Annotated in this window: 35 protein-coding genes (2 of these 35 running past the window's edge); 20 read left to right on the top strand and 15 right to left on the bottom strand. The window is 47.1% G+C overall.

Annotated features, from left to right (window positions below):
- A protein-coding gene (locus QE357_RS21620) for a cellulase family glycosylhydrolase (protein ID WP_309712288.1) crosses the window boundary here: on the top strand, positions 1-164 show its 3' portion. It extends 1576 nt beyond the left edge of the window; 164 of the gene's 1740 nt are visible here — the last part of the coding sequence; its start codon lies off the left edge, out of view; it ends in the stop codon at positions 162-164.
- An 89-nt stretch (positions 165-253) separates the two neighbouring features.
- Here the strand turns inward: QE357_RS21620 and QE357_RS21615 are convergent, their stop codons facing one another.
- The 6 genes from QE357_RS21615 to QE357_RS21590 form a co-directional block, all read right to left on the bottom strand.
- Entirely contained in the window at positions 254-754 is a 501-nt protein-coding gene (locus tag QE357_RS21615) for a hypothetical protein (protein ID WP_307140611.1), read from the bottom strand.
- Between the two features lie 11 nt (positions 755-765).
- Positions 766-1920 carry a zinc-dependent alcohol dehydrogenase gene (locus tag QE357_RS21610; RefSeq protein WP_307140612.1) on the bottom strand — a complete coding sequence of 385 codons (1155 nt, stop codon included), beginning with the start codon at positions 1918-1920 and terminating at the stop codon, positions 766-768.
- A 296-nt stretch (positions 1921-2216) separates the two neighbouring features.
- Positions 2217-3476 carry a HAMP domain-containing sensor histidine kinase gene (locus QE357_RS21605; RefSeq protein ID WP_309712283.1) on the bottom strand — a complete coding sequence of 420 codons (1260 nt, stop codon included), beginning with the start codon at positions 3474-3476 and terminating at the stop codon, positions 2217-2219.
- 423 nt (positions 3477-3899) lie between these two features.
- Positions 3900-4436: a ferritin-like domain-containing protein gene (locus QE357_RS21600; RefSeq protein WP_309712280.1), complete on the bottom strand. Its 537-nt coding sequence runs from the start codon at positions 4434-4436 to the stop codon at positions 3900-3902.
- A 675-nt stretch (positions 4437-5111) separates the two neighbouring features.
- Entirely contained in the window at positions 5112-6002 is an 891-nt protein-coding gene (locus tag QE357_RS21595; RefSeq protein WP_309712277.1) for a ThuA domain-containing protein, read from the bottom strand.
- A gap of 61 nt (positions 6003-6063) precedes the next feature.
- On the bottom strand, positions 6064-6894 hold the full coding sequence (locus QE357_RS21590) for a phosphatase PAP2 family protein (protein WP_309712274.1): 831 nt from the start codon (positions 6892-6894) through the stop codon (positions 6064-6066).
- A gap of 287 nt (positions 6895-7181) precedes the next feature.
- Between QE357_RS21590 and QE357_RS21585 the strand changes: the two genes are divergently transcribed.
- Positions 7182-8207, top strand: a complete 1026-nt coding sequence (locus QE357_RS21585) for an LLM class flavin-dependent oxidoreductase (protein ID WP_307140618.1) — start codon at positions 7182-7184, stop codon at positions 8205-8207.
- A 135-nt stretch (positions 8208-8342) separates the two neighbouring features.
- Here the strand turns inward: QE357_RS21585 and QE357_RS21580 are convergent, their stop codons facing one another.
- From QE357_RS21580 to QE357_RS21560, 5 genes are all read right to left on the bottom strand, one after another.
- The gene (locus QE357_RS21580) at positions 8343-9386 is read right to left on the bottom strand and encodes an aldo/keto reductase (RefSeq protein ID WP_307140619.1); all 1044 of its coding nucleotides are present in this window, start codon (positions 9384-9386) and stop codon (positions 8343-8345) included.
- Between the two features lie 267 nt (positions 9387-9653).
- On the bottom strand, positions 9654-11288 hold the full coding sequence (locus tag QE357_RS21575; protein ID WP_309712271.1) for a RagB/SusD family nutrient uptake outer membrane protein: 1635 nt from the start codon (positions 11286-11288) through the stop codon (positions 9654-9656).
- A gap of 23 nt (positions 11289-11311) precedes the next feature.
- The gene (locus tag QE357_RS21570; RefSeq protein ID WP_309712269.1) at positions 11312-14449 is read right to left on the bottom strand and encodes a TonB-dependent receptor; all 3138 of its coding nucleotides are present in this window, start codon (positions 14447-14449) and stop codon (positions 11312-11314) included.
- A gap of 355 nt (positions 14450-14804) precedes the next feature.
- Entirely contained in the window at positions 14805-15149 is a 345-nt protein-coding gene (locus tag QE357_RS21565) for an L-rhamnose mutarotase (RefSeq protein WP_309712265.1), read from the bottom strand.
- A gap of 8 nt (positions 15150-15157) precedes the next feature.
- On the bottom strand, positions 15158-16795 hold the full coding sequence (locus tag QE357_RS21560; RefSeq protein WP_309712262.1) for an alpha-L-fucosidase: 1638 nt from the start codon (positions 16793-16795) through the stop codon (positions 15158-15160).
- Positions 16796-17070: 275 nt separating this feature from the next.
- Here QE357_RS21560 and QE357_RS21555 point away from each other — a divergent pair, with 275 nt between their 5' ends.
- From QE357_RS21555 to QE357_RS21540, 4 genes are all read left to right on the top strand, one after another.
- Positions 17071-17856, top strand: coding sequence for a helix-turn-helix domain-containing protein (locus tag QE357_RS21555; RefSeq protein ID WP_157830468.1), 786 nt, complete (start codon positions 17071-17073; stop codon positions 17854-17856).
- 654 nt (positions 17857-18510) lie between these two features.
- Entirely contained in the window at positions 18511-21672 is a 3162-nt protein-coding gene (locus tag QE357_RS21550) for a TonB-dependent receptor (RefSeq protein ID WP_307140625.1), read from the top strand.
- A 10-nt stretch (positions 21673-21682) separates the two neighbouring features.
- Entirely contained in the window at positions 21683-23638 is a 1956-nt protein-coding gene (locus tag QE357_RS21545) for a RagB/SusD family nutrient uptake outer membrane protein (RefSeq protein ID WP_309712260.1), read from the top strand.
- A 232-nt stretch (positions 23639-23870) separates the two neighbouring features.
- Positions 23871-24962, top strand: coding sequence for a Gfo/Idh/MocA family protein (locus QE357_RS21540; protein ID WP_106638382.1), 1092 nt, complete (start codon positions 23871-23873; stop codon positions 24960-24962).
- Positions 24963-25012: 50 nt separating this feature from the next.
- Here QE357_RS21540 and QE357_RS21535 read toward each other — a convergent pair whose 3' ends face one another.
- Positions 25013-25456, bottom strand: coding sequence for a helix-turn-helix transcriptional regulator (locus QE357_RS21535; RefSeq protein ID WP_309712258.1), 444 nt, complete (start codon positions 25454-25456; stop codon positions 25013-25015).
- Between the two features lie 31 nt (positions 25457-25487).
- A complete protein-coding gene (locus QE357_RS21530) occupies positions 25488-29102 on the bottom strand; it encodes a two-component regulator propeller domain-containing protein (RefSeq protein ID WP_309712256.1) in 3615 nt (1204 codons plus the stop codon).
- A gap of 716 nt (positions 29103-29818) precedes the next feature.
- On the opposite strand from QE357_RS21530, the gene QE357_RS21525 reads away from it, so the two are divergent.
- From QE357_RS21525 to QE357_RS21495, 7 genes are all read left to right on the top strand, one after another.
- Positions 29819-30532 carry a glycosyl hydrolase 115 family protein gene (locus QE357_RS21525; protein ID WP_309712254.1) on the top strand — a complete coding sequence of 238 codons (714 nt, stop codon included), beginning with the start codon at positions 29819-29821 and terminating at the stop codon, positions 30530-30532.
- 16 nt (positions 30533-30548) lie between these two features.
- Positions 30549-32375, top strand: a complete 1827-nt coding sequence (locus tag QE357_RS21520) for a glycosyl hydrolase 115 family protein (RefSeq protein WP_309712252.1) — start codon at positions 30549-30551, stop codon at positions 32373-32375.
- A gap of 2 nt (positions 32376-32377) precedes the next feature.
- Positions 32378-33499 (top strand): endo-1,4-beta-xylanase, encoded by a 1122-nt coding sequence (locus QE357_RS21515; protein ID WP_106638376.1) that lies wholly within the window; start codon positions 32378-32380, stop codon positions 33497-33499.
- A gap of 7 nt (positions 33500-33506) precedes the next feature.
- On the top strand, positions 33507-34994 hold the full coding sequence (locus QE357_RS21510) for an MFS transporter (RefSeq protein WP_309712249.1): 1488 nt from the start codon (positions 33507-33509) through the stop codon (positions 34992-34994).
- Positions 34995-35003: 9 nt separating this feature from the next.
- Positions 35004-36032 (top strand): glycoside hydrolase family 43 protein, encoded by a 1029-nt coding sequence (locus QE357_RS21505; RefSeq protein WP_309712246.1) that lies wholly within the window; start codon positions 35004-35006, stop codon positions 36030-36032.
- A 117-nt stretch (positions 36033-36149) separates the two neighbouring features.
- Positions 36150-38612, top strand: coding sequence for a glycoside hydrolase family 95 protein (locus tag QE357_RS21500; RefSeq protein ID WP_309712244.1), 2463 nt, complete (start codon positions 36150-36152; stop codon positions 38610-38612).
- A gap of 330 nt (positions 38613-38942) precedes the next feature.
- On the top strand, positions 38943-43091 hold the full coding sequence (locus QE357_RS21495; protein ID WP_309712242.1) for a two-component regulator propeller domain-containing protein: 4149 nt from the start codon (positions 38943-38945) through the stop codon (positions 43089-43091).
- Between the two features lie 402 nt (positions 43092-43493).
- Here QE357_RS21495 and QE357_RS21490 read toward each other — a convergent pair whose 3' ends face one another.
- Together QE357_RS21490 and QE357_RS21485 are read right to left on the bottom strand one after the other, a co-directional pair.
- The gene (locus tag QE357_RS21490) at positions 43494-45047 is read right to left on the bottom strand and encodes a RagB/SusD family nutrient uptake outer membrane protein (RefSeq protein WP_106638308.1); all 1554 of its coding nucleotides are present in this window, start codon (positions 45045-45047) and stop codon (positions 43494-43496) included.
- Between the two features lie 11 nt (positions 45048-45058).
- Positions 45059-48157: a TonB-dependent receptor gene (locus QE357_RS21485; protein ID WP_309712239.1), complete on the bottom strand. Its 3099-nt coding sequence runs from the start codon at positions 48155-48157 to the stop codon at positions 45059-45061.
- A gap of 502 nt (positions 48158-48659) precedes the next feature.
- On the opposite strand from QE357_RS21485, the gene QE357_RS21480 reads away from it, so the two are divergent.
- The 7 genes from QE357_RS21480 to QE357_RS21450 all read left to right on the top strand — a co-directional run.
- The gene (locus tag QE357_RS21480; RefSeq protein ID WP_309712235.1) at positions 48660-50333 is read left to right on the top strand and encodes a glycoside hydrolase family 43 protein; all 1674 of its coding nucleotides are present in this window, start codon (positions 48660-48662) and stop codon (positions 50331-50333) included.
- Positions 50334-50438: 105 nt separating this feature from the next.
- On the top strand, positions 50439-51995 hold the full coding sequence (locus QE357_RS21475; RefSeq protein WP_309712232.1) for a glycoside hydrolase 43 family protein: 1557 nt from the start codon (positions 50439-50441) through the stop codon (positions 51993-51995).
- A 222-nt stretch (positions 51996-52217) separates the two neighbouring features.
- On the top strand, positions 52218-53072 hold the full coding sequence (locus QE357_RS21470; RefSeq protein WP_309712229.1) for a sialate O-acetylesterase: 855 nt from the start codon (positions 52218-52220) through the stop codon (positions 53070-53072).
- Between the two features lie 414 nt (positions 53073-53486).
- A complete protein-coding gene (locus QE357_RS21465) occupies positions 53487-54659 on the top strand; it encodes an esterase (protein ID WP_106638310.1) in 1173 nt (390 codons plus the stop codon).
- 15 nt (positions 54660-54674) lie between these two features.
- A complete protein-coding gene (locus QE357_RS21460; RefSeq protein WP_309712224.1) occupies positions 54675-55751 on the top strand; it encodes an alpha/beta hydrolase-fold protein in 1077 nt (358 codons plus the stop codon).
- A gap of 81 nt (positions 55752-55832) precedes the next feature.
- Positions 55833-56945: an esterase family protein gene (locus QE357_RS21455; protein WP_307140641.1), complete on the top strand. Its 1113-nt coding sequence runs from the start codon at positions 55833-55835 to the stop codon at positions 56943-56945.
- A 65-nt stretch (positions 56946-57010) separates the two neighbouring features.
- Positions 57011-57671, top strand: partial view of an alpha/beta hydrolase-fold protein gene (locus QE357_RS21450; RefSeq protein ID WP_309712221.1) — the start only. It continues 1271 nt past the right edge of the window; 661 of the gene's 1932 nt are visible here — the first part of the coding sequence; its start codon is at positions 57011-57013; its stop codon lies beyond the right edge, outside the window.

Here is a 57671-nt window from a genome sequence, read left to right as displayed (position 1 = left end):
AGATGGCGGTTCCTGCTGTTCTGATTCCCGCGGCTAAGGATCAATGGGTAAATACGGCTTCTTCAAAAGTCAACCTTAAAAAAGGAAAAAATACGCTGAAAGTACAGGTTTTACAGGGCGGTTTTGAGTGGGAATCTTTTCAGCTTTCCCGGTTAAATAAGTAACAACCGAACTTAACCGGTAGGTAGGAGTAATCATTCCTAACCTACCGGGTGAGCTCGGTTATCTGCATAGATGAGAAAAAAAGATTACCCTATTCCTCCTCATGCTTTGAACCACGTCGACAGAGGAAAGCGACGGTAGCGGTGGTTATCAAAGCCCCTACGGCAATCTTGGTAATCAGCCCTTTGCGATTGTATTTCCAGGCAGCGTTCCAGCCTTTCTCCGCGAAAATATTAGGAACATATCCGCGTTTGAGATCGTCAATAATTCCTTCTACCACATTAACTCGGTCGGCGAAGAGCAAGGGTAACCAATGGCCGTATTCGGATTCACTAAATCGAAAAGCGTAGCGTCGGATGACTCCACTCAGTCCCGAAGGAGGACTGGAGGTGCCAAATACTGCCGTCACGCCGGGTCTTTCATTGGAATGAAGAATCTCAACCTTGACTGGCTGTTGGGGCGACCTCTGGTAATTGAGCCGTCGGTAATCGTCGCCTGTGTATTTTTTCATGGGATAGGTAGGCTCGTTCTTTGGGTCCGCGTCAATTCCCCATCCATTAATATGTGAATAATCACTTGCTAAATTTTCCATGACTACTAGCTTTATACCCTGGCTGAGGGTGGAATAAGGATCGTCTTGATACAGTTGTCGAGCTTAGCCGAGAAGATATGATAAGCATCTGAGACTTCTTCCAGCGGTACGCGGTGGCTAATGATTGCCTTAGGGTCCAGACGGCCCGCACGAACGTGATCAATGAGCTTAGGTAACAGCCGCTTGACCGAAGCCTGATTGGCCCGAATGGTAATGCCTTTATTGACTACATTACCAATGGGAACCAGGTTGTCCGTAGGTCCATAGACGCCGACAATTGAAACAATCCCTCCCTTTTTTACGGAATTGATCGCCCAGTGCAAGGCCGTGGCCGAACCCGCCTGTAACATCATCTTTCTCCCGGTAATGGTTTGCAGGGCACTTCCTGCGGCATCACCGCCTACCGCATCAATACATACGTCAGCCCCAAAGTAATCGGTCGTTTTCTTCAGAAAGAGAACCGGATCATCCATGGATCTGAAATTATAGGCTTCGCACTGGGCATAGGAGCGAACAAAATCGAGTCGGTATTCAACGTGATCAATGACGATTACCCGGCCCGCCCCAAACAACCAAGCACATTTCGCCGCCATAATTCCTACGGGTCCAGCTCCAAATACAACTACGGTATCGCCCGGTTTAATGCCCGCCATTTCGGCGGCCTGATAACCCGTAGGAACGACGTCCGTGAGTAACACGGCATCGTCGGGATGCAGGTCGGCTGGAATAACCATCGGTCCTACATCGGCATAAGGCACCCGAACGTATTCGGCCTGACCGCCATCATAACCACCAGCGGTATGTGAGTAACCATAAATCCCTCCCACCGCAGTAGCCTCTGGATTGGATTCATGGCAATTTCCGTACAGTTCCTGCTGACAAAAAGGACAGCTACCACAGGCAATATTGAAAGGCACCAGCACTTGATCGCCCACTTTCAGGTTTTGTACGGAAGAACCAATTTCTTCCACTACGCCAATGAATTCGTGGCCGAAGGTGGTTCCTACTCGGGTATCAGGAACCAACCCATGATAAAGGTGTAAATCTGAACCGCAGATACACGAACGGGTAACGCGGACGATGGCATCGTTGGGATGCTGTATTTCGGGGTAGGGCTTGTGATCCACACGGACCCTGAAAGGCCCCCGGTAGTTCATGGCGAGCATAGGTTCTAGACATTTTACGTGAGCGTAAGGATCTGGTTTACTACTATTAATCAGCCAATAGAAAAGTGATTTGGTTGTCGTTCACCAGAATCGAATAAGCTTTCTAGGAAAAATATTGAACCACTCAGACCTACCTAAACGCCTAAAACAGAGCACTCCGCTGATACTGGGGAGTGCTGATCTAAGGATAATTGTCTACTTATTATGGAATCGTATGAAAGATATTGCTGTACCTGAATCTTAATGATTTTAAACGGTAGGCTTTGTCGCGAAAATACCCCATTGCTGTGGCAACTTTATTCGACTGGTAAGCGAATGCGAATCAAAGTCCCTTTTTCACTGGTCTCAATGTCCATACTGGCTTTTAGTAACTCGCACATGCGTTTGACAATGAAAAGGCCAATACCTTCGCCACCTTTGCTCGACGAGCCCTTTTCGGTAGATGTGGGTGCAACGATGGTAGGGTGATTCAAAGGACCGTCCGGCTGATGAGCACTGGTGGGTTCTACCTGAGGCTGAAGCTGATGAGCTAAAGGAGCGAATGGACCGTTCAAAAGGCCCGGCCCGGTGTCCTGAATAGAGATTAGCCAGCGTTCCTTATTTTCCAGAGCCCAACTGACATTAACCCAGCCACTTTCGGTATACATGAGAGCGTTAAGAAGCAAGTTCTGAATAATACGACGAACTTTCATCGCATCCCCTACGACTACTAACTGTTCAGGGCCGTCTGCCTGTAGAACCAGTTGCTTTGCTTTTGCTAAGCCCTCTACCGACCTGACGAGCTGCTGCACAAGTTCGCTGGCATCGAAGGGCTGATTTTCTACTACTTCCTGACCTGCTTCCAGACGGGCATAATTCATGAGCTGCCTGAGCATAATTTCTACGGCCTGTAAATTTCGCGTGAGCAATTCCATGAACTTCTCCCGGTCGGCTTTTTTACTGGGTAGTTTAAGCAAGTTAGCCACGCCTGAAAGTACACCCAAACTTCCTTGTAAATCATGAGAAACCTGCCTCAAGTGCTCGCCGCGTTGGTGAGTGATCGACTGAAGATTATCGAGAGCTTCTTCCAGCGTTTGCACCTGCTTGATCGCCGCCGTTTGCCTAAGCTGATCGAAATACATAACACTGCCCCGATTAATATCTTTTGAAAGCCTTAGAAGCTGTCGATATGCATGGACCATTACCTGAGACTGGGTCTGCGGGTAAAGCTCCAAAAATGACATAAACTGCTCGTCAATAATGTCGTATAAATGATTCAGTTCATTGACTAACTCCGCCAGAGTATAACCCCGTTGCCAACGATGCAGACCATGAGTACCCGAATGCTCCAGGGCATTGGCTTGTTCGGGTTTACCTTGCAGCCGTTGACTGAGCACATTCAAAAGAACCGCCAGCTCATCATTAAATTCCTCCCGAGAGAAGCTTAAGCCCGTCAATAGATTATTGTCTTCAGAGCATCGGGTTCGCCAAAGATTGAGAATGGTCTCCTGACGAGCGAATAAATAGTCCGTTAATTGCTTAATCTGATTGGTATAGACGGAGTTTCGTTTAGTCATAGCGAAATAGAAAACAGAATATTCTATTCCTAATAAACGAACCAGAAGCTATAGAGTTTTTAATCGTATGTAAAGTAGTATACGTAAATACGAAGGCAAGTGGCTTTTGTGAAAGTATTAATACCTAAAGTGCTTTGGTAGTTTTTTGATAAATTAATTTTTATGTAAATACTGATTTGATACTTTTGAAGGGTAAATATTTGAATTTTAGTAAAGGTAGTTAAGGTAAATTAGGATTCATTAATTGAGACTTATTACTTGTTTATGAAACTAAAAAATTAATGACTATTAGAGGGTAAATAAGCTCATTTTATACAATTGAAAATGGATTATGAATGATAATAACTAAAAAGGAAGTGATAATGCCAGGAGACCTCACCACTTCCTTTTTAGTTATGTCAGAGGTTGATAACCAACGTGTGGTTAATCTTCCTGAGCGGCTTCTTCATTTACGTAACTTTCAGCCAGTTCCGTTAACTTTTTATCTGTCGTGCCTTCTTCATCCAGCGTCGTTTGTAAGATACCAGCGACTTCATCCAGGCCAAGTTTTTGAGCTAGGGTACGTAACCCACCATAGCTCGCAATTTCATAATGTTCGACCTTCTGAGCCGCTAAAATCAGGCCGCAGTCCCGCACCAGCGTGCCTTTTTCGGTATCTTCCTTAATGGAATCACTTTCTTTAAGTAAGCCTTCCATCGCTTCGCATTTCTTGGCAACGGCTTTTTGACCTACTAACTCGAAGATTTGCTCCAGGCGTTCCACGTGCGTTTCGGTTTCGGTTGTATGAAGCTCAAAAGCTGCTTTGAGATCGTCAGAAGTGGCCGCTTTGGCTAGTTTGGGTAAGGCTTTCGCTAGGTGTTTTTCAGCCCAGTAAATATCCTTTAAAGAATCAACAAATAATTCTTGAAGAGCAGATGAATCTTTTTCAGAAACCTGTTTTACGCTACTTTTAGTTTTCATGAGGATCAATATAGGTTTTAAGTATGGGGCTATTTATAAAAAATACATTCCATTACTACGCGTAATTCAATTGAATTAGTTCAGGGCCTAATGATGAATACGTTTATTGCGATAAAAATCTGATTGTAATATATTTTTTGATGAAAAAATGATTATTAAATACTAATATCATCCCCTTAATTTAGGGGATGATTGTTTTATTTTAGGAACGTATATGACTTATTTTAAAACGCTTTATACTGCTTAAACAACAATTGTAAAAAGAGCAAAATGAGGAAGTTAAATGTAATATTGACTATTCCTTAATTGGAGATACAAAACATCCATGATTCTTATATTTCGAGAATTAATGAAAAGTGAAAAGATGTGCTCAAAATTGAGTAAATAATTACCTGTTCTTGCCATTAGCCCCTAGCGACAGAAACCCAACCAATTTTTTCTGAAAGAATAGAAAGGCCCGTGGCCCGACCAGCTTTTCTGCTGGTAGCAACCACTTACTTCATGATTGGATTGCGTAGCCCAGGGTAATGCTGCCAGCGAAAAAGCTGGCAGCGGCCACGTTGGCAGTCATATTTTATACCCAACCAATTTTGCTGAAGCACTAGAAAGGCCATGCCGCTACCAACGTGGCCCGACCAGCTTTTTCTGCTGGTAGCAACCACTTACAAAGCAGGCTTATTTGAGGTAAGCATCCACTTCTGCATCCGTGTAAAAAACGGAATCTATTCCTTGCTTTGGTAAGATACCTTTGGCAGTCCATACCAGAGCATTGAGTAATAGCTTTCGATAATTGGGGTCTTGCCAGTGGGCATAAAAATGGCCTCCGGTAAAACCGAAGCCTCTTCCTCCGTCCGCCCGCTCTATTGCCCAGGCTACCGTTTGTGGGTTCTCAATCTTTGAAAGCTGTGCCGTGAGCACGGGTTTCAAACGAGTGTCGTTCTTTTGAAAATGAATTTTGTAGTAAAATTCTTCGTGAAGTTGGAAAGGGGCTACCCCCTGGGTAATAGGATGGGGGGCGGGCAAAAGCTGAGCTGTTTCAGTAGTAATGGCCGAATACCAGGCCTGATTTCCCGAAGCTCCGGGTTTCCCACTTTCATAATCAAAATACCCACCGACCCACTTCTGGAACGCCGGACCGTAGGCAGCGGGAGCAAAAGTGGAGTAATGCATGAGCACCAGTCCACAGCCGCGTTTCATCTGTTTTTCCAGTTGCGACCAGTGATCCTCGGCAAAAATTGGGTCCTGAGCCAGGTTGAAATCTGATCCGTCCGCGTAGATAAAAATAGCGTCGGCATTATCTAGCGTTGAGGGATCAGAAGGCCAGCCATTCGCGTGAATTTCAGTGGTAACTCCCGTCGATTGGGATGTCCGATCCAACATAACCTTAAGTAAGCGTACGGACTTGAGGTATTCATGCTCGCCGGGACCATGGGATTTTTTACCGGCAATCAACACCAGTTTTTTAGCAGGAGGCATAGCCTGAGCCATCAGATGACCCGAAAGTAAGCCAAGTATACTGAAGGCAGTAATAAAAATAGGGCGGAGAAATACGTTTAGAGGTAGCATAGGTTACAGAGATTAATCCGGGAAGATACACAGAAACAGTGCTTTTCAGTCCCAAAGTCCCTTAGAAAGTATAAGAGAGAGCCAGTCCCCTGGAACTGCCAGGGAACCATTCCGGGTGGAGAGATACCTGCGGATGGGAGCGTATTTTTTTGTGTAACTCAGGAATGGCTATGCCACAAACGGAGCCTATAACAAAACCCGTCAATACATCCGTTGGAAAATGCTTGCCAGCGTGCATCCGATTGATTCCTACGAATGCGGGCGGTACCGCAGCTACCGAAAAAACAGCGATTCTTTTCCAGCCCCTGAGTTCATAATAATCCGTGAAAACCTTGGCGGCAAAGAAAGTAGCAGTTGTGCTGAAAGACACGTGGCCGCTGTAAAATGAATTACTCTTGGCCAGACCCGTTTTAGCTTCGAGGGGTAAGGCTGCATTATAGGTTAAGGGGCGGGCTCTGCGAATGGAGTAAGCCGCCGCAAAGTATAAGAGATTGTTAACGGCATGAGCGGTTGTATACAGGGTTAATAAGTCCAGGGCATCCTGACGCATGGGCTTCCCCAGCATTAAAATCAGCGGGCTGGCGATGGAAATATTCAGGAACAAATCCGAGCGTTTCTGGGCCCCTGCAAACCTGCCGGGATCATAAAAGGCCACTCTTCTGTCAAAAGAATTGATCTGGGAAGGGTTGAGTTTTAATACTTCCTGAACAGAAAGCGAAGCCGTTCGGTCCAGTTGCTTAAATCCAAAATACGATGCTGCGAGAGCCACTGTGGTAACGGGGAGTTTAAACGTAGGGTTAACCTGATACCCAGAAAAAGTAGTGGTATCCGATTGAGCCGTAACCGAAGTCAGCCGGGTAAATAGAATCAATAGAAAGAAACAAGGTTTCATAAAGAGGACAGGATTTATAACAAGTATAGTCATAAATCCTGAAGGCTGAGTTGTACTTGGGCAGTAATAGCCCTGCACTGAACCTCTGGCATCAAGCCAGAGGATAGGATCTCATTTGCTGAGTAACAGATCAACATTAACCTCTCAAGTGATGATAAGAATCCTAAGATTGAACCATTAGTCCCTCTCAAACCTTCTCTTTAATAGGTATACTTAGGTTCTTCGCAAGGGCCTGAATCAAGTGCCACTACTTTAATTAATGTCTATTTCATCAACGCAGTAATAGTATGGATAACCAGCCTGTAGCCTATTCCATTTTAGAGCTAGCCCTTACGCCACAGGGCAGTACGATTAAAGAAACCCTGAACAATTCGCTAATCTTAGCCAAAGAAGCGGAATCTCTGCACTATACTCGCTTTTGGTTTGCCGAACATCATAATGCGGATCATATCGGTAGTACGGCTCCTTCGCTACTCATTGGGTATATCGCCGAAAATACCCGCACCCTTCGAGTGGGTTCCGGGGGGATTATGCTTCCCAACCATTCGCCCCTGGTGGTAGCCGAACAATTTGGAACACTGGCCCATTTATATCCCAATCGCATTGATTTAGGATTGGGACGAGCCCCGGGAACTGATCGGCAAACGGCATATGCCATCCGTTCTGATTTCATGGAGGCGGCTCAGTCTTTTCCCGAAGAAATCGTCAAAATTCAGCAGTATTTCTCAAAAGACAATCAGTATTCGAAAGTAAGAGCCCCCATTGCGGAAGGCACCGATGTACCTCTCTATATCTTAGGGTCCAGTATGGATAGTGCCCACCTGGCTGCTCAAAAGGGCTTACCCTATGCCTTTGCCAGCCATTTCGCTTCTACGCATTTGTTGAATGCCTTAACGATTTACCGCAGGGAATTTCAGGCTTCCGAGGTGTTAAGTCAGCCGTATACGATTGCTGGGGTTAATGTATTGATTGCTGATACGGATGAAGAAGCAGAACAGTTGTTCACCACACTCATACGCATGTTTCTTGGAGTCTTGACGGGATCAAAAGATGCCCTGCAACCGCCGACGGAAATGACCGATGAACTGAGACAATTGCTGAATCATCCTACCTTGTATCAAATGCTGAAATATTCCTTTGTGGGTAGTAAAGCAACGGTGAAAAAGCAGATTCAGGCTTTTTTGGAAGAAACGCAGGTGAACGAGCTCATCGCCGTGTGCCCTACCTATGCTCTGGAAGATCGGCTAAAATCGATTCGGTTTTTTGCCGAAGTAATGGAAGAAATCAATCAAGGGGAATTACAAGGAGCCTGATCTTTATAAACGCCTCGGGCCCTCAATTCTCCTCAATAGCCAATCCATAATAGCAGTCCCTCCTAACGACTATTTATCAAACTAATAGTCGTTAGGAGGGACTTACTTTTCTTTCGGTAAAAAAGACCAATGGTGTTAGAATCTTGCGTTAATCAACCCTTCTTTCATTAAGGCTTCCCAAAAATCCTCTGGAATCTTCTTGGTTGCCATTTCAACGTTCAACTTTACCTTATCGGGCTTGGTCGTGCTTAAAGCCACACTGCTAACGCCCGGAATAGTAAAGCCAAAATTGAAACAAGCTTCAGCGGGTTTTATCCCAAATTGCTCACACACCGACCAGAATTTTGTCCGCCATTCCACTAGTTTTTTTCCTTCTTCGGTCTGTTCATCTACCAGACGATAGTTATAATAGTCGCTGCCAATGAGAAAGCCGCCGTTAAATACCGCCGAGTTAATCACAACAACTCCTTTTTGATGCAGCTTTTGAATAAAGGCTACGAGTGCTGCCGGGTGATCATGAAGCGTAAGACTGTTCGCAATCATCACCCAGTCCAGCGGCACATCGTTGGAAAGGCGTTCGATGACCTGCCACTGTTTGGAACCCACGCCAATACCAAGAATTTGCCCCGAGGCTTTTAATTCCGCCAAAGCCCGGTACGCTTCTAATATATCCTGATACAAGGCCTCTTCTTCTTCCGGGCTGGTTGCTTTGGCCAGGTATTCGTCGGGATCATGGACCGAGGCTAATTGTGAGGTATACTTACCCAGTAAGGCATTACCCTGATGAAAACATTCCAGAATACCTTCGTAACTAATGCGTTGGACGGCATCATGTTTCAGATCTTTCCACACGCCGGGCTCGAAGGTAGGTTCGGGAGTGGTGAGTGGCACCTGATACCAGCCTAGCTTGTTGCTGATTAATACATCACTGGGGTCCACTCGTAAGGCTTCCAGACATTGACCCAGAGCTTCCAGGGCTAGTCCGGCTCCGTATTTCCCTGCGGTATCGAAAACGGCTTTTCCAGGTGAATGAGCTACGCAGGCCTGAACAATGCTAAGCTTGGTTTCAAAGGGAGTGGCTTCGTAAATATTACCCAGACCGCTGGTTCCGAAAATAACGGGAGGCAGAGAGAGGGCACTTAATTGAAACGATTCCGTTGGGTTTGATTGATTTTGCATATTCAATGTTGAGGTCCGATAAATGATGCCTGGCTGGGTGCTCAATCGAGTAAACGAAGGACCCTATTTGTTATAATAGATGGAGATAGGCTCATCCTACCTGTACAAATAGGGAAGAAATTGTTGGAGTCATATACATAAATGCCCCATGAGGCTACTGGAAAAGGGATGGATAGAGAATGTAGTCAGGCTTTTACCTTCTTCCCCAAAAGAGCAGATATTAAAAAAGGAGAGCCTTCCCGTATCGAAAAGACCCTCCCGCTCGCCCTAATATCCAGGGTTTTGAGTTAGATTCGGGTTAATATCTCTCTCCGATTGAGGGATGGGCCACAGTTCATTTCTTCCAGCCACAAAATTCCGTTTTTGATACAGGAAAAAGCCTTGATTATCAACCGGAAAATCTTTGTAAGTAGCCGGATTATTGGTGAGTTTCATCCCCGTAAACTGCCGATTTAATTCAGTAGCGGCAGTACCCCAGCGTTGAATATCATAGTAATGCAATCCTTCAAAGGCAAATTCTACCTTTCTTTCCCGACGAATAATGGTTCGTAGACTGGCCGCGTTTGTAGTCGTAACGGCAGGCATCCCTACCGAGCTACGACCTCTTACCAAATTAATGGTCGAGTTAAGTAAGGGCTGGTCGATGGTTTCTCCTGCTTCCAGTTTTGATTCCAGATAACTCAGCAATACCTCGGGATAACGAATGAGCGGGAAATTACCTCCATAGTTAGTCAGACTTCCCGAAAAAGAAGGGTCCATGAACTTGTTGATGCAATACCCACTCCAGTTGTAACGCGTAATGCGGTCGGGAGAATTGGAAGTAGGACTGGCCTCGTAGGTAATCCCTTTAAACTTCGTACGTCCTGAAATCATGATGGTATAATCCAGACGCGGATCCCGATTGGCATAGGGATCATTTGAGTTGTAAAGAGGAGATTCGTCTACCGTCTTTCCATCCGTACATTCGTAGGATTGTACCAATTCGTTATAAGGAGAAAACTGATGCCATCCGCCGTAAGTTTCTGGGTAGAGGTATTGCAGCATGACGGTGCTCAGAAAATCTTCCAGATATTCGTGAGCAAAAACAACCTCCTTACTATTTTCTCCGGTTTGCCAGAAAAGTTGGGCAAAACCCGTCTGATCCACACTGTAAACGCCACTATCCATGATTCGCTTGTAAGTAGCAGCGGCATCGCTCCATTTTTTCTCGGCCATTTGCAATCGTCCTAAAATAGCCAAGGAAGCCCCTGAAGTAATACGTCCGCGTTCGCTGGCCTGACGGGTGGAAGGAAGATTGGGAAAACTGCTTTTCAGTTCATTTTCAGCAAAAGCCCACACCTCGGCTTTCGAGGTTCGCTTGATGGAATTAGCTTCAGCAATGCTAAGCGTTTTGGTCGGCATGGGAACATCCCCAAAGTACAAGGCCAGGTTCAGGTACAAATAGGCTCGGATCGTTTTTACTTCGGCAACCATCATAGCCTTGGTTGTCTCATTAATGGAAATCGTATTGACGCGTTCCAGAAAATTATTACAACGGGCAATAGTGGTGTACGAGTTACTCCAGAAAGCACCCGTAAGCCAGTAAGCTGAATTCAATGTACCATTGGTAACGGCATCAGGAATAAGTTCTTTTTCAGAACCAAAGCCAGCCATCATGTCCAGATAAATCATGGACATTCCACCAAAGAAGTCTCCCGTAGCCCAACCCGAACCAAAGTTGTAACAGCCTACCAGAGCCAGGTTTGCATCCTTCTCGGTTTTCCAGAAAGTTGCATCCGAAATGGCATCCAGGGGTTGCTTATCGAAAAAATCGGGTTTACAGCTCGGTACAATAGTAGCTGTGAGAATAGTCAGTAGGCTGGTAACTATTCGTCGAGTAGTAGGAAAAAGTATGTTTTTCATCGCTGCTTGATCTTTTAGGAGTACTACAAGTTGAGGTTGATACCGAAGGTGTAAACCTTAGTAATGGGATAGAACTGACTGCCATCTCCCGTGGCATTCGTCATTTCGGGGTCCCAGCCTTTGTAGAACTTGTTAAGAGAGAAGAGATTCTGCCCGCTGAAGTACAGACGCAGTCGGCTGATCTTCCATTTTTGAAGCACTTCCGTGGGAAGGCTATACCCCACCTGTAGGTTTTTCAGACGAGCGAAACTACCATCCCGATTCCAGTAGGTAGAGGTCTGAATGGTTCCGCTGCCCATTTGAAGGTTAGTCAGCTTGGGATATTTCGCGTTGGGATCGGGGTTTTCGGTCGTCCAGCGGTTTTCTACCTGCCAGCGTTGAATTTGTCCACCATTGTAAAACGCAAAGGCCGAATACGAGCCAATTTGTTTCTGATAACCCGCCAGCCCCTGAATCAATGCAGAGAAATCAAACCCCTTGTAATCAATGGACAGATTGGCACCAAAGGTATATTTGGGAACAGTGGTACCAATAACTTTGCGGTCATAGGTGGCGTCTACTTTTCCGTCGGGAACACCGTTGGGTCCACTGATATCTTTATAGCGAACAAAACCCGGTTGGGCCGAGTAGGGTTGGGTGGGATATTTGCTGATGTCATCCGTACTTGTGAATAATCCGTCAGCTTCATACCCGTAGATAACCCCGATGGGCTGTCCTACAAAGAGGCCACTGCCAATGTTTTGCTGTAAACCATCGGCTAAAGCCGTAATGCGGTTTTTGATGTAGGAGAAGTTAGGTGAAATGGCCCAGTTAACCCCATTGCTTTTACCCCGATACGTTAATTGAGCCTCAAAACCCGTATTTTTGACACTTCCAATGTTAACGGCTGACGTACCCAAGCCCAGGGTGGAAGAGGTAGCAACGGTATACAGAACGCCCGTTGTTTTCTTATCAAACATATCGAGAACGAGGCTTAATTTTCCTTTCCAGACGCTTACATCCAGTCCAAGATTGGAAATGGCTGTTTGTTCCCAGGTAATATCTCCGTTACTAAGTCGGGTCGTTGCCGCTCCCGTAGCCAGTGCTCCACCGAAGGAGTAGTTCTGACCCAAGCTTACCAGGTTCTGGTAAGGGTAAGTACCTACGTTCTGATTGCCCAATATCCCCCAGGAGGCTCTCAGTTTTAAGTTATCCAGCCAGGTAGCCGTGTTAAGAAATGCCTCTTCGGAGAGCCTCCAGCCAGCGGAGAAGGACGGGAAAACGCCCCAGCGGCCTTTGGCTGGAAAGCGGGAAGTTCCATCCGCTCGCAGGTTCGCTTCCAGTAAATACCGGTCTTTGAACGAATAATTGAGTCGGCCAAAAACCGAGCGAATCCCCCAGGAAGAGGCCGAACCCGAGGAACTCATGCCCGTGCCTGAACCCGCATTTAACTCGTAAAGTAAAGAGGTAGGAAAGTCCTTGCGGAATCCTGAAATGTACGAATCATTGTATTCTTCCTGCGACACCCCCGCCAGAATGGTAAAGGAATGATCCTGAATTACTTTAGCGTAGGAAAGTAGGGATTGTAAGGTTACCTGAGTACCCTGACCTGAGTACACGTTGAGGGTATTAGGACCCACATATTTGTTAGCATCAAACTGAAAATCAGAAACGTAATCTTTGTTATAACTACTCCAGAAGTTATAGCCGATTTTGCCACTCAGATTTAATCCCGGCAGAATGTTCCAGTTCATTTCCGCTCCCCCTAAAAAGTACTTGTTCGTTCCTTTATAGAAAGAGTTGCTGGATAACCAGGCTTCGGGACTATAATTATCCTGGTAACCATAGGTTCCATCCGATTTTCTTCCGGCGTAGATGGGCCCCTGACGAACGGCAAAATTGATCATGCTGTTCATCCCACCGCCGCTTTGGTTAGGCGAGTGATTTTCAGCCGTGTATCCTTGCAAACTTACTTTTAGCGTCAGCTTGTCGTTGAGCTGAGTATCATTATTGAAAAGGAAATTGTAGCGAGTGTACCCATTTTTAGCCACAATACCGTCCTGCGACAGGTAACTCACGGAAAACAAATTGCGACTCCGTTCAGTACCGCCTGCAAAATTCAGGGAGTGCGACATTTGAAAACCACTACCTGAGGTCAGCAGGTTTTTAAAATGCGGTACGTTCGGGTAATTGTCTGGATCAGACTGGTTGCGAAAAGTCTCAATCTGAGCAGCCGTGTAAGAGGGCGACTGCCCCGAATTCTGATTGGCTTCATTCTTGAGCTGAGCGTACTCCCAGGAGTCCACAAATTCAGGTAGTGCGGTGGGCTTTTGCCAGCCCAGGTAATTATTATACGTCACCTGTAATTTGCCACTCTGACCCCGTTTGGTTTCGATGAGAATAACCCCGTTGGCGGCCCGGCTTCCATAGATGGAGGCGGAGGCGGCATCCTTGAGCACAGAAATGCTTTTGATGTTGTTGGGGTCTACATCATTAATAGACGTAGCCAGACCATCCACCAGAATCAGGGGGCCTCCACCGGCTCCGTATGAACCAATTCCCCGGATAGTAATGCCTGCTCCGTCATTGCTAGGCTGACCGGAACCCTGAGAGACGACTACCCCAGTTACCAAACCGGATAAAGCCTGAGAAGCCTGCGTGATGGGACGGTTTTCAATTTCTTTGGTCGAGATACTGGAAATAGAACCCGTTAAGTTTACTTTTTTCTGTGTACCATACCCTACCACCACTACCTCGGTCAGAGCTTTACTGTCGGTTTGCAGAACAATATCCACGACCGTCTTACTGGCACTAACTACGACGCTCTGACTGACGTAACCCACGGAAGAAATAAGTAAAGTACCGCCTTCACTAGGAATACTCAGCGAAAATTTCCCGTCAGGGTTAGTGGTAGTTCCGATGTTTGCGTTTTCCTGTAAGCGAATCGTAGCTCCTGGAACGGCCGCTCCTTTTTCATCCGTAATTTTACCCGTGAGGATAAAAGCAGAGACTGCGTTTTTCTTGCTCAGGTGAAGAGGGAAAACGGATGTAGGACTCTTTTCAGTAGGTAAAGGAAGTGCTCGAACGGCCCCGGCTTGAGAAGAACCGGCAGCTAAGGTAAATCCTAGTAGAATTGCTTGCTGCATCACCCTTTGGGAGAGGGGGAAAATAGAGGTTTTCATAGTAAATGTATTAAGGTAAAATAAAGGTTACAAAGCAGCCCCGGTTAAAGGCTGTAGAGGGCTAACCCATGTTAGCATAGGAGAAAATAGAGGCAATAGAGGGATCTTAGTTCATAGGCTTAGCGAGCTATGTGAGAAAGCATTGATAAGCTTAAACGGGTGTGGTAGTAAAATAGAATCGAGAAAATCTTATTAAAATGATTGGGGAAGAAGCAAGTGCTATGGGCAAGCTTACGCTTCCAGAACACCAGAAGAGCAAGCTTGCAAAACACAACATAATTAATTAACGTTACTATATATACGTAATAGATGTGCCCAAACGAAAGCTACAAACAGCTTACTTGTGACCCAGAGGTTAAGCAGGGATTAAAGTAAAGATGCGATCCATTTGTACCCATTTTTCATGTTCAGCTGACCAGCTCAGGGGAAGCTGAAATTGTGACATGAGGGCTTCCCATTCCATGACTTTGACATTATTACGATCCATTTGCTCTTTCACACGAAAGTCAAAATCATCCTTTGTTTCCATAATCATGAAGAGCCGATTGCCGGTGCGATAGATCTCCATGGCGGTCACGCCACTATCGAGCATGCTTTGGGTGACTTCAGGCCAGGCATTTTCGGATTTGTGATAAGTTTCATACTGGCGGATGAGCTCGGGATCGTCCTTCAAATCCAGAGCAAGGCAGAACTTTTTCATACGCGGGTCTAGACAATTTTCAACACGTTGGCATAGGACAATGCTGGTTTATTTTCGGGTAGCTGAACGACAAGACCCTGATTGGTTTGCTCAAAAGACAGTGAATCATTACCTCCAAGCAACGAAACGCGGCGAATGGGGGAGGTATGTAAGCCCTTACCAGATGCCAGTGAGGTGACTACCACTTTTTTATCATCAGGCCAGCCCATGAGCGTCGCGTACAAAGCTTCGCCTTTGGCCGTAAACCGAATATCCTGGGAAGTAAAAGCTTTGCCTTTGCCTTCGTTGAAACCCTGAGCCGAAAGGGGGGCTGCTCCTTCCTGGGCTGGTCCTTCGCCAAACACCTTCCAGGGGCGAGTACCATAGATGGCTTCGCTGTTGACTTTCAACCAGTTACCAATTTCGACCACTACAGCCCGCTCCTGCTCATCAATGCTACCATCACCCCGTACCGGAATATTAAGCATCAGGTTTCCATTCTTGCTGACTACGTCAACTAAGGTTTGAATGACCATTTTCGCCGACTTATACCCTTTCCGATCGTACACCGCCCGGTTGTAGTGCCAGTCCCCAATGCAGGTATCGGTTTGCCAGGGCAGGGGTTCAATGGCATTGCTCTGTCCTCTTTCGATGTCCCAAACCATGCATTTGCGTTGCTGCTCGTCGAGCACTTTGCCAAACACAATTGCCTGTTGGTTCCCATCCTTATCTATATTTTTGTTATAAAGGTGAGCTGCAATTTTTAGCCCAGCGTCATCGATGGGCCACAGTGGCAGGGCTGTATCATCGAAATAGACGAATTGGGGATTGTATTGATCAATGAGATCAATGGTACGCTTTAAAAACTTATCGCAGTACGCTTTGGTTGGTTTAGCTACACCGTTGCCCCAGTTCCACTGACTGTGAATCATACCATCGTCCCAGCTATTTTTGCTCAAGGGGTGATTTTGGGCATATAACTCCTGTGGGTCCATGCCTTGCCACCACTTGCCTTTTCCGTCAGCTTTGGTCACATTGCCGTCATAAGGAACGCCCTTATAAGGCCCTTGTTTGTCACTCCGCTGAGCCGTTTCCATCCAGCTCCAGGCATGAGCCGCGTGCACACTCACGCCGAACGGAAGGCCTTGCCGACGGGACGCTTTTTCCCAGCCACCAATAATGTCTTTTTTGGGACCGACCTTGGTGGAATTCCAAGGCTGGTGTTTACTGTTATACAGGTCCAGGTTATCGTGGTGATTCGCCATGGCCATAAAGTATTGAGCTCCAGCTTGCTTATACAAAGCGACTAACTCTTCTGGATCCCAGTTTTCCGCCTTCCATTCGTGGATGACATCCTTGAACCCAAATTTGGAGGGATGTCCATATTTCTTGAGGTGGTAGTTATACTGATGGCTACCCTCCTGATACATGCCCCGGGCGTACCAGTCGCCGGCTTCGGGCTGGCACTGCGGTCCCCAGTGAGCCCACATCCCAAATTTCGCATCTTTAAACCAATTAGGCGTCTGAAACTGCTCGAGCGATTTCCAGGTAGGTAAGAAAGGTCCTTTTCTGGTGATCTGATCAGCTATAGAGCCTAGTGCAATATTAGAGAGGCTTAAAGCGGGTAATAAACCAAGCGTACTTTTAAGAGCAGTTCTACGATTCATAAGTAAATCCTGAGGCTAATGCAAAACATGTTCAATGGAGACTTTCAACGATACAAATGTATTGTATAATAAAATATTTAAATTGTACAAAAAGGCTTTTAATTTTAACAAATCGGGTTTTATGAATAATTTTGAAAAATTACTTACGTACATTTTTTACTTAACTAGACCTAATATAACAGCTATTTATGCACAATACGGGCTTTAAAGCTACTTTTTCATTATTGCATACAGATTATGTTCAGTTGAACAAATCGTGGAATTACAAAGATGTAATGAGCCCCTTTTATCGAATTTACCTCATTGACGACGGGTCAGGTTCGCTGGGAGACACCGATCAGGCCCTGCTTCTGGAGAAGGGATACTTGTATCTGATTCCAAGTTTTACCAGGTGTGATCATTCGTGCCGGGATTTTTTAAGCCAGTATTACGTACACTTTTTAGAAGATAACCCAACCGGACTTTCGCTTTTTACCTATAGCCGAAGGGTACTGAAAATTCCATCGATACCCGAAGATTTCTTACTATTTAAGCGTCTGCTGCAATTAAATCCAGGACGTGACTTAAGAAGAAGCGATGACCCCAGAGAGTATCAGAACCAACCTTTACTCAAGGGTTTCCAGCAGCAGAATAATGACATCTCCTTTGCGGCATACGTAGAAACGAACGGACTGATTCTACAATTACTATCCCGATTTTTAACGGATGAAGAATTTCTTTCATCCCAACGGGGCAGACTATCGCCTAAAATCGAGAAAACGGTGTTGTATATTCAAACGCATCTATCCGAACCGATGACGGTGGAATTGCTCGCCGGGGAGGTTAATCAAAGTGCTCATTACTTCTCTAAAACTTTTTTACAAGCGACGGGTCAGCGGCCCTTGGAATACCTCATGCAGCGAAGAATCGAAAGGGCTCAATATTTAATGTTGACGACTTCCCTGAGCTTATCAGAAATTGCCGAAGAGACAGGCTTCGAAAGTTTATCCTACTTTTCACGAAGCTTCAAAAAAATTACGGGGCAGAGTGCCAGTCAGTATAGTCAGGCCAATCGTTTCTGAAATAAGTCAGGTCAATGCAGGCGATGGGATTGGCATCGCCTTGGAAATCCTGTTTTAAAATCTTGTTAAGTATTTGTCAAAAAAGGCTGGGTATCCCCCAAGAAACCGTCGATTCTGGGTCGGATATCCGGGTTCCGTTCAATTTTATAGGCAGTTTTTTATAAAAAAGAGCTCTTTTGAACATTTGTAGCATTTATTTATACAAATCTTCTCTCTTCATTCTTCGTGTTAGAAGTACATTTGTTCAATGATTAGTTAAAAATATTATCAAAAAAATTATGCTTTTTCTACTCATTTAAAGGGAATAAAGCAGAGCGAAAAAGATCGTATTTTTAAATATATCCGTTCCGAACGCTTTAAATCCATTGTAACGTAAGCCGAGGTTCCACTCGTAAATCATTGGGAACAGGAACGTAAGTTAAGGTTACGTATACTTAGTAAAGTTAGTAGATTTTGTACTGATAATCCATACACTCAAAACAGTTTTGATCGAAGTAATGCGAGTCCAGATCGCTAGTGGCAACGTAGCCATTTAACCCCTTTGACTGATTGATCAACCCGCATGGTTGATCGTACGGTTCCATTCCCAGGCAGGAATGGTCAGGAAGATTTTGCCTTTAAATCTCAAGTGAATTGTTAAATCATAAAAAAAGTATGCATCGATTTTCTACCATTCGGAAGGTCCGCAGAAGGGATTTAAAATCTCCGCTGCTGCAAGTAGTATTGATGGTTGTGCTGACTCACGCCAGTATGGCCGAACCTAACAGCCCTGTTCGTCTCCGTGAGGTTACGAAGGCAGGGCCGCGGGGGAAGGTCGCGGTAGATACTGAAATCAGAGGGAAAGTTACCGGAGAAAATGGTGAAGGACTTCCGGGCGTAAACGTGCTGATTAAGGGAACCACCCGTGGAACCACCGCCGATCAGGATGGTAATTTTAAACTGACCATCCGCCCAGGCGACGCGACGCTGATCTTTTCATTGGTAGGGTATGCTCCCAAAGAGGTGGCGATAGGATCACAGACCGTTTTAAATGTAGTGCTTTCCAACGATGATAAAGTCCTCAACGAAGTAGTCGTAGTAGGTTACGGTACTCAGCGTCAGGAAGCCGTGACGGGGTCGGTTGTTTCCGTGACCGGGAATGTGATGCGGGAAATTCCTTCGGCGAACATATCTCAGGCCTTACAGGGCCGGATTGTGGGGGTGGAGATTTCACAGACTTCCACTAAGCCCGGAGCCGCCATGGATATTCTGATTCGTGGCCAGCGTTCCCTCCGAGCAGATAATGCTCCGCTGATCGTGCTGGACGGGATTCCTTTCTCAGGTTCTATCACGGATATTAACTCGAACAATATCAAGAGCATTGACATCCTGAAAGATGCTTCGGCGACGGCGATTTATGGTTCCCGGGGTGCAAACGGTGTCATTCTGATTACCACAAATACGGGTAAAAGAGGACAGAAAGCTACGTTTTCGTACAATGGTTTTCACGGCCCCAAGACCGTTTTTGCCAAGTATCCGATGATGAACGGGCCTGAATTTGCCGCTCTGCGGGCTGCAAGTTTGCAAAAATTCCAAAATACAATTGACGAATCCAACGATGTAAATACCGACTGGCAGGATAAAATCTATAGAACCGGCCTGATGAGCAGTCATGATATTAACGTATCGGGTGGCTCTGAAAATGGAAACTATTCCTTTGGCTTGGGTTATTACAGAGAAAACGCCGTGGTGCCTCTTCAGGATTTCTCGCGTTATTCGCTTCAGGCTTCCATTACGCAGGACATTAACAAGCATTTCCGGGTAGGTTTTTCGACCAACTCCAACTTTACGGTGAGTAACGGAAACAGTGTGCCTGCCGTAGGAATGGCCCTGGGAAGATCTCCCATTGCCAATCCTTACAATGCCGATGGTTCAATGAAGACCATCATTCAGGAGCAAACGTCTGGTCCTCAATGGGTGCCTTCGCTGGAGCGGTTTAATGCACTGGGAGATAAATACATTGATCAGACGCGGGCTTATGGATCTTACAACACCCTGTTCACTGAAATACAGATTCCTGGTGTTACGGGATTGAAGTACCGGGCTAACTTAGGGTTGAACTACCGGCAGAGTACCAGCGGAAACTATACCGGTGAGGGCGTTTTCAGTGGTAACCCCCTGAACGTATCTACGGCGGGGATTGGTAATTCTCATACCCTCAACTGGGCCATCGAAAACTTGCTTAGCTACGACCGCAAGTTTGGGAAACATGAGATTAACGCGGTAGGGTTATACTCCGCTCAGCAGAATACCTTCAATTCGTCTTCTATTGGGGCCCGGGATATTCCATCTGATGCCTTTCAGTTCTATAACCTGGGCCGGGCCGATGGTATCATTACCGTAAACCCAGCAAATCAGGGCTATAACCAATGGGGATTGTTGTCCTACATGGGTCGTGTCATGTACTCTTTCGATGATCGGTATATGTTAAGTGTGACTTTCCGGGCGGATGGTTCATCCCGCTTAGCCAAAGGACACCAATGGAATGCGTATCCCGCGATTTCAGCCGGATGGAATATTTCCAAGGAACAATTCATGAGTGGCGTTACCCAAATCAACCAGTTAAAGCTGAGAGTGGGCTACGGTCAAACGTCCAATCAGGCCGTAAACCCTTACGAAACCCTGGGACTTTTGTCAACCCGGCCTTACAACTTTGGCAGTTCGAACTACGCTACCGGATTTTATGTGTCTAATGCTCCAAACCCTCGTTTAGGATGGGAGTTTTCCAACACGATCAATATTGGTCTGGATTTCAAAGCCTTCAATAACCGGCTGTCAGGTACGTTCGAACTTTACGAACAGCAAACGAAGAATGTACTTCTCGGCGTTGGTTTGCCTCCCACCTCTGGAGTAGGCGGTTATACAGCCAACATTGGTCAGACGCAAAACAAAGGTGTCGAGTTTAACTTGAACGGAACGGTGCTGGAAAACGCGAATGGCTGGACCTGGGACGTAGGTTTCAACGTGTATGCCAACCGCAACAAACTGGTATCTCTGTCTTCCGGTCAACAGCGTGACGAAGGAAACTGGTGGTTTGTGGGCCATCCGATTAACGTAATCTACGATTATGAAAAAATAGGGCTCTGGCAGGAGAATGATCAGTTCCGCAATATTTACGAACCCGGTGGTAATGCGGGGATGATTCGGGTGAAATACACCGGCGATTATAACTCGGATGGAGCTCCAACGCGGGCCATCAATGCCTCTGATCGCCAGATTCTTAACATGCAACCGAATTTTCAGGGAGGTCTGAACACCCGGGTTGCTTACAAAGGATTTGATCTGAACATCGTAGGCGTTTTTAAAAGCGGCGGCTTGCTTAACAGTACTCTTTATGGTTCTTCGGGTTACCTGAACAACCTGAATGCCCGGGCTGGAAACAACGTAAGAGTGGATTACTGGACCCCAGAAAATACCGGAGCGAAATACCCCGCACCCGGTGGTATTGGTGGTGACAACCCGAAATATGGCAGTACACTGGGCTATTTCGATGCTTCTTTCCTGAAAATCCGTACCATGACGCTCGGCTACAACGTAGACAGCAAGGTGTTGGGAAGACTAGGGATGAATACCCTCCGCGTGTACTTCACCGCTCAGAACCCATTCGTGATGTTCTCGCCCTATCACCGCGAGTCAGGAATGGATCCAGAAACCAACTCGTATGGTAACGAAAACGCGGCGGTGCCTTTATCCTCTGCCCTCAGACGCATCCTGACCATTGGCACGAACACGCCTTCGACCAGAAACTATATCGTAGGTGTCAATCTGACTTTCTAAAAGCATTACTATGAAACGTTTACACATAAAAAATCTCAAAGCAGCAGCCGTATTGACGCTCTTGTTTACGAGTTGTACCAAAATATTAGACGAGAAGCCACGAGCCATTTACACCCCTGAATATTTCAAAACCGAAAAAGGAGTATACGGTGGGTTAACGGGGATGTATGCTCACCTGCGTTGGATTTTCGGAAATGCCTATTTCTATAATTCCTGCATGACCGGAACCGACGAGGCAACCTGGGGTGCCAGTGGGGGTGGAAGCAACTTTCAATCGCACGATTTGTCTACCGATCAACTCATTACGCCTCTGGCGAGTGATGCCAGTAACCTGTGGTACAATGCCTTCCCGAATATCAATACCGCCAATGGGGTGATTGAAAACGCCACTGCGGTTGGGATTTCGCAAGCGTTAATTGCCGAAGCACGGTTCTTTCGGGCCTTTGATTACTTCATGCTGGTTCAGACCTTCGGAGGCGTGCCTCTGGATCTGGGCTCGGGTGAGTTAGCTTTCAACATTTCTACGCTCCGAACGTCGAAACGCAATACGGTTCCTGAAGTATACACCAAAGTTATTTTTCCTGATCTGGTGAAGGCAGTAAATGACCTGCCTGCGAGTGGACGAGTGATCGGAGGAGTAACCAAAACGCTGGCTAGTCTTTACCTATCCAAAGCTTATTTAACCTACGGCTGGTGGCTGCAAAATCCAAATAATATTCCTACGTACCCAGCCACGAATCGGACTGACCCAGACGGACACGATGCTCAGTGGTACTTCCAGAAGGCGTATGATGTAGCGACACAGGCCATCAATAATCCTGGTCCTTTCCGATTACAGAGTACCTATTATGACGTAAACCTGGGTTCGAACGATCGGAACAGTGAATTGTTGCTCTATGCGGATCATACCGAAAGCAGTGAGCTGTTTAATGGTTCAAGCCTGACGTATGCTGGTGGTGGTGATGCGGATAACTTTGCCGTGTGGATGTTAACCTGGAATTATACCAGCATTACGAGCTCAAAGACCAATTGGAGTGCCCCCAGCACGGTTAATTCCGTGCAACGGGAAGCGGCTCAGTCTTTAGGACGCCCCTGGGTACGCATGGCTCCTCCTCACGAGGTATTTAACAAAACGTTTGCCGATAAAACCAACGATTCCCGCTACGACGGTACGTTTACTACGGCTTATCGGGGTAACTGGAACAAGGCTGGGGTTACCAACGAATTTTTATACAATGCAAACAACCTACAGGTTCGTCCGGGAGAGGCGATTCTGACCTTCCTGGATCAGGAGCCATCGACAGCCATCGACTATTCTAATTCGGTGTACAAGAGTGGAATGGGTCTGGGCGTACTGCCAGGTCGGGCCGACTACGTAGTAGGACCCAGTGGCATCAGTCGGTTGGTTTATCCAGGACTCTGGAAGTTAGGTGTTTATCGCACGGATAATGGTAACGGATTAGGTCAGCCCAATGCGGCAAGTACCCGTCCCTTTAACATCGCTAAATTCTCAGAACTTTATTTCATTGCGGCAGAAGCAGCGGTAAAAGGAGCGACGACACAGGCAGGACAAACGGCAAGGGATCTCATCAATGTGATCCGGGCACGAGCAGGTAAATGGCGTTGGTATAATCAGGGGAATGTGTCCAAAGTACAGGACAATAGTGCCGCCATGATTGCGGCGACTCCCGCTACGATTGATGTTAACTACATTCTGGCCGAGCGTTCGCGTGAATACTACGGGGAAGGCTACCGCTGGTATGATCTGGTTCGTACGCAGAAATGGAAAGAGCTTGCCTCGACTTATACGATTTGTGGGCCAGGGGTAGGAAATCATACGCCCTCTACGTTCAACAGAAAAATCGAAAATTATCACTACCTCAGACCTATTCCTCAGGGGCAGCTTGATAACATGGACATGTCGGCTGATGAAAAAGCCGCTTATCAGAATCCAGGCTATTTATAAACGCTGGTTCTTTTCTGGATTAAATGCCAGGAAAGGAAGCTAATACGGTGTACTTGATGTGAAGAAAGAGGGGTGCTCCCTCTTTCTTCATTTGTTAGCATCGCTCTGGTTCAGCGGGCAGAGGTACATTTCAGATGGAATGGGTAACTTTCGTAGAAATCTAAACCGAAAAAAGCAGAGCAGAGGAAGTGCAGGGGAAAGTGAAAAGCTCTGAATCAAAATCACTTAAAATATGACTCAAATCGAAAGACGGGAGTTTTTAACGACTTTATCACTGGCGGGTGCCGCCACTTTATTTTCCGGAAACGCGTTAATAGCCGCCACAGCACCGAAGAAAGACAAGCTAGGCATTGCCCTGGTTGGGCTGGGTTACTACAGCACGGATTTGCTGGCACCAGCTCTTCAAATGACTGAAAAATGCTACCTGGCCGGAATTGTAACGGGTACGCCTGCCAAAGCTGAGGCCTGGAAAGCTAAGTATAAGATCCCGGACAAAAACATTTACAATTACCAGAATTTCGATCAGATTGCTAATAACCCTGACATTGACGTGGTCTACGTTGTGCTTCCGCCATCCATGCACCGGGAATTTGTCGTTCGGGCTGCAAAGGCGGGCAAACACGTGTTTTGTGAAAAGCCTATGGCCCCTTCCGTAGCAGATTGTGAAGCCATGATTGCCGCCTGTAAAAACAACAAGGTGAAACTGGCCATTGGATATCGTTGTCAGCACGATCCGAATATTCAGGCGGTGATGAAGGTAGCCAAAGAACAGAAATTCGGAAAAGTAAAGATGATTAACAGTGCCGCCGGGTATTTCGATGGTCGGACGGACCACTGGAAGCAGAAGAAAGCCCTTGGGGGTGGCGTGATGGGGGATATGGGAGTATACGCCTTACAGGGAGCCAGACTGGCTACGGGCGAAGAGCCTATCAGTGTGATCGCTCAGGCTTCTACCACACGGCCTGACATCTACAAAGAAGTCGAAGAAACCATGATGTTCATGCTGGATTTCCCCAGTGGGGCACGGGCTGCCTGCCAGACGAGCTTTGGTATCAATATGAACTATTTGCAGGTTAACTATGAGAAAGGCTGGCTGAAACTCGAACCGCAGTCGGGCTATCTGGGTAATAAAGGAAGTATGTCTGACGGGACGATTATCAACTTTCCCATTAAAAATCAGCAGGCCAAACAACTGGATGAAGATTGCCTGGCCCTCATGAATCAAACGGACCTCATGGCCCCGGGCGAAGAGGGGTTACGGGATATCAGAGTGGTCGAAGCCATTTATAAATCGGTACGTTCGGGCAAGAGCGTTACCATCTAGGATGCTCCGGTGAATGAAGTCTTAAATTGGCTGCTTTCTACAGAACGATTTTAGACTTCATTCGCCAGATGTTTAGCATTTCGATACTCCGAAGGCAGCATATTGAATTGGCTTTTAAACGACTTGGTAAAGTAATTAGCATTGGGAAAACCCACCGAGTAAGCAATTTGAGAGATATTCAGATCGCTTTTTTCCAACAACATGGCTGACTTTTCCAGTTTGACAGACCGGATGTACTCTACCGGGGTCTTGCCCGTTAACTCCAGAAGCCTACTGTACAGCGTTCCCCGGCTCATGCCCACGTGTTTACTTAAATTCTCTACACTGAGCAGCGAGTTATTCAAGTTTTCTTCAATAAAGAAGGCAATATCTTTCAACAGCTTTTCATTACCCGATTCAATTTCAACCTCCGGTTTCACCAGATTGATTCGTTTGGAGTAATACCCTTTTGAAACGCGGTTCAAAGCCAGCAGGTTATTGACTTTAGCGTTCAAAATCTCAAAATTGAACGGCTTGGTCAGGTAATCATTGGCCCCTGATAACAGGCCCCCTAAGTTGCTGCTGATCGCCAGTAGAGGCCGTTAACAGAATCAGGGGAATATGGCTGGTTCTTTTATCTGATTTTACCTTCTGGCTAAACTCAATGCCGTCTACATTTGGCATGGCTACGTCGCTGATAATGAGCGTAGGGTGAATGGAAAGCGTTTTCTGCCAGCCTTCCCGGCCATCTGCCGCCTCAAAAACGTGGTAATGCACTTTAAGCCTCTCCATGAGGTAATGCCTGAATTCGTCATTGTCTTCCACAATTAACAATCGCTCGGCTGTATCAATGCCACTGGGTCCGATCCCAGATTTTTCGGTAGGTAGAGGGGCGGCCTCTGCCCTTTCTTCCTGAAGAAAAACCACCTGCGAAGAAGGAGCTTCCACCAGAGGCAGATACATTATGAAGGTACTGCCTTTCCCCGGCTCGCTGTCAACCAGAAGTTTTCCGCCGTGCATCACGACGAATTCCTGAGCAATGGATAATCCAATGCCACTGCCTGGATTCATGATGGAATTCTGGGTTTCTTCCTGATAAAACCGTTCAAAAATCTGCGAGTGTTTATCCTGAGCAATGCCGATGCCCGTATCCTTGACCGAAACGCAGAGCCAGTGCTGGTCTGGATTTTGTTCATCCATCTGGGAGAAAACTTTAAGCCTGATTTTTCCCCCTTTAGGCGTGAACTTGAAGGCATTGGAAAGTAAATTGTAAAGCACTCGTTCAATTTTGTCGAAGTCAAGCGTAAGCTCCAGATCAGCCGCGTAGCTTTCAAAAACAAAATCAATGTGTTTTTTCTCCGAAAGATCCTGAAAGGAATCGCAGGTTTCTTTGACGAAGGAGACGACGTTTCTGGTCGATAAATGCAGGGTTTGTTCCTGCTGTTCAATTTGCTTGAAATCCAGCAGTTGGTTCACCAGATTGAGCAATCGCTTTGAATTTCTTTCAATGGTTTGTAACTGGGAATCGATAGCCGACTCGTGTTTTTTAGCTAAAATGCCTTCCAGCGGGGCCAGAATCAGGGAAATAGGGGTTCTGAATTCGTGGCTCAGGTTGGTAAGGAACTTAATTTTCATCTGGTCCAGATCGCGAATGCGTTGCACCTCCCGCTTTTGCTGTTCCTCCGTAAATTTCTGCCTGATTTTCTGGATACCACGACGACGCAGGTACCAAATCGTGAATCCAATGGCGAAGGCATAGAAGAGGTAGGCGTAAATAGTCAGATAAAAGGGCGGGTGAACTACAAGGGTAATCGATGCCCCCTGCGGGTTCCAGACATTGCCGTGCGTGCTGGTTTGTACTTCGAAGACGTATTCACCGGGATTGAGATTCGTATAATGAGCTACGGTTGTTTTACCCGCATAATACCAGTCTTCCTGATAACCTTTCAACCGATACCGATACGCATTCTGATGGGCGTTGGTATAATTCAATGAGGCATAACTAATGGAGAAATTCTGCTTGTAATCCAGATGAATAACTTTTGCCAGCGAAATATGCTCCGTGGTAATGGTTGAGTCAGCCGCCGTAATGGTTTTATTACCCACTTTCAGATCGGTAAATTGAATGGGATACGACAAAGCACTTGATTTTATAGTACTGGTAGTAAGGAAATTAAATCCCTGAATACCCCCAAAAAACAAAGTCTGATCTGAAGCTAATAAGCCCGATCCATACGCGAAAATGTCATCCTGAAGACCATTGTGAGCGGTATAATTCGTAAATCGGCTGCCTCCTTCATCCAGGCTGCTGATGCCTTTATTGGTACTTACCCAAAGTCTTCCCTCTCCATCGCTAAGAATTTTATTAACGATGCCGTTGGGTAATCCTTTTTGGGCCCCATAGGGAATGAATGAACGGCTGGCTGGATTAAATCGGACCAGTCCTTCCCCATTCGTTCCAATCCAAAGGGAACCTTTTGCATCGGCATGAATGGACGTGATGCGATTACTAGGCAGGTTACTGTTTCCCTTGTCATACCGAATGGCCTTTTGAGTCACGGGATTCAACACCGCAAGACCTGTTCCAAACGAACCAATCCAGAGATTACCCTGCTGGTCTTCTTCGATGGCTCGTATGTAAGCATTTAACGGAATAACGGATGGGCCTGCGTGGGAGGGAGGGTTGAGGTACGTAAACTCCTTTCGAACCGGGTCGAAACAATTGAGACCGCCTCCGTTTGTGCCTATCCAGATTTTGCCACTTCTGTCCGTCTTTAAGCAGAATATATCATTGTGATTAATAGTGGCATGAGGCAGGCCTGCCTTGAACTGTTGGCATTTTCCCGTGGCAACGTCCAGCAAAAACAAGCCTTCCTGAAATGTACCAATCCATAACTGATTATGTGGAGCAAGGGTCATGCAGAGAATAGCCAGGTTAGGTAATTCGGCTCCCTCGTTTGAATAAAGCCTGACCCGGCTGAATCGATTGGTTTTGCGGTGGTAGAGATTCAATCCTCCACCGTCGGTACCGACCCACAAATCCCCGTTAGGATTTTCGGCGAAAGAGGTAACAAAAGGGGCACTGAGGCTGGCGGCATCACCGGGCCGACTTTTTTGTAAACCAAATAGTGTAAGATTTTTGTCGTACTTGTTAATGCCGCCCTGATAGGTTCCTAACCAGGTAATGCCCATAGGATCAATGAACATGCACTTGACGGCTCGATTGGCTAGACTGAACGGTACGTTCGGGTTTGGCAGGTATCTTTCTACTTTGCCCGTCTCCCCATCCATAATGTTCAGACCCATTTCCGTACAAATCCATAATCGATTGGCTTCATCAGCCTCGATGGCATAAATCGTATTATTACTGAGAGATGCAGGATCATTCTTTTGGTAACGAAACGTTTTAAATCCACTTTCGTCAGGTAAAAGCAGATTGAGACCGTTTTGAGTGCCTACCCATATTCTTCCCTTTTTGTCCTGAGTAATGCACATCGTCGTACTACTCGCCAGACTGTTAGGATTGTTGGGATCGTGGAAAAAGGCTTTGAACTGGTTTGTTTTCTTCTGATAGACAACCAGCCCATCATTGGTAGTGATCCAGATACGTTTTTGCTGATCTTCGAATACCCGCCGACAGGGTTTTCCGTCTACTAAGGCATAATTTTTAATGGAAGGTCGAGTCACTTTTAACGTTTGGGGGTCTACGTTAAACACACCCGAATGCGTTCCTACCCACAGCCTCCCCTGTTGATCGCTGCAAATGGAATACACGTTCAACCCAACATTAATCCGAATGAATGAATCTTTTTTCCGGTCGTATAAATGGAGAGAACCTTCAATGGTTCCGATCCACAAGCGACCCGCAGCATCTTCGAGCAACGCAGAAACCTCATTGGAGCCCAGGCTATTCGGATTGGATTGCTCATGGTGGTATACCGTGAAATTAAAACCATTGTATTTGTTAAGCCCATCTTCCGTCGCAAACCATAATAAACCGTATTTGTCTTTCAGAATAGCGGCAATGGTGTTTGAAGAAAGACCATCTTTGGTGGTAAGCGAGGTAAACATCATGGGCTGCGGTCCAGCCCATGTCTCGAATGTCGGAAACAGGAGGGTACAGCTTAGTAAAATGGTAGCAAGTATGTTTTTAATCCGCATGTATGATCGTTAAAAGAAAAGCCTTAAAAATGCCCTATATATTTCCTTCCCTTTCGCTGAGATCCTGTTCGTCCGTTACCAGGTACGGATGGTCATGCGAAGCGTTACCAATGCTTTTTTGACGAATTGTATACGCTTCCCCTCATCCGCTTGAACGCAGGGAGAGACTAACTTTCGTGCCTTTCTACCTTAGTTAAAGCATGATTTTGAGGTATTCTCTAAGACAAATGTAATTATTTATTAATATAATTATGATTTTAGAGGGGTTGACCGGAAAATAAATGTTCAATTGACACTTTATATTTACAGGCTGAATCCTTATCAAAAAGAAAATCTGGACCATGAAATGGTTTTATACCTTTTAGCTCCCTACTGGGAAGCATGAATGCTTCGATTAACAAGGGAATCTAGGAAGAGGACATTTCTATGGACCTGAATAACGTATAATAGTACACGTTACAGATTATTGAACATTTGTTTCACTCTTTTATACATTTGTTCTCACAGCAGCGAAAGCTTGTATTTTACTTTTGTTAAACTATTTCTTTGAAAAGTCATGAATTGGGTCGGGCAACACTTGGCCTGCTTAATGAAGCTGCACAAGCGATAGTTGATTAATGATCTGGCCTTTCTATCGTGACAATTGCCAGCATCACTACTTCACAGGAGAGGAGTTACCCATACTCCTAAGTCAGTTCATTGGATACCCATTCAACATGAAAATAGGAATACTCATTACAGTAGGCATACTTTGGTTATCGGTGGGCCATGCTCAGCAAATGGTATCTGAGAAACCTACCAATTTTGCGGTCACGAAAGCCGTTATTTATGTGGATACCAAAGAAGCAGAGCTGGTTCAGACCTCAGCTCAATTGCTTCAACAGGATATTGAACGGGTAACGGGGCGGAAGGTGCCCTTGGTCCATACGCTGGACAAGATTCGTCAAAACGTCATTGCCATTGGCACGATGGAACAGTCTGGATTTCTGAAGCAATTAGTAACGGCCCAGAAACTTTCAGGTATGACCGATACCTGGGAAGCATACCAGATCAGACTTATAAGCAATCCTTCTCCCACCATTTCCCAGGCTTTAGTCATCAACGGTAATGATCGAAGGGGAGTCGCGTATGGCGTGTTTGAATTATCCCGTCAGTTGGGCGTGTCTCCTTGGTACTGGTGGGCTGATGTACCGGTAAAAAAGCAGAACGAAGTATACATTCATAAAAATACGCAGCTACAGGATGCTCCCCAAGTGAAGTATCGGGGCATTTTTCTGAACGATGAAGCCCCCGCCTTATCCGGATGGGCTAAAGAAAAATTTGGCGGCTTTAACCATAAGTTCTACGAAAAAGTATTCGAACTTATCCTTCGTCTGAAAGGGAACTATATCTGGCCTGCCATGTGGGGAAAACGCTTTTTACGCGGATGACTCACTGAATATCAAAATGGCTGAAAAGTATGGCATCGTGATTGGAACGTCTCACCATGAACCCTTAATGCGGGCCCATGACGAGTGGCGACGAGTAGGGAAAGGTGCCTGGAATTACGAAACCAACTCACAGCAACTGCGTCAGTTCTGGCGGGAGGGAATGAAGCGGGCTTCCAATGAGAAAATCGTTAGCATCGGCATGAGGGGAGATGGAGACGAACCCATGTCGAGAGAAACGGCGACTGCCCTGCTGGAAAAAATTGTGGAAGACCAACGGAAAATCATCTCGGAAGTAACCGGAAAACGGGCCGAAGAAACGCCGCAGTTATGGGCTTTGTACAAAGAGGTTCAGGAGTATTACGACAAGGGAATGCGGGTGCCAGACGACGTTACTCTATTGCTGTGCGACGATAACTGGGGTAACCTGCGAAAGCTCCCTTCTCCAAAGGCTGGTAGCCGGAAGGGAGGATATGGGATTTATTACCACTTTGATTACGTAGGTGGGCCTAGAAATTACAAGTGGCTAAATACCAATCCACTACCCCGAATCTGGGAGCAGATGCATCTGGCCTGGGAGCATCAGGTTAAAAGCATCTGGATTGTGAATGTGGGTGACTTAAAACCCATGGAATTTCCTATTTCTTTTTTCCTGGATTATGCCTGGAATCCAGAGCGAATAGGCCCTGACCAGTTACAGACCTATACGCAGGAATGGGCAGCGGCTCAGTTTGGTAAAGCGGACGCTTCTGAAATTGCCTTCCTGCTGGCCCGTTACGCCAAGTATAATGCCCGCAGAAAACCCGAACTACTGGACGCAAAAACGTACAGACTGGAAAATGGAGAATGGGAAACGGTAGTAACCGATTATAATGACCTGTTAGGCAGAGCCGAAAAGCTGAATGCCAAACTTCCAACGCAATATCGGGATGCCTTTTTTCAACTGGTGTTACATCCAATTCAGGCCTGTGCCAATCTGAATGAAATGTATTACCAGGTCGCACTCAATCATCAGGCGTATCAACAAAAATGGAAAGAAACCAATGCGTACGCTGAACGGGTCAGGGAATTATACGAAAAAGATTCACTGATCACCCAACGGTATCACCAGCTTAATAATGGTAAGTGGAATCATTTCATGAGCCAGACGCACATTGGTTACACCTACTGGCAACAGCCTGAACGACAACGCATGCCTCAGGTATTTCGTTTGTCCGATGGAGAAGGAAGCGAAAAACCTTTCTCCCAAACCGCAAACTCGCGTCAGGCAACAATTCCGGCAGGAGTAAAAAGCCCGGTTTTCTATCAGGATGAAAAACGGGGCGTTTCCATAGAGGCGGATCATTTTACCCACGTTGTTCATTCCAACGGAGTAACCTGGAAAGTGCTGCTCGACCACGGTCGAACGGGTTCGGCCCTGACGGCTTTTCCCGTAACAGGCTCCGAACAAAGTCCGGGAGGAAACGCCCCGCACGTAGCGTATGACATTTATACGTATGCCGACGGAGAGGCCACCATTCACGCGTATTTTTCTCCGAGTCTGAACTTCTATGGTTCCGAAAAAGGATTGCAATATGCCTTGTCCGTAGACGATCAAACGCCACAACTCATCAGTCTCAATCAGGAAGACAAAACGAGTGACCGGGGCGTGTGGAACCAGTGGGCGGCTAACAATATCATCATAAAGCCCAGTAAACACCGATTTGACAAACCGGGCAAACACACGATCAAGTTCTGGCTGGTTAGTCCGGGAGTCGTGTTACAAAAGCTGGTAGTGGACTTTGGGAACATCGAGCCAAGCTATTTGGGGCCGGAAGAAACTAGGTATGAAACATCTGATAAATAGATATGATACGACTGAAGTATACGCCAATTGCTTTACTGGGGATAGGTTTTCTGGCCCTGACCAATTTTACGACGGATTCTAACTCGCTACTACCGTTGAATCTTCCGTCACTGAAAGAGGTGTATAAGGACGATTTCCTGATCGGAACCGCTTTAAATGCGGGGCAGATTGACGAGAAAAGTCCAAAGGAGACGCAGCTCATCGCGGAGCAATTCAATGCCGCTACGCCCGAAAATATCATGAAGGCGGAAGTGATTCACCCCCGTTGGGATCAATACAACTTCACGTATGCAGACAAGCTGGTTGAATTTGGAAAAAAGAATAAATTGGCCATCAATGCTCATACGCTGGTGTGGCATAGTCAGTTGCCGCCTTTTGTACGGAAAATCAAGCGTGCGGACTCCCTTCAGTTATTCCTCAAAGAACACATCCAGACCGTTGCGGGTCGCTATCGTGGAAAAGTACAATCCTGGGACGTCGTTAATGAAGCCTTAAACGAAGATGGAACACTCCGTAAATCCATATTTCTCAATAAGTTAGGCGAAGGGTATCTGGTGGAAGCATTTAGACTGGCTCAGGCGGCTTCCCCCGAAACGCAACTGTACTACAACGATTACAACAATGAGCAACCCGCCAAAAGAGCAGGTTGTATTGAAATCATTAAAAAGATTCAGGCGGCAGGCGTGCGAATTGACGGCGTGGGTATTCAGGGCCATTGGCACGTAGGTAAAATCCCCTTGCAGCATATCGAAGAAAGCATCTTGGCGTACGCGGCTTTGGGTGTTAAAGTAGCCATCACGGAGCTGGACATTGAGGTACTGAAACGTGATTTTCAGGGAGCTGAAGTCAGCCAGCGGATGAGTAATGAGCAAGGCCTGAACCCTTATACCAGCGGACTACCCGACTCACTCCAGCAACAACTGGCCCGTGATTACGAGTCGCTGTTTAAGCTGTTTGTGAAGCACAAAGACAAAATAGCGAGAGTTACTTTCTGGGGCGTGCATGATGGACAAAGCTGGCTTAACGGCTGGCCCGTGCGGGGAAGAACCAATTATCCCTTGCTGTTCGACCGGCAATACAATCCCAAACCAGCTTTTTATAAAGTCATTCAGGCTCATCAATAATTAACCCATGCGACCATCCACCTCACCTCAATTATCAGTACTCGAAAAAATAGGGTATAGCCTGGGAGACCTGGCAGCGAACCTTATTTTCCAGACGCTGATGGCTTTTCTTACGTTTTTCTATACGGATGTCTATAAAATTTCGCCCGGAAGTGCCAGCTTTATTATGCTCACGGGTGGGTTTATTGGAGCCATATTCAATCTGGCGATGGGAGCCATCGCCGACAGAACCCAGACGAAATGGGGCAAATTCCGGCCCTGGATCCTTTGGACATCTGTACCCTTCGGCATCATCGCTCTGCTCGCTTTTTCGACGCCTTCCTTTAGCGAAAGCGGAAAAATAGCGTATGCGTTCGTGACGTACCTGATTCTGGTTATGGTGTATTCGGCTAATAACCTGCCCTACTCGGCCCTGAGTGGGGTAATGACGGGCGATATGAGAGAACGCAACAGCCTTTCTTCGTACCGTTTTGTGGCGGTAATGATTGCTCAGTTTATCGTACAGGTATTGTTATTGCCTTTGGTCATTTCAATTGGTAAAGGCGATAAGGCCGCCGGGTTCGAAAAGGTGATGACCGTATTTGCCATTACCGGGGTAATCTGTTTTCTGATTACCTTCTTCACCACCAAAGAACGCGTCTCTCCGCCTAAAGAACAGAAGACGCCGCTGGTACAGGACTTGTCGGATTTGATTCATAACCGACCCTGGCTGATTATGCTGGGCCTCACCGTTCTGGTATTTATTACGCTAGCCATTAAGGGTGGAATGAACATCTTTTACTTCAAGTATTACTTGACTACCGCCAGTCAGGTTGCTTTTCTGGATAATCTGGGCTTTGGAAGCCTGCTCAATTCCCTGGAAAGTATCACGGGTAAAGCGGCTCTGGCTGAGTTTCGCAAGCCCGGCAGTGCTCCCTACGCCACGGCCAGTGTGGTGAGTGCGGCCAGTACCCTGGCCATGATTGTAGGCATCATCTGTTCAAAGTCGCTGGCTGATAAAATCGGAAAGCGAAATGTGTATGCTATTTTTCTGACCCTTTCGGGAATGACTTTGCTGGTCATCAATTTCCTTCCGCAGACCGCCGTGTCCACCGTTTTTGCCTTACAGACGCTGCATGGCTTTCTGTACGGCATCACCACGCCGCTTTTATGGGCGATGATAGCCGATGTGGCCGATTACAGTGAATGGAAGAACAACCGGAGAGCAACGGCCATCATTTTTTCCGCCATGATTTTTGGTCTGAAAGTAGGCTTGAGTTTTGGAGGAGCCATTGCCGCCTGGTTGCTCAGTACCTTCGGTTACGATGCCGAGGCGGCTGTGCAGACCGAAAGTGCCATTCAGGGCATTCGCTTACTGGTGAGTTTGGTTCCCGGCCTGATTTTCATGGGCGGAGCAACGCTGCTGTTTGGATACCGCATTGATAAAAAAATGGAGGATAAGCTTGAATTAGACCTTCAGGCCAGACGTAGTGCCCTTCTAGAAACCCATAACTAATAATTTGCTATGCCAGAAGATTCAATTGAGCATATTGATTTTGCAGAACTCCGTACGCAGGCGATTTCCCAGCCGCTGGTCTCTCACATGTATACCGCTGATCCGTCGGCTCACGTATTTGAGGGAAAAATCTACATCTATCCTTCGCATGATATTGATGCTGGTATTCCATTTGACGATTTGGGAAGCCATTTTGCCATGGAAGACTACCACGTTTTTTCCATGGAAACGCCGGATGCACCCGCAGTTGATCATGGACTGGCTTTGCACGTAAAGGAGGTGCCTTGGGCAGAACGACAAATGTGGGCACCCGATGCGGCATCTAAAGGAGGGAAGTATTACCTGTATTTTCCCGCGAAAAAAGCCGACGGCATTTTTCAGATTGGCGTCGCCATCAGCGATTCTCCCGCCGGACCCTTTACCCCGCAACCCGAAGCCATCCAGGGAAGTTATTCCATTGATCCTGCGGTTTTTGTGGATGATGATGGCGTAGCTTATATGTATTTTGGCGGCTTGTGGGGGGGACAGTTACAGTCGTATCGGGCGAATACGTACGATGAAAGTCATGCCGAGCCCACGGGTAATGAACCAGCTCTGGGGCCGCGTGTAGCCCGGTTAACGGATGATATGCTGGAATTTGCGGAAGAAGTCAGGGAAATACGCATCTTGGATGAAAAAGGAGAGGTATTGGTAGCCAGTGATAATGAAAGACGGTTTTTTGAAGCGAGCTGGTTACACAAGTATCAGGGGAAATACTATTTTTCTTACTCCACCGGAGATACCCATTTAATCTGCTATGCTATTGGCGATAACCCGTATGGCCCTTTTACCTACGCCGGAAAAATTCTGGAACCAGTGGTGGGATGGACCTCTCATCACTCCATCTGTGCGTTTGAAAACAAGTGGTACCTGTTTTATCACGATTCCAGTTTATCCAATGGGGTTACTCATTTGCGAAGTATTAAGGTAACGGAGCTTAGGCATGATGAACAGGGATTGATTCAAACCATTATTCCTTACGTAACCGAACGTAGCTAAGTAAAAAGTAGTCTATTTTTTGAAGAAAGGCGGAAGCCAACCGGGTTTGCGTCTTTCTTTAACCCAATAATCGTTCTACCTTTCGCCTCACATTCATCCGATTCTGTGCCTCTGCTTATGCTGCGACGATACCTCTGCCTGCTCTTATTAATAATTTCTGTCACTGGTTTTTCACAGCATAAGCCGGCCTTAAAACTTTGGTATACAGAACCCTCTGGAAAAGTTTGGGAAAATGCCTTACCCCTCGGGAACGGCAGACTGGGGGCGATGGTGTATGGAAACGTGGGTACGGAAACGATTCAGCTTAATGAACATACCGTCTGGAGCGGTAGCCCCAATCGGAATGATAATCCTAACGCCCTCTCGGCCCTACCAGAAATTCGGCGGTTGATTTTTGCCGGAAAACAAAAGGAAGCCGAGCAACTGGCGAACCAGTCGGTTTTAACCAAAAAATCGCATGGTCAGATGTTTCAGCCCGTAGGTAATCTAAACCTTAACTTTGACGGCCACGATTCCTTTACGGATTATTCCCGGGAACTGGATATCGAACAGGCGGTTGCCCGAACGTCTTACCGGGTTGGAGAGGTGACCTACACGAGAGAAATGCTGGCTTCATTTCCCGATCAGGTGATTGTGATGCAGCTAAGGGCCAGCAAGCCAGGAAAACTATCCTTCAACGCTTCTTTTTCTTCCCCGCACCCAAAAGCCGAACGTCATACCACTCCTGCCCGGGAACTAACCCTTTCCGGGATTACCTCCGATCATGAAGGTGTGAAAGGGCTGGTGAACTTTCAAGGCATGGCCCGGCTTAAAACCGTAGGCGGAACCCTTACGCGTACGGATACTTCGCTTACGGTAACGGGAGCGAATGAAGCAACGCTTTATCTTTCTATTGCTACCAATTTCAACACGTACAAAGACCTCAGCGGCCAGGCAGACGCCCGGGCTGCTGCGTACCTGAATAAGGCTTTCACCCAATCGTATGCGGCCCTGCGTAAAGCACACGTCGCGACTTATCAGAAGTTTTTTAATCGGGTAACGTTTGATCTCGGAACGAGTGATGCCGCCACCCAGCCTACAAACGAACGGCTCAAGAACTTTCGCTTTACGAATGATCCTCAACTGGTTACGCTGTATTACCAGTATGGACGTTACTTGCTGATTTCGTCTTCACAACCCGGCGGACAACCCGCCAACTTGCAGGGTGTCTGGAATCATCGGATGAGGCCGCCCTGGGACAGTAAGTATACCATCAACATCAATACGCAGATGAATTACTGGCCCGCCGAAAAAACGAATCTGTCCGAAATGCACGAACCCTTGTTTCGGATGATTCGGGAACTGGCAGAAACGGGGCAGGAAACGGCTAAGGTGATGTATGGGGCGGGTGGCTGGATGGCTCATCATAATACCGACCTCTGGCGGATTAACGGGCCTGTAGACGGGGCCTTCTGGGGCATGTGGACGGCAGGCGGAGCCTGGCTGAGTCAGCACCTCTGGGAGCATTACCTCTACAATGGCGACCAGAAATTTCTGGCTTCTGCGTATCCCATTCTGAAAGGGGCGGCCCAGTTTTACGCGGATTTTCTGGTAGAACATCCCAAGTATCACTGGCTGGTGGTGGCTCCGGGAACTTCGCCCGAAAATGCTCCCCAGGCTCACGGTGGGTCGTCGATTGACGCGGGCACTACCATGGATAACCAGATTGTTTTTGACGTATTCAGCACCGCGATACGAGCCGCTGAACTCCTGAAAAAAGATGCGGATTTTGTGGGAATCTTAAAACAGAAACGCAGCCAACTGCCTCCCATGCACGTGGGTCAATACGGTCAGTTACAGGAATGGCTCGACGATGTAGACGATCCCGAAGATAAGCACCGCCACGTTTCGCACTTGTACGGGTTGTTTCCTTCAAGCCAAATCTCAGCGTATCGTACCCCTGATCTGTTTAGGGCTGCCCGCACTTCTTTACTGCATCGGGGCGATGTATCTACGGGCTGGAGCATGGGCTGGAAAGTAAACTGGTGGGCCAAACTACAGGATGGTAATCATGCCTATGCATTGATTCAGAATCAGTTAACGCCGCTTGGCGTTAACAAAGAAGGAGGAGGTACGTATACCAATTTATTTGACGCCCATCCCCCTTTTCAGATTGACGGAAATTTTGGCTGTACCTCCGGTATTACTGAGATGTTGCTGCAAAGTGCCGACGGGTCGGTTCATTTGTTACCTGCCTTACCCGATGCCTGGCCTCAAGGCAGCATTGGAGGACTGCGAGCCAGAGGTGGGTTTGAAATTCTTGCTCTGGAATGGGAACAGGGTCAACTAAAGAAAGTGGTTATTCGGTCTACACTAGGCGGAAATCTTCGAATTCGAACGCCCCAAGCATTGAAAGGGGCTGGTGGATTAAGCCTAACACAGGCGACGGGCTCTAATACCAATCCCTATTACTACACCGAGGAAATTCCAGCGGCAATAGTTTCGTCCCAAGCCCCACGTAATAACCTTACCCTCAAACCAACATTCCTGTACGACATACCCACCCGAAAAGGTGAAGAGATTACGCTAGTTAGCCAGTAAGGTAGCGTATGATTGTAAACGTCGGGTATCAGGTAGAGCAAAGCGAAAGTTTCTGGTGAAGTCAGGTTTGCCTGTCCTGAAACTTTTGCTTTGCTAATGAATCACTTTTTGTTTTCCTGCTTAAAAGATCAATCGTGCCTCGAATGAATGCCGGGTTGAAAGTTTAGATCATGGATTTATTTGACTAACTTTTGGACTTATTTGAGAATACTTGGCTCCTGTGCCTCTGATGATCGGGTATTGCCCAGAAGCAGGAGTCTATTCTTGAAGAACTGCTATTCCATTCCATAGATAAGCTCAACACCTGTGTTTATCTAGCAGCAAGTAGGCATGAAAATCTTGATACGTTTTTTCCTTCTAGTTACACTAGCTATCCTGAATAATGCTGGGGTGTTAGCCCAGAAATTACCCTTGGAATTCAAGAGTTATTCGAACAAAGATGGCTTATTCTCCAGTACAATCTACGGCTTGTGCAAGGATCATTTTGGTTTCCTCTGGTTGGCTACCGAAGATGGACTCAATCGTTTTGATGGAACGAATTTCAAAGTATACCGGCATGATGCTGAAAAATACAAGGGTTTAAAGGTCAATCATATTACGGTTCTTTTTGAAAGCAATAACGGCGATTTATGGATTGGGACCAACGGAGGTTCGCTCAGTTATTATGACCGTCTTTCCGACTCTATTATTCCGTTTGAAGAAGTAGGGGACAAAAAGAAAATACAGCCCGCTATTACCCACATCACGGCTGATGATAAAGGGAATATCTGGATTACCAGCTACGGAGCCTTGTATATCATCGATCCGGTTACGAAAAAGCTTCTGGTGCAAAAGCCCTATCAGGCAATCATGAAGCATTTTGAAGGGCAGACGTCACTCTACACCTTTCAGGATCGGAAGCATCAAATGTGGATAGGAACGGATCAGGGTTTGTGGTTGTATGACAAAAACTATACCCTCATCAGACACTACACGCATGAGGACGATAATCCCAACAGTTTAACTCATAACTACATTTCTGCGATTGTTCAGGATAGCCGTAATCAGATTTGGGTGAGCACCATTGGCGGCTTGAGTAAGCTGGAAGCAGAGGGGAGTGGGTTTAAGAATTTTAATGATTCCCCCGGTAAAAATTCGATCAGCAGTAACACCATTTACGCCCTGGCCGCCGATGACAATGGCAAACTCTGGTTGGGAACGGACGAAGGCCTGGACGTGCTGGATTTGGCTACGGAGCACATCGTCAGTTATGGCCCTGACAGCCGCGATCCCCATAGTTTGAGTAGTCGATCCATCCGGTCCATTCTGGTGGATGAGAAGGGAATTTACTGGATTGGTACGTATCAGGGCGGGCTTAACCAATATGACAAGAGTCAGAGCCATTTTAAATTAAAACAAAGCAATGCTTTTGATCCTTTCGGCTTAAAATCGTCCACCGTTACTTCCTTTGCGGAGTATCGAAACCGTGTTTTTGTGGGAACTGATGGGGGCGGACTGCATGAATATGTACCGCAGAAGGACCTATTCAGACAAATTCAGTTACCCGATGATAGCAAAAACATAAGTCATGATTTAAGCGTGCTGGCTTTGGCAATGGATCGTAACCAGCAGTTGTGGGTAGGTACTTATTTGAACGGATTGTTTTGTTACCAGCCAGATTCACAACGCTATACTCAATTCAAAAAGGGAAACGGACCAAAAGATCTGAATAGTAATGCCATTTTCTGTCTGAAAGAAGATCGACAGGGCAACCTCTGGATTGGGACGAACGGTGGGGGAATTAACATCCTCAACGTCAAAACAAATACCATAGAAAAACTGGTTAGTCAGAGTGACAATACCGATGACATAACCAAACCTTCCAATAACTACATCCGGGCGTTTGAAGAAGATAAATCCGGACGAATCTGGGCGGGTACCTTTGGGGGAGGAATTTCGTTGTATAATCCCAAAACCAAAACTTTTTCCTTTTACAAAAAAAAGAACAGCGGTTTACCCAGTAACTATATTCTATCCATTAAAGAAGATTCCAAAGGTACCATCTGGGTTGGAACCAATGGAAATGGGTTAGCCTATCTTACCCCGCAAAGCAAGAAGTTTAAGGTATTATCAGAAAGCGACGGCCTGATTAATGGAGTAGTGCTGAAAATCATCGAAACCCCAACCGGCGAACTTTGGCTCAGTACGAATAAAGGCCTGAGCTGTTTCAATCCCCTGAACAAACGATTTAAAAATTATACGCACCACCATGGTTTACAGGGCGGAGCTTTTGTCCTGGGCTCTGGGTTACAGCTTTCTACCGGAGAGCTTTATTTCGGTGGACAGAGTGGTTTTAATCACTTTAAGCGGTCGGATATTAAGATTAATAATCAAATACCGGAAGTGGTCCTGACGGAGCTGAAAATTGATAATCAGGCCGTTGTCCCTTCTCCTAAAGGACCTATCGATCAGTCTTTACTGACGGCCAGCGAAATCCGACTGGCCTACAAACAAAATTTCTCCATTCATTTCGAAGCCCTCAATTTCACCGTTCCTGAACACAATCATTACCGATACAAGCTGGAAGGAGTGGATAACCAATGGGTTGATGCAGGAAAAGAACACAGTGCCTATTACACAAACCTGAGCCCTGGTGAGTACACCTTTCAGGTCATTGCGTCGAATAATGATGGGCTTTGGAATACCGAAGGGAGATCCATTCGGATCAACGTAGCTCCTCCCTTCTGGCAATCCATTTACGCTTATGCCTTTTACGTGCTGGTAGGCTTCGGTATTCTGTTTTTAATACGTCGCCGCAGCATTAATCAGTTAAAGCAGAAATTCGCCATTCAGCAGGAAAGACTTCAGGCCAGCCAGCGTCTGGAACAACAACGCAAAGAAGCCGAATACCTGCGGGAGTTCGATCGTATGAAGATTAAGTTCCTGACAAATCTTAGTCACGAATTTCGAACACCCATTTCGCTGATTGCGGGCCCTGCTGAAAAACTGTTGAAACTGAATATGGACGAAAGTGCCAGCAATCAGCTTAACCTGATTAATCGGAATGCTCGCAGGCTGAGTAATTTAGTAAATCAACTCCTGGATTTCAGGAAACTGGAAGAGCAGGAACTAAAACTTCACCTGAAGCCGGGGCAGATGGTGGCTTTTCTGAAAGACGTGGTAAACTCTTTCAACGACCTGGCCATCCGAAAGAATATCATTTTGTCTTTTTCCAGTGAAATGGAGGAAGCAACGCTCGACTTCGATGAAAATAAAGTCGAGCGAATCCTGTTCAATTTGTTATCCAATGCATTTAAGTTTACCCCGGAGAAAGGGTCTATTCGTGTAAGCCTTGAAGAGTGTCTGGAAGAATCTACCGCTGAGGTGGCGTGTATAGCTGTGTCCGTCAAAGATTCAGGCATTGGCATTCCTGCCGAAGCTCAGAGCCGGATTTTTGAAAGCTTTTTCCAGCACGATACTGGTCCGGCTATCCTTAATCAGGGAACGGGCATTGGCCTTTCTATTGTCAAGGAATTTGTCAAAATGCATGATGGACACATCACCGTAGAAAGTGCCGTAGGACTGGGCAGTAAATTCACCTTTCGGCTACGGCTGAAACGCGAAGTAAGTGAGGAACTTGCCGTGGTGAACGAAACCCTGGTTCCTGTCAATCAGGACTTAGTACCTTTCCCAGTCGTGGAGAGTTCTGGTAAAAATTCGGATCAACCTTTGGTGTTGATTGTGGAAGACGATGAAGATTTCCGTTTTTACATCAAAGAAAACCTAAGAACGTTTTATCGGCTTTTTGAAGCGACCAATGGGAAGGAGGCTTGGCAACGAATTCTGTTTCATCACCCTGATATCATCGTCTGTGACATAAATATGCCCGAGATGAATGGTCTGGAGTTAACCCGAAAACTGAAAGCCGACAAGCGAACCAAGCATATTCCCATCATATTACTGACCGCTGCCATTGAAGAAAATGGGCCTTTGTCTGGTCTGGAGTCGGGAGCAACGGATTACATCACCAAGCCCTTTGATTTTGCCGTATTACAGGCAAAAATGAATAGCCTGATTGCCCTCAACCGGGTGTTTAAAGATACGTACACCAAGCAGGTAGTGATGACTTCACCCAATCCGGAAATTGTTCCAGAACGGGAACGTTTTCTGGAGAAAGTGCTGGCGTATATTCATGATAATCTGTCTAATCCTCAGTTATCGGTGGAAACCCTGAGCAGTCATTTATCCATGAGTCGAGCCTCTCTGTATAACCGATTACTTGAATTTACGGGTATGACCCCGGTTGAGTACATCCGATCCATTAAGCTTGAACGTGCCGCTTTGCTCTTAAACAAAAGCGACATGAACATTGCCGAGGTGGCTTATGAGATAGGTTTTGCTAACCCCAACTACTTTACCAAGGTATTCAAAGCTCACTTTAACATGACTCCGTCCGAGTACATCCAGAAAGAGCGGACGAGAGCGGAGGGTATTTTATAAAATAACGAATGCTGCATGTTGCAAGTAATCATCGAACGCAGCCGCAGGCAGCATTGTGATACTTAGGCAAGTAATAGTGTGTTGTTTCCCTAGGAGTTAATAGTGCTACCTGCGAAAAAGTTGGCCGGGCCACGCTGGCAGCGGTTTAGACGAAGAGTGATCTAAAACGAAGGGTAGTTTATAGAATAATAAATAGTCAATATTTCAAGTAATCATCGAACCCAGCCGCTGCCAGCTTTTTCGCTGGCAGCATTGTGTTAAAGAGCAAACCAAAACGAACAATAGGCTATAAAAAAACAAGTGCTGAATGGATTTCCATTCAGCACTTGTTTTGATTAAGGAATAAACTCAAAGTAGAATTCTCTACAGGAAGCTTAGTGTTTCGGTGTGGGTTTTATAGGATTAATAACCAGGATTCTGTTTGCCGCTGACCAGTGGGTTATTATCTAACTCCGCAATCGGCAGGGGCAGTAATTCGTCTCTTTGCGACCGAAAATAAGCGAAGGGCTCCTGAGTGAAGTACCCTTTAGGACGCCAGCGGAGAATGTCAATACTCCGAATGCATTCAAAGGAGTGTTCAACCATTTTCTCGTGCATAACCGCCTTGATTACCTGGGCTTTCGTACTGGTTGGATACTGGCTTGTGGGGTACGCAGGCATCGCTACGCTTTTGCGAGCTCTGACCTGATTGAGGTAATTCACTGCCGCCGTCAGGTTTCCCAGTTCGGCTTCACATTCGGCAAGGTTAATCAGTACTTCCGCGTAACGGATAATCCGCTGATTATTACCACCTGGGTGGTAGCTTGCCTTGGCTTTTCCCTCTTTGTAAAGGATCATGAATTTCCGAACGCTGACTTTTTTCCGTACGCCATTCACGGTGGATGAGTTACCATTTTGATCGGCATCCGTTAGCACATCCGCATCGTTGTTGTACCGGTCGCCAGTTTGGTAAAAACTGAAACTATACCGTGGATCGGTCTTGGCGGCTCCGGTCGCCGTGTTTTCAAACTCATTCAGCAGCTTGTCCGATGGAATCAGGTTTCGCCAGGCGACGGGGTTATACTCCTGATTCCGAATGGTTGACTGAGCGGAGTTCGGCGTATCATTACCGCCCCAGTTAAAGTCATTATCCCCTTTATCCACGTACACAACTTCAAAGATGGATTCCGCGTTGAATTCAGTCTCTTCCTCGAAGTTATCCAGGTAACGATCCGTTAAGGTATACGCACCTGAGGTAGTGACCTTAAGCAGAGCTTCCTTGGCTCCGGCGTAATCATTGCGTTGCATCAGCACCCGACCCAGCAAGGCATTGGCAGCTCCGTTGGTGGCCCGTCCTTTATCCGTGGCAGATTTGTTCGGTAACGTAGTGGCAGCCTGACGTAAATCTTCCACAATGAGGGTATACACGGCATTTACGTCTGCTCTGGCCTGGTAGTCTGCTGGCGTTTTCACGGGTGAGGTATACAAAGGTACGGCTCCCCAGAAGGTAACTAACTCAAAGTAAGCCCAGGCCCGTAGAAACTTGGCTTCTGCCACCACGCGGTCTCTTACGGCTGTATTATCCGTCACATTAGGCCCATTTTGAATCACGGTGTTTGCCCGGTGAATCACAGTATATAAGCCGTTCCACACCGAGTTCATCACGCTATTGGTGGGGTCTGTATTTCCGCTCAGAATCTGAAAACGGGGTACCTCCAATTGGCTCCCTCCGGCAGCGGCGTCATCGCTGCGAAGGTCATGCAGGAAAAACCATTCCCGAGATACCAGTGAAATGTTACGCACCGTCGCATAAATAGAGTTGGTGCCCGCCAGAAGTTCGTCGCTGGTTTTAAAATAATCGGTAGTTGACACCACGTTTTCGTTAATGGTATTCAACGCTTTATCATTACAGGAATAGAAGATGGGCAGAACAGCGATCACCCACATCGTCCGAATGGTTTGCTTGGATAATTTCATACGATTATGTATTAAAAAGTGGCCTGGATTCCTGCTTGAAATGATCGGGGAGTGGGGTATTGTCCGTAATCCACGCCATTCGTGAGCGTACCATTTTTCGAACCAATCTCTGGGTCTAAACCAGAATACTTGGTAACGGTGAACAGGTTTTGGGCAGAAACATAGAGGCGTAATCTGCTGATGCCCAGTACACCCGTCCGCTTGGTCCAGGATTCGGGGGCGTTGTAGCCAATCATTACGTTTTTAAATCGTAAATAAGAGCCGTCTTCAATCCAGCGGGTGGAGGGCCGCACGTTCTGATTAGGGTCTCCGTTTACGGCTCTTGGCATGTCCGTGTTGGTGTTTGAAGGAGTCCAGGCATTCAACACTGCCACGTCGGCATTGAATAAGCGAGGCATCCCTTCCCGAATAATCCGGGCCGCATTAAAGATTTTATTTCCTTGTACCCCCTGGAAGAATACGGTGAAATCAAAGTTTTTGTAGTTAGCTCCGTAATTGAGCGAGTAACTGAACTTCGGCAGGAAACTGCCAATGAAGGTGCGGTCATCGTCATTAATCACGCCATTGCCATCCAGGTCTTTAAACTTCAGATCTCCGGCAGCGGCTCCACTTTGCTTGGCGTGTGCCGTTACTTCGGCTTCACTCTGGAAAATACCTTCCACTACATATCCATAGAACGATTGCACGGGCTTACCCGCTACAGTATTCGTCAAAGGACCACCTCCGCCAAAATCAGCATCACCACCGGCAGTGATAGAGGCATTCTCATTATTTAAGCGTACGACCTGATTGCGAATCACGCTCAGTAAACCCGTTACATTCCAGGTGAAATCGCCCCGCGTTTTGCGATAGCTTGCCTGAAATTCAAAGCCCTTATTCTCCATTCCGGCTACGTTCGCCAGTGTACCTGCTCCACCAAACCCAAAGCTGGTTGGCGTAGGAACCGTCAGAATCAGGTTGTCCGTCTTACGCTGGAAGTATTCTGCTACGAAGGTTAAGCGGTTTTCCAGAAAGCCCATGTCCAAACCGATGTTTGCCTGTTTGGTTTTCTCCCAGGCCAGATTCGGATTGCTCAGCCCGTTATAAAAAGAGCCATTTCCATTGATAACGGTGCCGTTGAAGGGATAGGTAGACTGATTCCGCTGGATGGGTTGTAGGTAGGGGTAATTCCCCAGCAGCACCCCGTTAATACCCGTGATCCCATACCCTCCTCTGAGTTTCAGTTCAGAAATAGAGTTTACGTCTTTCATGAAGTTTTCCCGATCAATTCGCCAGCCTGCGGAAACGGCGGGAAAGTTCTCGAACTTATTACCGGGAGCAAAAACGGAGAGACCATCCCGGCGAAGCGAGGCGGCCAGCAGATAGCGTTCATTGAAATCATACGTGATCCGACCCACCATCGAGCGAATGAAGTTGGTTTCATAAATGCTATTAGCCGTTACGTTGTTCGCTCCGTTCAGCGTTCTTACCACGTTTGTGCTCTGAGTGCCACTGGCCGTTTCATTCCGCACGTTCTGTCCCTGTGTTTCATACACAAACGTAGCCCCCAGGTTATGGCCTTCGAATGATTTTTCGAAGGTTAATTGCTGGGTAAACAGTTGCGTATTGGTCAGCAGCCGCTGATTCTGAATGGAAGCCGTGGCGGCAATGGACGTTCCGCCGTCGTTGTGAATGGGCGTGTAGTTCTCGATGGCTACATTCGAATAATCCAGACCATAGGTGGAGGTGAATTTCAACCAGGGAGCTATCGTTACTTTCAAGTACGCGGTGCCCAAGATACGGGTTGTGTTATTGATGTTTTCTACGAGAAACGCCCGTTCAACCGGATTGACTGGATCGGAAGCATCAAAACTGTTTTGGGGGCCCATGAAACCACCCAGATTGTTGGGATTATAGACAGGTAAGTAAGGCTGCATGCGAATGACGTTCACAATGGGCGTACGGTTGCCCTGAGAAACGTCGAATCGTTGTTTGGATTGGCTGATGTAGAGGTTTTCACCGAAGGTAAAGACCTTACTTAAGGTATGTTCCGAGTTCAGGCGATAGTTCAGACGCTTGAAATTAAGTCCCTGGGCAATGCCTTGCTGATCGAAATAGCCCGCTCCGGTATAAAAACGCGAAACGCCATTACCGCCACTTAAAGAGACATTGTACTGCTGAAGGGGTTGATTTCTTCTGAAATATTCCCGTTGCCAGTTGGTGTTGGTCTGGGCAAACGTCTGGGAAGTGCCTTCGTAAACCGGTAGATTGAAATTAGCCGATTCCAGCCGGGGGGGTAGTGAACTGTTGGCTCCGTTCAGAGCTCTTTCGTACTGTAAATATTGCTGCGTATTCAGAAGATTAAACTCACGAGTTGGACTTTGAACCCCGAAATAAGCATCAAATGAAACCCTCGGACGATCTTGCAGTGCACCTTTTTTGGTAGTAATGATAATCACACCATTGGTAGCTCGGGAACCGTAAATTGCGGCGGAGCTGGCGTCTTTCAATACTTCAGCTGATTGAATGTCGCGGGGATCGATGTTTGAAATAGCAGTGGGGAATCCATCGACTACGTACAGCGGATCAGAGGCAAAGCTGATGGAGCTAATACCGCGAATGGTCACAATGGGAGCACTGCCCGGCGATCCGTTATTGGTGACGTTTAAACCCGCTACCCGTCCCTGCATGGCCTGATCAATTCCTGCTACGGGTAATTCATTAAGGGCTTTGGAGGTAACAGAAGATACTGCTCCGGTAATGGCTCCCCGACGTTGAGTACCGTAACCTACTACGACTACTTCACTCAGCACTCGCTGATCATTTTTGAGAACTACGTCAACGGAAGACCGAGTACCTATCACGATTTCCTGACTGGCATAACCCACGTGCGTGATGACCAGCGTTGTATTATCATCAGGAATGGTTAATCGGAATTGTCCCTGTTCGTTACTAACCGTTCCCAGGGTAGAGCCTTTGATGGCTAGACTTACGCCCGGAATCACTTGTCCCTGCTCGTCTTTAACCGTTCCGGTAATCACCCGATCAATCCAGACTCTAGGCCCGGCTATCGCTTTATCAGGTATCGAAGCATGACGTAAATAGTCGGTTGCTGCACGGGACGGATGCATTTGTAACAGCAAACAAACCATTGGCGGAAACATCATCCATCGGACTGGATGTTCTCTAAATGTTACAGATTTACCCATAGCATTGGTTGAAATTTTGTGAAGTAATTGATTAGGAATAGAAGTCAGGTAGGGATCGCTAAGCGGTAGGTTGAGGTCCGCAAAGGCTCTCCCTTTCTGAACAATACACTGGAAGTTATGTGGGTGTTGGGCTGATAAAATGGTTGAACAAAACTAGAGGGAGAGAATAACCGGACGGTAGTAGAAATGTAAAAAAATATAGAAATAATGTAAATAATATGACTTAAAGAGGGCTTATGTTTAACTAATTAAACATTTTTTCTGATTTTTTAAAGATTTCTATCCTAGCCTTTCTTGGGTTACTTCTACATTTGAGTCCGCTGACTTCTACGTTAAAACGAAGAAAAGACCAGTATCAAGCTTGACGGAAAAGTTACCCCGATAAGCAACCTCTATCACATCATCGTAGCGATTTTACAGAAACATGAGACAACCTATTTTGTCAGTTCTTTTTCTCTGCCTTTGGGGACTGAATGTGGGAATAGCACAGAAGACAACTTTAGTAAATCCGATTTTGTCGGGCTTCTATCCCGATCCGAGTATTGTTCAGGTAGACAAAGATTATTACCTCATTAATTCTACGTTTTCCTACTTTCCTGGCATTCCGGTTTTTCACAGCAAGGATTTGAAAAACTGGAAGCAGATCGGCAATGTCATTGACCGCCCCTCGCAAATGGATTTCATGGGGGAACGGTTAACGCGTGGCCTGTTTGCCCCGGCGATTAGCTATCACAAAGGCACGTATTACGTAACCTGTACGGACATCGACCACGATGGTAACTTTGTGGTAACGGCGAAAAATCCGGCAGGCCCCTGGAGTAATCCGGTTCGTATTCCTCAGGTTCGGGGAATTGACCCTTCGCTGTATTTCGATGACAACGACAAAGCTTATATTCTCTATAACAGCGATGCTCCCGATAACAAACCTCAGTACTCCGGTCACCGAACCATTCGGATGTATGAGTTTGATTATCAGAATCTGAAAGTAGTAGGTGAAGAAAAGCAACTGGTAAACGGCGGGGTGGATATCAGTAAAAAGCCCGTGTGGATCGAAGGACCGCATATCCTGAAGCGAAACAACTGGTATTACCTCTATGCAGCCGAAGGGGGCACTTCGGTGAATCACTCCGAAGTAGTTTTCCGAAGTAAATCGGTTTGGGGCCCTTACGTACCTTACGAACACAACCCCATTCTGACGCAGAAAGGCTTACCCGAAGACCGGAAAGACCCCGTTACCTCGGCGGGTCACGCTCAGTTTGTGGAAGGCCCCGATGGAAAAACGTATTCGATCTTTCTGGCTGTCCGGCCCTACGAAGGCGATTTCTACAACACGGGTCGTGAAACCTTCATTGCTCCGGTAGAATGGAAGGAAGACTGGCCGATCATCAACCCTAACCATAAGGAAATTCAGTATTCCTATCCGGTGAACTACGCAGAAAACAAGCCAAAAGATATGTTACCTCAGTCGGGTAACTTCGGCTATATGATGACCTTCGAAAAACAACTGGACCCTTCCCTGCTGTTCATGCGGACGGTAGATCCCAGCTCGTATACGCTTTCCAAAAAGCAGGGATTAACCCTGAAACTAAAGCCAGAAACCTGTATGGAAATGGGGAATCCTTCTTTTGTGGGTAAACGTCAGCAACACCTATATAGTACAGCAGAAATCGAACTGAGCTTTAGTCCCAAAGCGGAACATGAAAAAGCGGGGCTGGTGATTCTTCAGGATGAACATCATTTTTATTTCCTGAGTAAAGGCCAGAAAGATGGGAAACCAGTCATCCAGCTTTTCAAGAGTGTACCCCGTGAAAAATCGATGGAATTAGTAACGGAAGCACCCCTGAACACCACGGCTGACAAAGTAAATCTTCGCATTTCTTCGCAGGGCGATTCGTATAGCTTCTCCTATACAACGGATGGCAAAAACTGGCAAATGCTGAAAGATAAAGTGGATGGTAAGTTTCTGAGTACCAAAGTAGCGGGTGGATTCATCGGTTGTGTGTATGGCATGTACGCCACTTCTTCGGGCGAAAGTAGTACTAATACCGCTTCTTTCCGTTATTTGAAGTACGAAGGCAAGGACCCGATGTATAAGTAAGGGTAACTAAACTGCTTTGGGAATAGGTTACCTCGCCCAAGCGATTCTCTATTCCCAAAGCAGTTTAGATGGGTTCTTTCAACATTTAATCTTTATCAGATAAACATGCGAAGAAGCTTTATTTTGCTGTGTTTGCTTTGTTCAGGTAGGCTTTTGTTCGCCCAGGCTCAGAATCCGGTCATCTTCGCTGATGTGCCGGATCTTTCCATGATTCGGGTAGGGGATACGTATTACATGAGTAGCACCACCATGCACATGAGTCCGGGTTTGCCCCTGATGAAATCCAAGGATTTAATTAACTGGCATTTGGTGGGTTATGCGTATGACCGATTGGGTGAAGTGGATGAACTGAATTTGAACAATGGCAAGAGCACTTACGGACGAGGTTCCTGGGCTAGTAGCCTACGATATCACAAGGGTACTTATTACGTTACCACATTCGCTCAGACAACGGGTAAAACCTATATCTATTCCACCCAAAACATTGAAAAAGGCCCCTGGAAAGAGGTTTCGTTCAAACCAGCGTATCACGATCATAGCCTGTTTTTCGACGATGACGGTCGGGTCTACATGATTTACGGTGGGGGTAAACTCAAGCTGATCGAACTCTCTTCCGATTTGTCGGGGGTAAAGCCGGGTACTACCGAACAGGTTATCATCGAAAATGCCAGCATGCCTTCGGGTACCGAAGGTGGATTACCCGCCGAAGGGTCCCAGTTATTTAAGGTGAATGGAAAATATTACCTGTTTAACATCACCTGGCCTAAGGGGAGCATGCGTACGGTTGTGATTCACCGGGCGGATAAAATTACGGGTCCGTGGGAAGGAAAAGTCGGCCTGCAGGATTTAGGCGTAGCTCAGGGCGGCCTGATCGATACGCCCAATGGAAACTGGTATGCCTATCTGTTCCGGGATTTTGGTGGCGTAGGCCGGATTCCGTATTTAGTTCCGGTTACCTGGGAAAACGGCTGGCCTGTATTGGGAGAAAATGGTAAAGTGCCCGAAAAGCTGGCCTTACCCGCGAGCAAAGGACTGATTCCGGGTATTGTCGCCTCCGATGAATTCAGCCGCAAAAAGGGAGAACTGCCCTTGCCGCTGGTTTGGCAGTGGAATCACAACCCCGAACCGAAGCTCTGGTCGCTCAGCGAACGCAAAGGGTTTTTACGACTGAAAACCGGAAGAATCGATACTTCCTTTACTCAGGCACGTAATACCCTCACCCAACGGACCATCGGGCCGGAATCGTCGGGAAGCACTGCTCTGGATGTATCGCAGATGAAAGATGGTGATTTTGCGGGTTTAGGATTGTTACAAAAGGATTATGGGCTGGTCGGTGTGAAAGTTACGCAGGGGAAGCCTTCCGTAGTAATGGTTAAAATGAAAGATGGAAAACCCGTAGAGCTGCAAGCTATTCCCCTGAATCAGAAGGTAGTGTATCTGAAAGCCGAATGCAATTTCCGGGATCGGAAGGATACGGCTCACTTCTTCTACAGCCTTGACAACAAAAGCTGGACACGTATCGGGGAATCGCTAAAAATGCCCTATACCATTCCGCATTTTATGGGGTATCGGTTTGGACTGTTCAATTACGCGACGCAACAAACGGGTGGCTACGCTGATTTCGATTATTTCCATATTAGCGATACCATTACTCAGCCCTAAATTCAGATTAGGTGGATCAAAGAACAGGAATTGGTTTAATCAGACAGAGAGCAAGCAAGTGCATTGCTCTGGATGACAGGAAGAGTAGGCAGTGAAATGAAAATAACCCCGTTTGTTCCTTCAAACGGAGGGAAAGCCAACGCAAGGCCGCTCTATTTGGATTTAAATGGTCAGTCTTTATAACCATGTTTTGGATGGAGCTCTAAGCCTTTACTACTTGCTATGAAAAAGATCGGGATCATTTGGGCCGTAATGTTAGTACTGTTTTGCCGTGAGCATACAGTTGCTCAGGACCCTGACTTTCACATTTACCTCTGTCTGGGGCAGTCAAATATGGAAGGTCCTGCTGCCATTGAGGCTCAGGATACGACCGTGAATGCCCGGTTTCAGGTATTGGCAGCATTGGATTGTCCGCAGCTGGGACGGAGTCAGGGCCAATGGTATCCGGCTAAACCGCCTTTGTTTCGGTGTAATACCCGACTTTCCCCTGCCGATTATTTTGGTCGCACGATGGTTGCTCATTTGCCCGAAACCATCCGAGTAGGTGTAGTACCCGTGGCGGTAGCAGGAAGCAAGATTGAAATTTTTGATAAAGCTGAGTATCAGGCTTATCTGGACTCTTCAGCCGCGGAAAGACCGTGGATGATCAACATGGCGAAGGCTTATGGAGGGAACCCCTACGAACGTTTGGTGGAACTGGCCCGGCTGGCTCAAAAAGTCGGTGTAATCAAAGGCATTCTGATTCACCAGGGGGAATCCAACACGGGCGATAAAGCCTGGCCAGCGAAGATTCAGAAACTTTATGATAATCTGCTGGTGGATTTGGGATTGGCCCCGAATTCCATCCCCTTACTGGCGGGTGAAGTGGTCAATCAAGATCAGGGTGGAAAATGTGCCAGCATGAACGCGATCATCGCGACGCTGCCCCAAACGATTCCGAATGCCTACGTAATCTCATCGGCGGGCCTTCCGGCGGTTCCGGATAAACTTCACTTTACCTCCGAAAGCATCCGACAATTAGGCAAGCGGTACGCCGTGCAGATGCTGTCGTTGCAGGGGTATGGGGTGAGGGAATAATGACGTTGTTGTTTTGTATAAATATTTGGCAGTAAGGAGTTTATGGAGAATAGGTATGGCGTCCCTCATGCTTGACTGGTTATTCAGTCCGTATGTATTCCATGCCGGGCATCGCATGCCGGCCGCCCATCGTTGACTTCATACTGCTCCAGCCACCGCATTGCGGAGAGAGCTGCCATGGAAGGGTAGGCGGCTTGAGCACGGCATTCGGGTTTATGCCGTCGACAATGCCAAATGGCTAATAACCAATAGCTATTTAGTCGTGGAGAGGTCCAGCCTGCAAGGCTCACGGGCTATACTAGTCGGCCGTGTCTGCGGTACCAAACCGTCTAGGTGAATGACGAGGTTTCAACCCATCAAATGAAACAGGCTTTTTGTAATAAAGGCTCTCTTTACTCTAAACCCCTTTAATCTATGAAAAACAATTACCTGAAGCCCCGGCTAATCCGATGGTTGTTCAGCGGATTATTAGCTGGCCTGATAGGGGCTTCCCCGGCCCAGCCACCGAGGGGACCGCTGGTGGTATCGCCCGAGGTTCATGCGGATCACACGGTTACGTTTCGCTATCTGGCCCCAACGGCCCGGGAGGTAAAGCTGAGTGGGCAGTTTGAAAAGACGGCTGTTCCGCTGACGAAAAATGACCAGGGCATCTGGAGCGTAACGGTAGGCCCGGTAAAGCCTGATATCTATCCCTACAGTTTTCAGGTCGATGGCGTGACCGTTATGGACCCGGCAAACGGGGCGTTTTTCCCGAATGAGCGATTCAAGGCCAGTCTGGTCGATGTACCGGGCGATACGCCGCTGATGCATGCCTTGAAAAACGTACCGCACGGCACGGTATCATACGAGTATTACCCCTCGGCCGAAGGCACGACGGGTTCGCTGGTGGTGTATACGCCACCGGGATATGATCAGAATCCCACGAAAAAATACCCGGTATACTACCTCATCAGCGGCACCACGGATACGGAGGAAACCTTCTACAAAGTGGGTCGAACAAATCTGATTCTGGACAACTTGCTGGCCGAGGGGAAAACCAAACCGATGATCATCGTGATGCCCTACGGCAACATTGCCGCTCGGGTAGCGGAACAAAAGGGTGGAGCCAAACCTGCGGATCCCATCGTACGCGACGATGCCGACGCCGTCAATCGGGCGAATGCTTTCGGCGACGATCTGATCCAGAACATCATTCCCTACATCGAGAAAACTTACCGAACCCTGGCGAATCGGGAAAACCGGGCCATCGGCGGATTCTCACGGGGTGGAGGACAAACCCTCCGGGCCGCCTTTGGTCACATGGATACTTTTGCCTGGGTGTGTGCCTACAGTTCGTACCTCTCACCCGCCGAAATGGAAAAGAGCTACCAGACCATTGCCAGTAATCCGGCCCAAACCAATCGGCAACTGAAATTACTGTGGGTAAGCGTCGGAAGTGACGATTTTCTCTACAAAGGCACCCTCGAATTCATGGATTATCTGAAGTCGAAGAACGTCAACTTCAAAAGCCGGATTACGGACGGAGGACACACCTGGATGAATGTCAAAGCTTACCTGGCAGAAACCGCTCCCTTACTCTTTCAATAGACGCAGCTTACCGCTATGAAAAAAGTCATCTATCTTCTGTCCCTACTGCTGGGATCGAGTTTTGCGGGAATGGCTCAGCGTCCGCCCTCCATCAGTTCTCCCGAAGTACATCCCGATCATCGCGTCACATTTCGCTATTTCTCCCGGAATGCCAAAAAAGTGACATTAAATGGGGAATTTCTGTCGGCTCCCGTAGCTATGACCAAGGATACGTCCGGCCTCTGGAGCGTAACCGTACCGCCAGTGAAGCCTGACGTGTATCCGTATGGTTTCTCGGTAGACAGCGTTCAGATCGCTGATCCCAACAATACTTACATTTTTGCCAACGAACGATTTAAACGAAGTATCGTCGATATTCCGGGGGATCAGCCGCTGGTGCATTCCTTGCAAAACGTACCTCACGGTAAAGTCAGCTATCGATACTATTCATCAGCAACGCTCGGGCGAACGCGGAACGTGCTGATTTATACGCCACCCGGTTTTGACCCTAACGGTAAAACAAAATACCCGGTGCTTTACCTGATTCACGGCGGTTCTGACACCGAAGAAACCTGGACGAAAGTCGGACGGGCTCACTGGATTGCCGATAATCTGATCGCTCAGGGAAAAGCAAAACCCATGCTGATTGTCATGCCGTACGGAAATGTTCGCCCCAGTCCCATGGCTGACTTCACAAAGGACCTGGTCAACGACATTATTCCGTTCGTGGAAGCCAATTACCCCGTTTACAAAGACAGTAAAAACCGGGCGGTAGCGGGCTTTTCGGTGGGCGGTGGTCAAACGCTCAACATTGGTCTGACGAATCCCGACAAGTTCGCCTACATCTGCTCCTACGCTCCGTATACCGCCACGGAAGAGTTTGCCAAAAACTTTACCAACTGGTCACCCAATGCGGAGCAACTGAATAAACAACTCAAATTATTTACTATCAGTGTAGGAACGGATGACTTTCTCTACGAACCAGTAAAACAGAACATTGCGATGTTTCAGGGGAAGAAACTAAAGGTTACGCCCCTTATCGTATCGGGCGGCCATACCTGGATGAATTGTAAATTATACCTCGCTCAAACTTTACCTCAGCTTTTTCAATAAACCCTCAGTTAGTTCTGGCAATGAACGGGTTAACCGAGGAAAGTTTTCTAGTAAACGATGTAACCTCTAAGAAACAAATCTATGATTCGGAACACAATCGCGGTCGTGCTGGCCTATGCGTTGGCTCAGACCGCCTGCTTTTCACAAACAACCGTAACGGAGGATTTTAAACCCTCCACTTTGAATCAACCCGGTCAGGAATACCCGCAGGTCAACTCGCAGGGGTATGCCCGGTTTCGCATCAAGGCCCCTCAAGCGGATAGTGTGCGAGTGAGTCTAGGCCTGGGCGGGAAAGGCGGAACGCTGCTTACCAAAAGCGACGACGGCTTTTGGGTAGGCACGACGGCCGGACCCATGGATGAGGGTTTCCATTATTACAACGTAACCATTGACGGTGGGAAATTCAATGACCCCGGGGCTAAGAACTATTACGGCTCGGTACGCTGGGAGAGCGGCATCGAGATTCCCGCCCATGATCAGGATTTTTACGCCCTGAAAGATGTTCCGCATGGCCACGTACAGCAGGTGCTTTTCCCGTCTAAAAGTACAAATACCTCCCGCCGGGCTTTTGTGTATACGCCACCGGGATACGAAAAGGAATCCTCAAAAAAATATCCGGTATTATATCTCCAGCACGGCTGGGGCGAAGATGAAACCGCTTGGAGTAATCAGGGACATGCCAATCTGATCATGGACAATCTGATTGCCGAGGGAAAAATCAAACCCTTTATCATTGTGATGACTTACGGCATGACGAATGAAGTGAAAATGGGCGGCATCCGTAATTTCAAGATTGAACCCTTTCAAACGGTGTTGGTCGATGAGCTAATTCCGTACGTAGATACGCACTTCCGAACCCTGGCTAACCGCTCCAATCGGGCGATGGCCGGACTGTCGATGGGGGGCATGGAAACGCATACCATCACCCTCAACAAACCCGAAGTGTTCGGCTATTACGGCCTCCTCAGCGGTGGATTGTATACGCCGGAAGAGTTAAAAGATCAACCCAAAGCCCATTTGCTTTTCATCAGTTGCGGCAGTAAGGAGCGACCCGAAGCCGTGAAAAAGGCTGCTGAGGACTTGAAAAAGGCGGGGTACAACGCCGTTTCCTACGTCTCCGCCAATACCGGCCACGAATTCCAGACCTGGCGACGGAGCCTCCACGAACTGGCTCCACTGCTGTTCAAGAACTAACCTAATCCACTGACTACTTCCGGATCATTATCCTTCCGAAGGATCGGTTTATCTATCCATTCCTTATGAACCTTAAATTCCTATTCCTCAGTACCTTTTGGGTCGTAACCTGGGGTGCTGCCTTGGCTCAGCCTACGGTCAAAGAAGCCCCCAAAGGTTTTGATGTGGCCCGATCTGATATCGCTCACGGCAAACTGGATACCGTAAGCTATGATTCAAAAACGGTGGGCGTCAAGCGGAAAGCTTTGATCTATACGCCGCCCGGATACGCCAAAAACAAAAAATATCCCGTCCTGTATCTGTTGCATGGGATTGGCGGCGACGAGAAAGAGTGGCTAAACGGCGGCAAACCTCAGGTCATTCTGGATAACCTGTACGCCGAAAACAAACTCGAACCGATGATCGTCGTTATGCCTAATGGGCGGGCCATGAAAAATGACCGTCCGATTGGTAATATTTTCGATAAGGAAAAAGTAGAAGCGTTCAGTACCTTTGAGAAAGATCTACTGAACGATCTGATTCCCTTTGTCGAGAAAAAATACCCCGCTTTGAAGGACCGCGAACATCGGGCCATTGCGGGACTCTCGATGGGGGGCGGGCAATCGCTCAATTTCGGCTTGGGCAATCTGGACAAATTCGCCTGGGTCGGCGGCTTCTCTTCGGCCCCCAACACTAGAAAACCGGAAGAGCTGGTACCCAATCCGGAAGAAGCAAAAAAGAAACTAA

Origin of the sequence: Siphonobacter sp. SORGH_AS_0500 (genome assembly GCF_031453245.1) — a bacterium.
Lineage (GTDB): Bacteria > Bacteroidota > Bacteroidia > Cytophagales > Spirosomataceae > Siphonobacter.
Note: the sequence above shows the minus strand (reverse complement) of the source record. Positions and strands in the feature narration are given on the sequence as shown.

Excerpts from the sequence above, each read along its gene's own strand:
- QE357_RS21550 (WP_307140625.1), top strand. The coding sequence starts at position 18,511 with ATGCATCGATTTTCTACCATTCGGAAGGTCCGCAGAAGGGATTTAAAA.
- QE357_RS21500 (WP_309712244.1), top strand. The coding sequence starts at position 36,150 with ATGCTGCGACGATACCTCTGCCTGCTCTTATTAATAATTTCTGTCACT.
- QE357_RS21600 (WP_309712280.1), bottom strand. The coding sequence starts at position 4,436 with ATGAAAACTAAAAGTAGCGTAAAACAGGTTTCTGAAAAAGATTCATCT.
- QE357_RS21605 (WP_309712283.1), bottom strand. The coding sequence starts at position 3,476 with ATGACTAAACGAAACTCCGTCTATACCAATCAGATTAAGCAATTAACG.
- QE357_RS21465 (WP_106638310.1), top strand. The coding sequence starts at position 53,487 with ATGAAAAACAATTACCTGAAGCCCCGGCTAATCCGATGGTTGTTCAGC.
- QE357_RS21475 (WP_309712232.1), top strand. The coding sequence starts at position 50,439 with ATGCGAAGAAGCTTTATTTTGCTGTGTTTGCTTTGTTCAGGTAGGCTT.
- QE357_RS21455 (WP_307140641.1), top strand. The coding sequence starts at position 55,833 with ATGATTCGGAACACAATCGCGGTCGTGCTGGCCTATGCGTTGGCTCAG.
- QE357_RS21565 (WP_309712265.1), bottom strand. The coding sequence starts at position 15,149 with ATGAAAAAGTTCTGCCTTGCTCTGGATTTGAAGGACGATCCCGAGCTC.
- QE357_RS21525 (WP_309712254.1), top strand. The coding sequence starts at position 29,819 with ATGAAAATAGGAATACTCATTACAGTAGGCATACTTTGGTTATCGGTG.
- QE357_RS21510 (WP_309712249.1), top strand. The coding sequence starts at position 33,507 with ATGCGACCATCCACCTCACCTCAATTATCAGTACTCGAAAAAATAGGG.
- QE357_RS21515 (WP_106638376.1), top strand. The coding sequence starts at position 32,378 with ATGATACGACTGAAGTATACGCCAATTGCTTTACTGGGGATAGGTTTT.
- QE357_RS21610 (WP_307140612.1), bottom strand. The coding sequence starts at position 1,920 with ATGCTCGCCATGAACTACCGGGGGCCTTTCAGGGTCCGTGTGGATCAC.
- QE357_RS21545 (WP_309712260.1), top strand. The coding sequence starts at position 21,683 with ATGAAACGTTTACACATAAAAAATCTCAAAGCAGCAGCCGTATTGACG.
- QE357_RS21520 (WP_309712252.1), top strand. The coding sequence starts at position 30,549 with ATGGCTGAAAAGTATGGCATCGTGATTGGAACGTCTCACCATGAACCC.
- QE357_RS21555 (WP_157830468.1), top strand. The coding sequence starts at position 17,071 with ATGAGCCCCTTTTATCGAATTTACCTCATTGACGACGGGTCAGGTTCG.
- QE357_RS21580 (WP_307140619.1), bottom strand. The coding sequence starts at position 9,386 with ATGCAAAATCAATCAAACCCAACGGAATCGTTTCAATTAAGTGCCCTC.
- QE357_RS21460 (WP_309712224.1), top strand. The coding sequence starts at position 54,675 with ATGAAAAAAGTCATCTATCTTCTGTCCCTACTGCTGGGATCGAGTTTT.
- QE357_RS21505 (WP_309712246.1), top strand. The coding sequence starts at position 35,004 with ATGCCAGAAGATTCAATTGAGCATATTGATTTTGCAGAACTCCGTACG.
- QE357_RS21495 (WP_309712242.1), top strand. The coding sequence starts at position 38,943 with ATGAAAATCTTGATACGTTTTTTCCTTCTAGTTACACTAGCTATCCTG.
- QE357_RS21485 (WP_309712239.1), bottom strand. The coding sequence starts at position 48,157 with ATGCATCCGTCCCGTGCAGCAACCGACTATTTACGTCATGCTTCGATA.
- QE357_RS21570 (WP_309712269.1), bottom strand. The coding sequence starts at position 14,449 with ATGAAAACCTCTATTTTCCCCCTCTCCCAAAGGGTGATGCAGCAAGCA.
- QE357_RS21470 (WP_309712229.1), top strand. The coding sequence starts at position 52,218 with ATGAAAAAGATCGGGATCATTTGGGCCGTAATGTTAGTACTGTTTTGC.
- QE357_RS21480 (WP_309712235.1), top strand. The coding sequence starts at position 48,660 with ATGAGACAACCTATTTTGTCAGTTCTTTTTCTCTGCCTTTGGGGACTG.
- QE357_RS21540 (WP_106638382.1), top strand. The coding sequence starts at position 23,871 with ATGACTCAAATCGAAAGACGGGAGTTTTTAACGACTTTATCACTGGCG.
- QE357_RS21585 (WP_307140618.1), top strand. The coding sequence starts at position 7,182 with ATGGATAACCAGCCTGTAGCCTATTCCATTTTAGAGCTAGCCCTTACG.
- QE357_RS21575 (WP_309712271.1), bottom strand. The coding sequence starts at position 11,288 with ATGAAAAACATACTTTTTCCTACTACTCGACGAATAGTTACCAGCCTA.
- QE357_RS21590 (WP_309712274.1), bottom strand. The coding sequence starts at position 6,894 with ATGAAACCTTGTTTCTTTCTATTGATTCTATTTACCCGGCTGACTTCG.
- QE357_RS21615 (WP_307140611.1), bottom strand. The coding sequence starts at position 754 with ATGGAAAATTTAGCAAGTGATTATTCACATATTAATGGATGGGGAATT.
- QE357_RS21530 (WP_309712256.1), bottom strand. The coding sequence starts at position 29,102 with ATGCGGATTAAAAACATACTTGCTACCATTTTACTAAGCTGTACCCTC.
- QE357_RS21490 (WP_106638308.1), bottom strand. The coding sequence starts at position 45,047 with ATGAAATTATCCAAGCAAACCATTCGGACGATGTGGGTGATCGCTGTT.
- QE357_RS21595 (WP_309712277.1), bottom strand. The coding sequence starts at position 6,002 with ATGCTACCTCTAAACGTATTTCTCCGCCCTATTTTTATTACTGCCTTC.
- QE357_RS21560 (WP_309712262.1), bottom strand. The coding sequence starts at position 16,795 with ATGAATCGTAGAACTGCTCTTAAAAGTACGCTTGGTTTATTACCCGCT.